Annotated in this window: 58 protein-coding genes and 3 riboswitches (1 of these 61 only partly in view); of the genes, 49 read left to right on the forward strand and 9 right to left on the reverse strand. The window is 35.2% G+C overall.

The annotated features are described in order from the left end of the window. Positions 1 to 225 precede the first annotated feature (225 nt). The 14 genes from murQ to K332_RS0118765 all read left to right on the forward strand — a co-directional run bounded on the left by murQ (position 226) and on the right by K332_RS0118765 (position 9,424). The gene (murQ, locus tag K332_RS0118700) at positions 226 to 1,137 is read left to right on the forward strand and encodes an N-acetylmuramic acid 6-phosphate etherase (RefSeq protein WP_026908846.1); all 912 of its coding nucleotides are present in this window, start codon (positions 226 to 228) and stop codon (positions 1,135 to 1,137) included. Between the two features lie 19 nt (positions 1,138 to 1,156). Then, entirely contained in the window at positions 1,157 to 2,104 is a 948-nt protein-coding gene (locus tag K332_RS0118705; protein WP_026908847.1) for a GNAT family N-acetyltransferase, read from the forward strand. A gap of 103 nt (positions 2,105 to 2,207) precedes the next feature. Beyond that, on the forward strand, positions 2,208 to 3,077 hold the full coding sequence (locus K332_RS0118710; RefSeq protein ID WP_026908848.1) for a MurR/RpiR family transcriptional regulator: 870 nt from the start codon (positions 2,208 to 2,210) through the stop codon (positions 3,075 to 3,077). Between the two features lie 104 nt (positions 3,078 to 3,181). Beyond that, positions 3,182 to 4,138, forward strand: coding sequence for a GNAT family N-acetyltransferase (locus K332_RS0118715; RefSeq protein ID WP_026908849.1), 957 nt, complete (start codon positions 3,182 to 3,184; stop codon positions 4,136 to 4,138). Continuing rightward, the gene (locus K332_RS0118720; RefSeq protein ID WP_026908850.1) at positions 4,138 to 5,184 is read left to right on the forward strand and encodes a serine hydrolase domain-containing protein; all 1,047 of its coding nucleotides are present in this window, start codon (positions 4,138 to 4,140) and stop codon (positions 5,182 to 5,184) included. Before K332_RS0118715 ends, K332_RS0118720 begins: the two co-directional genes overlap by 1 nt. Before the next feature lie 19 nt (positions 5,185 to 5,203). After that, positions 5,204 to 5,743: a ribonuclease FAU-1 family protein gene (locus K332_RS0118725; protein WP_036689368.1), complete on the forward strand. Its 540-nt coding sequence runs from the start codon at positions 5,204 to 5,206 to the stop codon at positions 5,741 to 5,743. 301 nt (positions 5,744 to 6,044) lie between these two features. Beyond that, entirely contained in the window at positions 6,045 to 6,425 is a 381-nt protein-coding gene (locus K332_RS0118730; protein ID WP_169727375.1) for a CPBP family intramembrane glutamic endopeptidase, read from the forward strand. A gap of 18 nt (positions 6,426 to 6,443) precedes the next feature. Continuing rightward, positions 6,444 to 6,902, forward strand: a complete 459-nt coding sequence (locus K332_RS0118735; RefSeq protein WP_026908853.1) for an ASCH domain-containing protein — start codon at positions 6,444 to 6,446, stop codon at positions 6,900 to 6,902. 218 nt (positions 6,903 to 7,120) lie between these two features. Further along, on the forward strand, positions 7,121 to 7,315 hold the full coding sequence (locus K332_RS0118740; RefSeq protein WP_026908854.1) for a hypothetical protein: 195 nt from the start codon (positions 7,121 to 7,123) through the stop codon (positions 7,313 to 7,315). 155 nt (positions 7,316 to 7,470) lie between these two features. Further along, a complete protein-coding gene (locus tag K332_RS0118745) occupies positions 7,471 to 7,725 on the forward strand; it encodes a hypothetical protein (protein WP_026908855.1) in 255 nt (84 codons plus the stop codon). 87 nt (positions 7,726 to 7,812) lie between these two features. Next, positions 7,813 to 8,217, forward strand: a complete 405-nt coding sequence (locus K332_RS0118750) for a hypothetical protein (RefSeq protein ID WP_051359532.1) — start codon at positions 7,813 to 7,815, stop codon at positions 8,215 to 8,217. Between the two features lie 97 nt (positions 8,218 to 8,314). Beyond that, a complete protein-coding gene (locus tag K332_RS0118755) occupies positions 8,315 to 8,665 on the forward strand; it encodes a VOC family protein (RefSeq protein ID WP_026908857.1) in 351 nt (116 codons plus the stop codon). A gap of 51 nt (positions 8,666 to 8,716) precedes the next feature. After that, positions 8,717 to 9,127 carry a hypothetical protein gene (locus tag K332_RS22895; protein ID WP_051359533.1) on the forward strand — a complete coding sequence of 137 codons (411 nt, stop codon included), beginning with the start codon at positions 8,717 to 8,719 and terminating at the stop codon, positions 9,125 to 9,127. Positions 9,128 to 9,139: 12 nt separating this feature from the next. Continuing rightward, positions 9,140 to 9,424, forward strand: a complete 285-nt coding sequence (locus tag K332_RS0118765; RefSeq protein WP_156914232.1) for a hypothetical protein — start codon at positions 9,140 to 9,142, stop codon at positions 9,422 to 9,424. A 401-nt stretch (positions 9,425 to 9,825) separates the two neighbouring features. Here K332_RS0118765 and K332_RS0118770 read toward each other — a convergent pair whose 3' ends face one another. After that, entirely contained in the window at positions 9,826 to 10,638 is an 813-nt protein-coding gene (locus K332_RS0118770; protein ID WP_026908859.1) for an alpha/beta fold hydrolase, read from the reverse strand. Between the two features lie 255 nt (positions 10,639 to 10,893). On the opposite strand from K332_RS0118770, the gene K332_RS0118775 reads away from it, so the two are divergent. The 11 genes from K332_RS0118775 (at position 10,894) to K332_RS0118830 (ending at position 23,005) form a co-directional block, all read left to right on the forward strand. Further along, entirely contained in the window at positions 10,894 to 12,174 is a 1,281-nt protein-coding gene (locus K332_RS0118775) for an ABC transporter substrate-binding protein (RefSeq protein ID WP_425414468.1), read from the forward strand. A gap of 67 nt (positions 12,175 to 12,241) precedes the next feature. Then, the gene (locus K332_RS0118780; protein WP_026908861.1) at positions 12,242 to 13,135 is read left to right on the forward strand and encodes a carbohydrate ABC transporter permease; all 894 of its coding nucleotides are present in this window, start codon (positions 12,242 to 12,244) and stop codon (positions 13,133 to 13,135) included. A gap of 12 nt (positions 13,136 to 13,147) precedes the next feature. After that, complete coding sequence (locus K332_RS0118785) at positions 13,148 to 13,990, forward strand: carbohydrate ABC transporter permease (RefSeq protein ID WP_026908862.1); 843 nt, start codon at positions 13,148 to 13,150, stop codon at positions 13,988 to 13,990. 537 nt (positions 13,991 to 14,527) lie between these two features. Continuing rightward, positions 14,528 to 15,097 carry a Uma2 family endonuclease gene (locus tag K332_RS0118795; RefSeq protein WP_026908863.1) on the forward strand — a complete coding sequence of 190 codons (570 nt, stop codon included), beginning with the start codon at positions 14,528 to 14,530 and terminating at the stop codon, positions 15,095 to 15,097. Positions 15,098 to 15,716: 619 nt separating this feature from the next. Next, on the forward strand, positions 15,717 to 16,778 hold the full coding sequence (locus K332_RS0118800; RefSeq protein WP_026908864.1) for an ABC transporter ATP-binding protein: 1,062 nt from the start codon (positions 15,717 to 15,719) through the stop codon (positions 16,776 to 16,778). Between the two features lie 38 nt (positions 16,779 to 16,816). Continuing rightward, positions 16,817 to 17,881 carry an ABC transporter substrate-binding protein gene (locus tag K332_RS0118805; protein WP_026908865.1) on the forward strand — a complete coding sequence of 355 codons (1,065 nt, stop codon included), beginning with the start codon at positions 16,817 to 16,819 and terminating at the stop codon, positions 17,879 to 17,881. Positions 17,882 to 17,978: 97 nt separating this feature from the next. Next, positions 17,979 to 18,764 carry an ABC transporter permease gene (locus tag K332_RS0118810; RefSeq protein ID WP_026908866.1) on the forward strand — a complete coding sequence of 262 codons (786 nt, stop codon included), beginning with the start codon at positions 17,979 to 17,981 and terminating at the stop codon, positions 18,762 to 18,764. Further along, positions 18,761 to 19,612, forward strand: coding sequence for an ABC transporter permease (locus K332_RS0118815; RefSeq protein WP_051359534.1), 852 nt, complete (start codon positions 18,761 to 18,763; stop codon positions 19,610 to 19,612). The genes K332_RS0118810 and K332_RS0118815 overlap by 4 nt, the downstream gene beginning before the upstream one ends. 138 nt (positions 19,613 to 19,750) lie before the next feature. Continuing rightward, a riboswitch (cyclic di-GMP riboswitch) is annotated at positions 19,751 to 19,835 on the forward strand. Positions 19,836 to 19,889: 54 nt separating this feature from the next. Continuing rightward, positions 19,890 to 20,453 carry a PilZ domain-containing protein gene (locus K332_RS0118820; RefSeq protein ID WP_026908868.1) on the forward strand — a complete coding sequence of 188 codons (564 nt, stop codon included), beginning with the start codon at positions 19,890 to 19,892 and terminating at the stop codon, positions 20,451 to 20,453. A 228-nt stretch (positions 20,454 to 20,681) separates the two neighbouring features. Beyond that, on the forward strand, positions 20,682 to 21,506 hold the full coding sequence (locus tag K332_RS0118825) for a flagellin N-terminal helical domain-containing protein (protein WP_026908869.1): 825 nt from the start codon (positions 20,682 to 20,684) through the stop codon (positions 21,504 to 21,506). A 146-nt stretch (positions 21,507 to 21,652) separates the two neighbouring features. Further along, positions 21,653 to 23,005: an IS1182 family transposase gene (locus tag K332_RS0118830; RefSeq protein WP_026908870.1), complete on the forward strand. Its 1,353-nt coding sequence runs from the start codon at positions 21,653 to 21,655 to the stop codon at positions 23,003 to 23,005. Positions 23,006 to 23,175: 170 nt separating this feature from the next. Here the strand turns inward: K332_RS0118830 and K332_RS0118835 are convergent, their stop codons facing one another. Continuing rightward, on the reverse strand, positions 23,176 to 24,438 hold the full coding sequence (locus K332_RS0118835) for a motility associated factor glycosyltransferase family protein (protein ID WP_026908871.1): 1,263 nt from the start codon (positions 24,436 to 24,438) through the stop codon (positions 23,176 to 23,178). 175 nt (positions 24,439 to 24,613) lie between these two features. On the opposite strand from K332_RS0118835, the gene K332_RS0118840 reads away from it, so the two are divergent. The 7 genes from K332_RS0118840 to K332_RS24735 are packed head-to-tail and all read left to right on the forward strand — an operon-like array spanning position 24,614 to position 31,237. After that, entirely contained in the window at positions 24,614 to 25,222 is a 609-nt protein-coding gene (locus K332_RS0118840; protein ID WP_026908872.1) for a hypothetical protein, read from the forward strand. Continuing rightward, positions 25,212 to 27,071, forward strand: a complete 1,860-nt coding sequence (locus K332_RS22900; RefSeq protein WP_051359535.1) for a motility associated factor glycosyltransferase family protein — start codon at positions 25,212 to 25,214, stop codon at positions 27,069 to 27,071. The genes K332_RS0118840 and K332_RS22900 overlap by 11 nt, the downstream gene beginning before the upstream one ends. Before the next feature lie 35 nt (positions 27,072 to 27,106). Beyond that, entirely contained in the window at positions 27,107 to 28,210 is a 1,104-nt protein-coding gene (locus tag K332_RS0118850) for a DUF2920 family protein (protein WP_026908873.1), read from the forward strand. Between the two features lie 37 nt (positions 28,211 to 28,247). After that, positions 28,248 to 29,171, forward strand: coding sequence for a Gfo/Idh/MocA family protein (locus K332_RS0118855; protein ID WP_026908874.1), 924 nt, complete (start codon positions 28,248 to 28,250; stop codon positions 29,169 to 29,171). Next, positions 29,164 to 29,868 (forward strand): acylneuraminate cytidylyltransferase family protein, encoded by a 705-nt coding sequence (locus K332_RS0118860; RefSeq protein ID WP_026908875.1) that lies wholly within the window; start codon positions 29,164 to 29,166, stop codon positions 29,866 to 29,868. Before K332_RS0118855 ends, K332_RS0118860 begins: the two co-directional genes overlap by 8 nt. Next, positions 29,865 to 30,689, forward strand: coding sequence for an SDR family oxidoreductase (locus tag K332_RS0118865; RefSeq protein ID WP_156914234.1), 825 nt, complete (start codon positions 29,865 to 29,867; stop codon positions 30,687 to 30,689). Before K332_RS0118860 ends, K332_RS0118865 begins: the two co-directional genes overlap by 4 nt. Beyond that, a complete protein-coding gene (locus K332_RS24735; RefSeq protein WP_281170934.1) occupies positions 30,686 to 31,237 on the forward strand; it encodes an acyltransferase in 552 nt (183 codons plus the stop codon). The genes K332_RS0118865 and K332_RS24735 overlap by 4 nt, the downstream gene beginning before the upstream one ends. A 25-nt stretch (positions 31,238 to 31,262) precedes the next feature. Here K332_RS24735 and neuC read toward each other — a convergent pair whose 3' ends face one another. The 6 genes from neuC to K332_RS0118900 are packed head-to-tail and all read right to left on the reverse strand — an operon-like array spanning position 31,263 to position 37,300. Beyond that, entirely contained in the window at positions 31,263 to 32,450 is a 1,188-nt protein-coding gene (neuC, locus tag K332_RS0118875; RefSeq protein ID WP_026908878.1) for a UDP-N-acetylglucosamine 2-epimerase, read from the reverse strand. Continuing rightward, on the reverse strand, positions 32,447 to 33,445 hold the full coding sequence (neuB, locus tag K332_RS0118880; protein ID WP_026908879.1) for an N-acetylneuraminate synthase: 999 nt from the start codon (positions 33,443 to 33,445) through the stop codon (positions 32,447 to 32,449). Before neuB ends, neuC begins: the two co-directional genes overlap by 4 nt. Positions 33,446 to 33,450: 5 nt before the next feature. Further along, positions 33,451 to 34,080 (reverse strand): acetyltransferase, encoded by a 630-nt coding sequence (locus K332_RS0118885; protein ID WP_026908880.1) that lies wholly within the window; start codon positions 34,078 to 34,080, stop codon positions 33,451 to 33,453. After that, complete coding sequence (locus K332_RS0118890; protein WP_026908881.1) at positions 34,081 to 35,133, reverse strand: nucleotidyltransferase family protein; 1,053 nt, start codon at positions 35,131 to 35,133, stop codon at positions 34,081 to 34,083. A gap of 13 nt (positions 35,134 to 35,146) precedes the next feature. Next, positions 35,147 to 36,307, reverse strand: a complete 1,161-nt coding sequence (locus K332_RS0118895; RefSeq protein WP_026908882.1) for a LegC family aminotransferase — start codon at positions 36,305 to 36,307, stop codon at positions 35,147 to 35,149. Positions 36,308 to 36,319: 12 nt separating this feature from the next. Further along, the gene (locus K332_RS0118900) at positions 36,320 to 37,300 is read right to left on the reverse strand and encodes an NAD-dependent 4,6-dehydratase LegB (protein ID WP_026908883.1); all 981 of its coding nucleotides are present in this window, start codon (positions 37,298 to 37,300) and stop codon (positions 36,320 to 36,322) included. Between the two features lie 1,211 nt (positions 37,301 to 38,511). Between K332_RS0118900 and K332_RS24060 the strand changes: the two genes are divergently transcribed. From K332_RS24060 to K332_RS0118985, 17 genes are all read left to right on the forward strand, one after another. Next, positions 38,512 to 38,673, forward strand: a complete 162-nt coding sequence (locus K332_RS24060) for a hypothetical protein (RefSeq protein WP_156914235.1) — start codon at positions 38,512 to 38,514, stop codon at positions 38,671 to 38,673. Then, a riboswitch (cyclic di-GMP riboswitch) is annotated at positions 38,643 to 38,728 on the forward strand. (Overlaps the previous gene by 31 nt.) A 73-nt stretch (positions 38,729 to 38,801) precedes the next feature. Further along, positions 38,802 to 39,590: a flagellar motor stator protein MotA gene (gene motA / locus K332_RS0118910; protein WP_026908884.1), complete on the forward strand. Its 789-nt coding sequence runs from the start codon at positions 38,802 to 38,804 to the stop codon at positions 39,588 to 39,590. After that, positions 39,577 to 40,344, forward strand: a complete 768-nt coding sequence (gene motB, locus K332_RS0118915; RefSeq protein ID WP_026908885.1) for a flagellar motor protein MotB — start codon at positions 39,577 to 39,579, stop codon at positions 40,342 to 40,344. Before motA ends, motB begins: the two co-directional genes overlap by 14 nt. Before the next feature lie 24 nt (positions 40,345 to 40,368). After that, positions 40,369 to 42,063 carry a methyl-accepting chemotaxis protein gene (locus K332_RS0118920; RefSeq protein WP_026908886.1) on the forward strand — a complete coding sequence of 565 codons (1,695 nt, stop codon included), beginning with the start codon at positions 40,369 to 40,371 and terminating at the stop codon, positions 42,061 to 42,063. Between the two features lie 219 nt (positions 42,064 to 42,282). Then, positions 42,283 to 42,367, forward strand: a riboswitch (cyclic di-GMP riboswitch). A 114-nt stretch (positions 42,368 to 42,481) separates the two neighbouring features. Next, positions 42,482 to 43,114, forward strand: a complete 633-nt coding sequence (locus K332_RS0118925; RefSeq protein WP_036689372.1) for a response regulator transcription factor — start codon at positions 42,482 to 42,484, stop codon at positions 43,112 to 43,114. Between the two features lie 264 nt (positions 43,115 to 43,378). Beyond that, positions 43,379 to 44,374 carry a TAXI family TRAP transporter solute-binding subunit gene (locus K332_RS0118930; protein WP_245604766.1) on the forward strand — a complete coding sequence of 332 codons (996 nt, stop codon included), beginning with the start codon at positions 43,379 to 43,381 and terminating at the stop codon, positions 44,372 to 44,374. A 105-nt stretch (positions 44,375 to 44,479) separates the two neighbouring features. Continuing rightward, complete coding sequence (locus K332_RS22905; RefSeq protein WP_036689375.1) at positions 44,480 to 46,462, forward strand: TRAP transporter permease; 1,983 nt, start codon at positions 44,480 to 44,482, stop codon at positions 46,460 to 46,462. Between the two features lie 277 nt (positions 46,463 to 46,739). Continuing rightward, complete coding sequence (locus tag K332_RS0118940; protein WP_026908889.1) at positions 46,740 to 47,273, forward strand: sigma-70 family RNA polymerase sigma factor; 534 nt, start codon at positions 46,740 to 46,742, stop codon at positions 47,271 to 47,273. Further along, a complete protein-coding gene (locus tag K332_RS0118945; RefSeq protein WP_026908890.1) occupies positions 47,254 to 48,585 on the forward strand; it encodes a DUF4179 domain-containing protein in 1,332 nt (443 codons plus the stop codon). The genes K332_RS0118940 and K332_RS0118945 overlap by 20 nt, the downstream gene beginning before the upstream one ends. Before the next feature lie 521 nt (positions 48,586 to 49,106). Continuing rightward, positions 49,107 to 50,306 carry a CynX/NimT family MFS transporter gene (locus K332_RS0118950; RefSeq protein WP_051359536.1) on the forward strand — a complete coding sequence of 400 codons (1,200 nt, stop codon included), beginning with the start codon at positions 49,107 to 49,109 and terminating at the stop codon, positions 50,304 to 50,306. Positions 50,307 to 50,322: 16 nt separating this feature from the next. Beyond that, positions 50,323 to 50,919: a pyroglutamyl-peptidase I gene (locus tag K332_RS0118955; protein WP_026908892.1), complete on the forward strand. Its 597-nt coding sequence runs from the start codon at positions 50,323 to 50,325 to the stop codon at positions 50,917 to 50,919. A gap of 102 nt (positions 50,920 to 51,021) precedes the next feature. Further along, complete coding sequence (locus tag K332_RS0118960; RefSeq protein WP_026908893.1) at positions 51,022 to 52,209, forward strand: MDR family MFS transporter; 1,188 nt, start codon at positions 51,022 to 51,024, stop codon at positions 52,207 to 52,209. A gap of 12 nt (positions 52,210 to 52,221) precedes the next feature. Beyond that, positions 52,222 to 52,968 (forward strand): Cof-type HAD-IIB family hydrolase, encoded by a 747-nt coding sequence (locus tag K332_RS0118965; RefSeq protein WP_026908894.1) that lies wholly within the window; start codon positions 52,222 to 52,224, stop codon positions 52,966 to 52,968. A 71-nt stretch (positions 52,969 to 53,039) separates the two neighbouring features. Beyond that, positions 53,040 to 53,222, forward strand: a complete 183-nt coding sequence (locus tag K332_RS0118970; protein WP_026908895.1) for a cold-shock protein — start codon at positions 53,040 to 53,042, stop codon at positions 53,220 to 53,222. Between the two features lie 606 nt (positions 53,223 to 53,828). After that, positions 53,829 to 54,878 (forward strand): hypothetical protein, encoded by a 1,050-nt coding sequence (locus K332_RS0118975; RefSeq protein WP_026908896.1) that lies wholly within the window; start codon positions 53,829 to 53,831, stop codon positions 54,876 to 54,878. Positions 54,879 to 55,046: 168 nt separating this feature from the next. After that, positions 55,047 to 55,484 carry an IDEAL domain-containing protein gene (locus K332_RS0118980; protein ID WP_026908897.1) on the forward strand — a complete coding sequence of 146 codons (438 nt, stop codon included), beginning with the start codon at positions 55,047 to 55,049 and terminating at the stop codon, positions 55,482 to 55,484. A 149-nt stretch (positions 55,485 to 55,633) separates the two neighbouring features. Then, positions 55,634 to 56,068, forward strand: a complete 435-nt coding sequence (locus K332_RS0118985; protein WP_026908898.1) for an IDEAL domain-containing protein — start codon at positions 55,634 to 55,636, stop codon at positions 56,066 to 56,068. 66 nt (positions 56,069 to 56,134) lie between these two features. On the opposite strand, the gene K332_RS0118990 is transcribed toward K332_RS0118985, so the two are convergent. Next, positions 56,135 to 57,671, reverse strand: the 3' portion of a protein-coding gene (locus K332_RS0118990; RefSeq protein ID WP_026908899.1) for a penicillin-binding transpeptidase domain-containing protein. 479 nt of this gene lie beyond the right edge of the window; only the last 1,537 of its 2,016 coding nucleotides appear in the window; its start codon lies off the right edge, out of view; its stop codon occupies positions 56,135 to 56,137.

Consider the following 57,671-nt stretch of genomic DNA (forward strand, 5'->3'; position numbering starts at 1 on the left):
GGATTATCGGCCAAATTTGGAGAATATCCGCCGTTAATTGGTAATATCAGCCAAATCCTGCAAATATCAGCCGTTAATCAAGAACATCAGCCAAATCCTGCAAAAATCGGCCGTTAATCAAGAACATCAGCCAAAACTGGCAAAAATCGGCCGTTAATCAAGAACATCAGCCAAAACCAAACAATGCCCTCTTCCCATCAACCAAAAGAAATAAAATAGGATGGTATGCGAATGAAAAAACTATCAGCTTTGACTACAGAAATGAGAAATACGCATTCGATGACAATTGATAATATGTCCACTGAGGAGATATTATCGGTGATTAATAATGAGGATATGAAAGTGGCCCTTGCCGTTCAACAGGTTTTGCCAGAGGTTGAGAGAGCAGTGGAGAAGGTCTATCAATCTTTGAAAAATGGTGGAAGATTATTTTATGTTGGGGCAGGTACTAGTGGAAGGCTAGGGATCTTGGATGCTGTGGAATGCCCGCCAACATTCAGTACGCCCCCGGACCTCATACAAGCTGTCATGGCAGGAGGTACGAAGGCAATTGAAAAAGCTGTGGAAGGTGCCGAAGATAGTGAAGAGCTAGGTGCAAGTAACTTAGAGGAAAAAGGATTAACAGAAATAGATGTAGTAGTTGGGATTGCAGCAAGTGGCCGTACACCGTATGTAGTTGGGGCTTTAAAATATGCACAAAAGATTGGTGCTGCTACAGTTAGTCTTACTAGCAATAAAAATGCAGTGATCAGTCAATTTGCCGAAGTAAATATTGAAGTAGATACAGGTCCAGAGGTGATTACTGGTTCTACAAGAATGAAAGCAGCCACTGCACATAAACTGATTCTCAATATGTTAACAACTACTACGATGATTAAAATTGGTAAAGTATATGAAAACCTTATGGTAGATGTAAAAGTAAGCAATCATAAACTGAAACAACGTGCAATTAATATCGTATCTACGATTACAAATGTATCGTATGAAAAAGCAAAGGAAACATTAGAGCAATCGAATAATGAAGTAAAGCCGGCAATTGTAATGATAAAAGCAGATGTATCATTAGAGGAAGCAAAGAATGCCATTCAATCAGCAAATGGCTTTGTACGTAAAGCAATCGAAATCGCTGGCAATTAGCAATAGAGGGGGATTCTACATGCTAACATATCGTACCTATCAATCTGGTGACGAGGTCAACATTGTTCATCTATGGAACAAGAGTCTACCAAAAGACCCAATAACAACTAAACGATTTCGTAATTTAGTATTATTGGATGCTAACTTTGATCCAAAAGGACTTTGTCTAGCTTTTGATGAAGAAAAGTTAGTAGGAGGTGTTTACGGATTACGGAGACTTCTACCGATGATTGGAACAGAGCTAGAAGAAGAAAATGGCTGGATTACCTTCTTTTTCGTTGATTCTGAATACCACCAACAAGGTATTGGTTCAGAATTACTGAAGCAAGTGGAAACATTTTTTAAAGATAAGAATCGAAAAACAATATTCTTTGCTTCTTATGCGCCAAACTATATTTTACCAGGAATAGATGAGGAAATGTATCCAGAGGCATTTGAATTTTTGCAGAGTAATGGTTACCAAAAACTATATTCACCAGTTGCAATGGACCGTAATTTATTAGATTTTCAGCTAACAGAAGAGATAAAGGAATTGAAAAAGAAGCGGGAAGCAGAAGGGTATACTATTTCTATTGCGGAAGATAAGGACTTATACGAAGTTATACAATTTGCGAATAAAGTATTTAACCCGGACTGGGGTCGGGCAATTCGGGAAGGTTTACTACAAGTATTACAAATGGAAAGGGTTTTAATTGCCAGACACCAGGAAGAATTGGTAGGATTTTGTTTATATGGCGGTTATGAAGGAATACCTGAACGATTCGGTCCATTCGGTGTGGATCCAAATCAACAAGGTAAAGGTCTTGGGAAGCTTTTACTTTATGAGTGCTTATTCCAAATGAAGGCAGAGGGACTACATAATGCATGGTTCCTTTGGACAGGGGAAAAGAGTTCTGCCGGCCATTTGTATCTAAAAACAGGATTTCATATTACACGGAAATTCCATGTAATGAAAAAGGATATATAAGTAATTAGGAAAATATAAAAAACCTTTCCGCCGACATAAGAAAAACTACCATATTCCCTAAAGAACAGGGAATATGAGTTTTTCTAAGAAAAGAGATGATTTGATGTCCTATATGACTGGTGGGTTAACGATGCTGACGGAAATGTTACCAACGTTACCTCCCTCAGAGAAAAAAATTGCAGCGTTTATTATTAAACAGCCAGAAGAGGCGATAAAGCTTACTGCTCAGGAACTGGGGAAAAGAAGTGATACGAGTGGGGCTGCGGTTATTCGACTGTGTAAATCTTTAGATTTGAAGGGATTCCAAGATTTGAAGTTTCGAATCGCAGGGGATTTACAAAAATCAACAGATGAAGGATTCCGTGATGTAAAGCCGGATGAAGGATTACAGTCTATCATTGAAAAAATGACGACAAATAGTATTCAAACGATAAAGGAAACAGCGGAACTTATACAGATAGATGAATTAGAGAAGGCAGTACAGCAATTGCTGCATGCGAAGAAGATTCACTTTATTGGGGTTGGAGCGTCGGGGATTATTGCCCAAGATGCCCAGCAAAAGTTTTTGCGAATCAATAAGACAGTCTACGCCTTTTCAGATATTCATATGGCTGCAACCCTTGTCGCAAATGGCGATGAGGATGATGTTGTTGTTGGTATTTCTTTCTCAGGTGAAACAAATGAAGTTGCAAAAGTTTTAGAATTAGCGAAACAAAAGAAGATGAAGACGATAAGTTTAACCCGCTATGGTAGCTCTAAAGTGACAGAACAAGCAGATATTAGACTCTATACTTCTGCAACAAGAGAGCCAACATTCAGAAGTGGTGCGACCTCATCTCGTATCGGACAATTACAAGTAATTGATATTTTGTTCATGCGAGTGGCTACATTGAAATATGATGAGACAGTGGAATATATCGATGTAACAAGGGACGCTATAAATTTTATTACCCAAAACGGCAAGAAAAAATAAGAAAATAGGCTAACTCCATAAGGGTTGGCTTATTTTTGGTAGGTAGGAAAGTATATGACCTAACCCCGCACGTGGAGAAATTTCTACCTTGAGGAGGATAAAAAATGAGATATTTGACATGGCATATTGAAAGATTGGATGAATTAGTTGCCTTGTGGAACAAGGAATTACACGTTAGTTTACCAATGAGGAAAGAATTGTTTAAACAAAATAGTTTTCTGGATAAAAATATTTCCTATGAAGGTTCACGTATGGTTGTAAATGACGATGATGAGGTAATTGGCTTTATTATCGTGAAGTACTTTAAAGAAAAGACCCAAGTAAACATGCGGGATGATGTTGGCTGGATACAAGCCATTTTAGTAGATTCTGAATATCGTCATAGAGGAATTGGCAGTGAACTCCTTAAACATGCAGAAGCCATTTTAACACAAAGAGGGTTAAAGCAAATTCTTCTTGGTAGGGATATGTATCATTATCTTCCTGGAATTCCTAGTGAAGATCAGCAAACAAGAACATGGTTTGAGAAGAGAGACTATAAGCATTTTCAATCAGATGTAGACATGACGCGATCCTATGATTCTAGCGAAGAAATTTATTGGCCGAGTAAACCAAATGTGGAATTTAGTATCGTACAAGAAACTGAGAAAGAAGATTTACTACACTTTCTACATCGCTGTTTCCCTGGTAGATGGGAGCATGAGGCGGTCCATTATTTTGAAAAAGGTGGAACAGGTCGTGAATTTGTTGTTTTGAAGGAGAACGGCGAAATTATTGGATTTTGTAGAATAAATGATTCGAAGTCTCCAATTACAATGGGAAATATTAACTGGGCACCTCTTTTCAATCATGAATTAGGTGGCGTTGGTCCACTTGGTGTGGATTCGGAAAAACGAAAAAATGGCTATGGTCTAGCTATTGTTCAAGCTGGTATTGCTTTTCTTCGTGAACGAGGGGTTAACCAGATTGTGATTGATTGGACGGGACTCATTGATTTTTATCGGAAATTAGGCTATGACGTTTGGAAAAGTTATGAAGCCTATCAAAAGGAGATTGGATGATGCAGGAAAAAGTAATTGCTTTTTTACAAAATGAAGTGGAATTGAACCATATTCCAGGAGCTGTTATTCATGTCTCCCATAAAGGTCAAGTAATCATGAAGGAAGCGGTTGGAAATCGTGTTGTTTTCCCTGAAAAAGCACCGATGCAGTTTAATACTGTTTTTGACCTTGCTTCGATGACGAAGGTCGTTGCTACTTTGCCAGCGATTTTAAAGCTTATGGATGAAGGAGAAATTCGATTGGATGATCGAGTGTCTCATTTCCTACCTGCATTTGGTCAAACAGGAAAAGAAGAACTAACTTTAAGGCACTTGCTTACCCATACGTCGGGATTACCATCACATATTGAATATTTTAGGGAAAATTTGAATACCAATCAGATTTTGGAACGTATATATAAACAGTCACTAGATTATACGACAGGCGAAAAGGTAGTCTATAGTGATCTTGGATTAATAACACTGTATAACGTGGTGGAGACTGTGACCAGCGAAAAGTTTACAGACTTTGTTGGCCGTGAGATTTTTACTCCATTGGAAATGGTTGAAACGGGTTACAATCCTACCTTTGCAAATGAACGTTATGCGGTTACGGAGTTTAGTGAAATGCTCGGGGACTATAAAACTGGCAAAGTGCATGACGAGAATACCGAGTCCATGGGTGGTATTAGTGGACATGCTGGACTGTTTGCTCCAATTGGAGATTTGGCTAAATTTGCACAAATGATTGAGAATAACGGTGTGTATAATGGGAAGCGGATCTTATCAGAAGCTGCATTACATCTATCACGAAAAAACTATACAGGCTTTGATGCAGAACATCGTGGACTGGGATGGATTTTGAAAAGTCCAACCTATTCGTCCTGTGGTGATTATTTTTCTGAACGTTCTTATGGTCATACCGGTTTTACTGGTACTAGTATTTGGTTTGATCCGGAGGTTGAGTTACACGTGATTCTATTAACAAACCGAGTGCATTTTGGTAGAAAGCCTGCTATTTTACGATTACGCCCTAGATTGCATAATATTATTCGTTCAAACCTTTAAAAGAAAAGGAAGTGTTGATTTGCTGAAGCGAAAGTTTGGAAATCATCAAGATTGGCAGCGGATTACAAAGCGGAGGTATGCGCAAGAGTATTTAGACACAGATAACTTCACTGGGTATGTTACCTTAATTGATATGGTTAAAGTTAGCGAGCCTCTTCATGTTTCCTATGGAGAACGAGAAGTCTGTTTAGTAGACGATGGGTACATGTGGCTTCGGCAATTTCCTTTTGGTAATAACCATACGGTGACAACCACTTTTGATCAAAAAGGGAATATCGTACAGTGGTATATTGATATTTGCCAACCATACGAAGTGGAAAATGGGGTCCCAATAATTGATGATTTGTTTTTGGATATTGTTATACTGCCAACAGGAGAAGTTTTCCTACTGGATGAGGACGAGTTGGAAGAGGCACTTGATTCAAATGTGATTAATCGAGAATTATATAGAATAGTATGGCAAGAGGCTAAACGACTGATGAAGTTGATTGAAGAAAATAAGTTAAAACTACTAGAACTCGCTGATGTACATAGGAATAGTTTAGTAGAAGTATTATAAAATCCTATTTAAGGGGGGAAAACTCATTACATCTTCTATACATAAACATTATTTCTGGATTTACTTTATCGTTTTTTATATCGTTTGGCTAATTCGTGAACTTTTGTTGGTTGATTTTTTGAATGCAATGGATCCGACCTTGAGTGCGTTTTTGGGTGCGTTGATCAAAGTTTTCGTGTGGATAGTTCCAGTTATTTTGCTGATTAAATTTGTTGAGAAGAAATCCCCCCTTTCCTTTTTGGGATTAAAGGAAGATTTCAGGAGGGGGTTAGTTTGGGCATGTTGGATATCACTCTTATTAGTGAGTTATTTCATCGTACAAAATCTGATCCTAACTCAATCCGAATGGGATTTTAATCTAGGATTTGATAAGTGGCTGAATGTAATTATTCTAGTTGGGATTACAGAGGAGATTGTATTTCGCGGTTTTCTGTTGAAGAAGCTAATGCAGCGGATTACCTTTTGGAAGGCAAATACGATTACCGCTTTTCTATTTTTAACGATTCATTTTCCAATATGGTATAGGAATGGGTTGTTCGAAAGTCCTGGGATTCTGTTAACCTGTATGAATGTATTAATAATAGGTTTTATTTTCGGGGTCATTTATAAAAAAACGAATTCTCTTTGGTCTGTTATTATCATTCATTCTGTCTACAATCTTTGTATATCCATATTTATGTAGAAAGCTAGGTGTTTTAGGTTGAACAATAAATCAGTCTTAGAACTATGGGAAGCATATAAGAAAGTTAATCCAAACGCCCCAGAAAAGTATGAAGCATGGGCATTTGGCAATTCTAAAGAACTGGCTGATAAACTGCTTGGATTAGTCCTTGAGGGTGCAAAAACAGCTACGGCATCGAATTTCAACCTGTTTGGTGGGGAAAATGAGCCTGTACCAAAAGTTGGTGACTTAAGTATTATCCTTAATGGGGACGAGAAAGCGGTAGCCGTAATTGAAACAACCGCTATTGACATCGTTCCATTCGATGAGGTTACAGAGGAATTTGCTTATTTAGAAGGAGAAGGGGACCGTTCTTTAACCTATTGGCGAGACGTTCATGAATGGTTCTTCAAGAAAGAGTTAGAAGGAACGGATCAAGCATTTCATGATAAACTCCCTGTTGTTTGTGAAGAGTTTAAAGTTGTGTTTAAAAAGTAAATCGTTCCGTTACCATAGAGAAACATTACAAATAGCACCCCAATTCGATGATGACAACAGGTATTGTTAGCATTTGGATTAAGGTGCTATTTGTTTTTTTAGAAAAACAAGGTCCAGTATCATTATATGGTAAAATGTAGGTGGCTATATAAAATATTGAATTTTCTATTAGCGGACAGGATTGTTTAATATATGAGCAAAAAACAGGGGGATGTGTTATGAGACAATTAACAATTGCTAAAATGAAAAATTATACACTGATATTATTAGGGATTTCGATTGTAATTATTGGATCACTATTTTATCTAGAGAAAGTTGAAAATGAGAGACAACATAAATTATTTTTGAATCGTTTCTATGCCGAATTGCATATTATTGAGGTAACTAATAATAGTGAATTACTATATAATTAATCTTACCTAATGAAGTTATACTTAAAGTAAAAGTTGCGTTAATGAAATAAGAAAACCTCATACTGATGGGTCTTTTTTACAAATTGATTTTGGAATATTAGGTTAATAGGAAAACTGGTAATATACAAAGCAATAAAAAGGAGGTCTATTGATAAGTGAAAGTTCTTGAATTAAAACCAATATTGCTTATACAAATAGTCACTACAGTACTAGCCTTGGGTTTATTTGTTTACCTCGCCATTACAGATAATATGGTAGTCGCTCCACTCTTTTTCATGTCACTTAGCTTATGTTTTTTGATAAGTGGTTTTCGGTTGTATAAGAAGAACAGAATTGTTGCCCAAAAAGTTGTTTTCTACATTGTTGGTATTATATTATTCATCATTGCACTTCAAGATTTAACATTATAAATGTCCTATATATATGTTTTCCTTAAAGAAGGAAACACACCTTTTATGTTGAAATAACATGACGATTCTTAAAGAGGGGTTGGTAATATGAGTAAAAGCATTCGAGTTGCTATATCGATATTTCTTTTCATTCCATTGGTTTTTCTCATCATCAATTGGATAAGGAATCTAATTGATCCGAGTAGCTTTACACTGGAGGCGAAGATGTATTTAGGATATCTCATTACCTTGTTAAGTGTTGCTATAGCTTACTTATTCAGTGTGGGTAAGGATAAAAAAAGAAAATGCCAGATATGGGGTGTTGCAATTATCTTAGTAATATCTGCACCCCTGTCTTACTCCATTGGGTTTAGTTATGCGATACTTGAGGGAAGTGGCTTTGCAGCATTGCTTATGTTATATGTATTTCCATTTTTATTTCTCACAGGAGTTATTCTCTTGTTGATTGGTATTTTTATAAAGGATAAGACCAGACCAATCCAAGATAGATAAGAAAAGAGTCTTAGGTTTTTATGTTGTGAATTATCTGATTTTTTAAACCTATTCATGTTACTATGGAATTATTATGAAAAAGAAAGGGATGTTTGTTATGGGAAGAATTGTAGGATTTGAGATTAGTAGCCAGGATCCAGAAAGAGCAGTAGCATTCTATGAAGCGGTGTTCGGTTGGGAAATTGCAGAACCAAAATGGGATTATTGGGCAGTGTCAACAAAAGGTGATTCCGGTAGCTCTATTCAGGGTGGTATTAGCAAAGGTCCTAGTGACTATCCACATGGTACTAGGATCCAAATAGAAGTGGATTCCATTGAGGAGACGATTCTTAAAGCTACAGAATACGGTGCACAAGTAGTGAGAGAGAAAATGGAGTTTGATGAATTCTTTCTAGCTTATTTAGTGGACCCAACAGGTGTTGGCTTTGGACTTTTTCAATCGAAATAGTCAAAGGAGAGCTTTTAGTGAAAAAAATTTTCATGATTTTAATATTTTTTTTTGTTAGTTGGATGTAGTCAGAACCCGGAACTAGATTCAGTAGGAACTCCACCACCTGTATCTTTAGAAGTTGGTGATGAACAGTACAGTATGACGATGGGAGGCTTTAGTTGGACAAAAAAAGGTCGTATTTCTTCTATAACTTCTACAACTGATGCCCCTTCGCCAAATCAGATGGCATTTAATATGGAACCCGTTTTAGTAGATGGAGAAAGTGAAGTCACGATTAATACAACTGGTGACCCGTACTTGTCTGTATATCTTTGGAACGAAGATGCTATGGATAAGGAAATTCCTCTTCAAGAGAATCAATTTACTCTACCTAACGAAGCAGGACGGTATATATATGAAGTTTTTGCCGAATGGGCAGAGGGGGAGGGCTCTTATACGATAGTATTTGAGGTCGAATAAATGGGGGGAGATATGCCTCCAAGTGATTACCAGCTTGAATTTATCTTAGAAGATGGAGAGAACATGGACTATTCATTATGGGGTGATCCAGATTCATCTACTATTCTAGAGAATTCTACATTAGAATATGTTGAATTAGCTCATTCAGATACGGGAAAGTTGAACCAGGTTGTGACAGAATTTGATGCTAGTGGGACTAACCATTTTAATTTCTACTATTTTGCCATGGCCATTCCATTACTTATTGTTATTCCTATGTTGATTGATATAGTAGTAAGGAAACGTAGAGTAAAGTAGAGAAGGTTTGTCCCTCTTAAACAAATACAGGAAAATAAGCATTATGAAATTGTAGGTTTTTAATGATTTTACACGGTTACATATTACGAGGAGATTATAAAAACCAATTGATTATTGTTAATAGTGTCGGATTGTTATTAATGGTCCATTATAAAAGAAGGAGAGTGTATAACAAATTGTCTAGTATAGGAATTTTTGGCTCTTTAATATCCTTGATTATTATAATTATTCCTATCGCTATCGTAGTTTTTCTCTTGGTGTGGACCCATCCAATTAAAACGAATAGCGAGATACAAGTTCAACAGAATCAAAGGCTAATCGACTTGTTAGAGGAACTAAATAATACATAACAAAGTGCCATTTCTACCCTAGATTAGGGTGAGGAATGGCACTTTTTCAAATTACTTCAATGAAATAAAGTTTTCTAGTATACTATTAAACTTCTCAGCATGCTCCCAGAACATCATATGCCCACCAAGCACTTCTATTTTGGTTTCTAATGAAAGGAATTTTGTAAATTCAACCGCCGTCTCTGCCCAGTGTTCGGCAACTACCGTCAATGTTGGCAGTGTCTCATATACTTGCTTTGCCTCTTTTCGATAATCAGAGAACATTCCCGACGCAAAAAGGTTACCAGCAATATAGTATGGTGTTTTCATTGATTGTTCCACTAGCCAAGTTAACTCTCCCTTATTTAAATCACGTTGAATCATTACTCCAGTTATGTATGCCTCGATAAACTCACGTTGCCCTTGTGGGGTTCTAAGAGAATTCGTATAAATAGCGGCAATATCATCAAGTGCCCCCTCAACCCAATCTTCTGCCTGAACGGATAAAGACTTAGGTGGCATATCCACAAAAACCATTGATTTCATACGTTCTGTTCCATATTGCTTAACATATTCCCATGCAGTAAGACAGCCAAAGGACCAACCAACAAGTGTTACATTGGTTACATCTAACTGCTTGAGCACACTAGCTAAATCAGAACCATGTGTGACGTAATCATTTCCATGGACGGTAATGGTGGACCTACCATGACTTCTCGGGTCGATGACGATAACGCGATTTGTCTTAGAAAAATAATCTACTTGTTTCTCAAAGACCTCAGTAGTAAAGGTAAATCCTGGTATAAATACGATTGGTTCACCTACCCCAACATCCTGCACAAAAAGCTCGACTCCAGGGTCAACCTCGATATAGTTACCTGACATTGTTAACACTCCTTCTAACTCTAGTTAATAAAATATATTGCTTAAAAGAAGTAATAGAACGGAATGTCTTTGTTTTCCAAAAAAGTAGGAGAGATTTTTTCTAGCATGTATTCGAAAGTTGTACATATATTTTTACTGAGAAAGAAGGGTGGAATGTAATACTTTACGCCTGGATTTTGTAAATAAGTATAAAAAGGGGGTTAATTCGTGAGAGTCAAAAGGCGTTTATTACTGATGTTAATGATGGCTTTTCTAATGGCATTTACCGTTGCGTGTTCGGACGATGATGACGATTCTAGTTCAAATGTTGGTACGGATGGAGAAATTGCCGGGGATTTGGAGATCCAGTATTTTGTTGGAGGTTACGGTGATTCATGGTGGAAAGAGGTTATTGCTGATTTTAAAGAAGCATATCCAGATGTGAATATCATCGAACATGCCGGGCCAAATATCAACGAAGAAATGCGTTCCAGATGGGTATCCAATGATCCGCCTGATGTGGTGTACATTGATGGTGCAGGTTCCAGTGAAACACAAATGGTGGAAGACGGGCAGTTAATGGATTTGACTGACTGGCTAGCTGGCATTGATCTTGAAGGTGGAGATAAGCTTGCAGATAGTTTTATTGTAAAACCAGCGAATTATGATGGAAAAATTTATTCGTTACCACTTGTTTTTGATACATGGGGTACATGGTATGACAAGGCTTTATTTGAAGGAAATGGTTATACGATACCGACGAATTTTGATGAATTTATGGAATCCATGAGTGAAATTAAAGCTGGTGAAGGAATTGACCCGTTCGTAACGACTGGTCAACACCCGTATTATTTCCTTCGTGGGATGCTCTATCCTGCTTTTGCAGCAGCTGGTGGTGAGGAGCTATTAGCTGATGTCATTACTGGGAAAGAGGGCGCATGGTCCAGTGAACAAGTATTAGATATCATGACCCGTGTCGAGAAAATGGTGGATGAGGGCATGTTTGATTCTGGTTTAGGTGCATTAAACCATACCCAGTCTCAGATGAACTTCCTGCTCCATGAAAATGCCTTTATTCCAGTTGGATTCTGGTTACCGAATGAAATGAAAAATGATATTCCTGATGGATTTGATTTCGGGTTTATTCCATCACCAATGAATGCAGCAGGTGAAACGTATGCGATTGTACCAGATTTACGTCCATTAGCAATTGCTGAAGAAGCAGAAAATCCAGATGCTGCTAAAGCATTTGTAGAATTTGTTTTTACGAGAGAATATGCTAGTTCCTTCTCCGGACATACGGGTGCAATTATGAATTTAAATGGGGTTGACTTATCCCAAAATGAAGATGTCCCAGTATACTTAACCGAAGCAAATGCAATGATCAATGATCCAGCTGTTGTACAAATTTACGAAAAGCCACATCCAATGAGTGCCGATTTAGAAACACCAATTGGAAATGCATTGATCTCTTTAATGCTTGGCAATATGACTGCAGAAGAATTTATTGCTGAAGCAGAGAAGGCAGCAGGGGAATACCGTGCAGGATTAGAATAACAGATCGGGAAACAGTCCCTCACGATGTACAGTGATGGGGGACTGTCCCCCAAAGGAAGTGATTCGGGTGGTACAGTCTAAAAAGCAAAAATATACGTTTTTGGCTTTCTGCTTAGTTCCGACATTTATTATGTTTGCTATTTTTACCTTGTATCCGTTGTTTAGTGGACTTTATTATTCGTTTTTCGATTGGTCTGGATCGTCTAGTAATAGGGAATTTATTGGTTTTGCCAATTATATCAAGCTGTTTAAGGATACGATTATTCCCGATACCATTATCCACGATTATTTTCTAGTGGTGACAAAGATTATTGGGATTATGGTTCTTGCGATGTTCTTTGCGGTTGCACTTACACAATTGAAAATTAAAGAAGCACCGTTCTATCGAATCGTGTTCTTCTTTCCAAATATTATGTCTGTTGTAGTCATCGGGATTTTGTGGACGTTTATTTATAACCCTAGTTTGGGACTAGTCAATTCTGGTCTGGAGTTTTTGGGACTAGAAGAGTGGGTAAAGCCATGGCTCGGGGATGAAAAATGGGCACTTCCAAGCATTATACTTCCTGCTGTTTGGGCTGGAATCGGGCTTTTTATGTTGATGTTAATGGGCGGGATTGCCAATATCTCGAAAAGTTATTATGAAGCGGCTAGAATTGATGGTGCTTCAGAATGGCAACAGTTTTGGAAAATAACATTACCTCTTGTATGGCCACAAGTGAAAGTGTCTATCTTGTATATCGTCATCACGACATTAAATGGCTCCTTCATCCTTGTACAAGTAATGACAGGCGGTGGGCCGAATAATTCCACACATGTCATGGGCTCCTATTTATACCAACAAGCGTTCAAACAATATAATTTCGGTTACGGTGCCACTATTGGTGTGATGATTTTGGTATTGTCTCTAATAACCGTATTATTTTTCCAGTTTTTAATGAGAAGAGAAAAAGTAGAGTACTAAGGAGGGGTGGTCATGAGACGCAGTGTTGGAGAAATAATGGGCAGGACGGGCATACGGATACCGCTTATACTTTGGACAATTGCCGTGCTATATCCGATATTTTGGATGTTCCTAGGATCCTTTAAATCGAATGCAGAAATCTACCGCAATCCATGGGGATGGCCAGAAACATTTAATTTTGCAAACTTTACTCAAGCATGGTCGAATTATAATATTGATACAAGTGTTTTTAATAGTTTAATTGTTACACTTCTTGGGGCAATATTGACGTTAGTTCTAGCAACTCCCACTGCCTATGCGATTGAACGGATAAATTTTCGTGGCAGTAAGGTGCTGTTCACCGTATTTATTTCCGCAATGATGATTCCAATGGTGTTAGGGTGGATTCCGTTATTTTTCTTACTAGATGACTTGAATTTACTAGATAATATTTTTGGCCTAGTTATTGTGTATGCAGTTAGCCAATTGCCTTTCAGCATCTTTGTCCTAACAAGCTTTATGAGTACAATCCCGAAATCATTGGAAGAGTCCGCTGCGATTGATGGCCTCTCTCCTTATGGCATTTTATTTAAAATTGTTACCCCGTTATCGATGTCTGGAATAATTACGGTTACGATTATGAACTGTATCCAGTTTTGGAATGAGTATTTTATGGCGTTGATTTTCTTGCAAACAAAAACAAATTATACGCTTGCCTTGGCGATTGATTATATAAGTAATGAAGCGCAGTATACGAATGCTTGGGGAACTTTATTTGCGAGTCTGGTAATAGCGATTGTGCCGGTGATTTTTCTTTATGGGATTTTTCAGCGGAGGATTGCTAAGGGGATGACGGAAGGGGCTATTAAGGGATAGTAATTTAATTTAAATTTAGTAAGAATATACGTTCTGTATTGATTGGTGATATGCTATAATAAAAATAGCAATTATATAAGCATGGTGGGCGGTTGATCATCTCCTTTAGAAGGAGGTGGTAATATGACGATTTTCGAAGCACTAACCCTATCGGTACAAGTTGTTGTAGCATTTATAGCGACTTTGACATTGATAGTAACGCTGATCGTCATTTTAAATAGAAAATAACCGCCCCCTGACCAAAGGATGTGGCGGTTATTTCCATCTTAGAATATACATAATGCTTTTCCCGAGGTCAACCGCTCTTTATGCGGTTTGTAGTTGCTAATTCCGAGTGGTAGCAGCCACTCGGTTTTCTTGATTTCATTATACCATATAACGGAATAAAATATAACTCAGACTTACTTTTGTGGTATGGATTATCTCATTAATAATTATAGTGATTGAAAAGCTTCTTTAATGAAGTATGTATTATAAAATATACAGATTAAATGTATAATAGTATTATGAACGGCAAGGGTTGAAAGGGGGATATTTGTGAGTTTTCCATTCGAGAAAAATATAACTCTAGATGAATTTTATAAAATAAGAGCGGAACATAATCAGTTACTTGAATTTATTGATGGGATTGTTTTTATGTCACCTTCCCCATCAACGATGCATCAAAGAATTTCAGGTCGTTTACACGCGAGCTTGTTTAACTTTTTAGAAGGAAAAGAATGTGAAGTATTTCATGCACCTTTTGATGTAGAACTGTCAAAAGAAAATAAAGAGGAGAAAAAAATTGTGATTCCAGACCTTTCCGTTATTTGTGATAAAGAAGGGTTGGATAATAATAAATACAATGGTGCTCCTACTATGATAGTTGAAATACTTAGCAGGTCTAACCAATCCCATGATTTGGTAACCAAACTGAATCTTTATATGGATTTTGGAGTGAAAGAGTATTGGATTGTGAATCCAATACTAAATACAATACAAATTTATACGTTAGACAATGATGGAAATTATCAACAATTGGATATATCCAAAGATAAAGGTATTGTACGATCAAGTGTTTTAAAAGGGTTTGAGGTTGATGTTGAGAAGCTTTTCTTATTACCTTGAATTTTTTTAAAGCCTATTAAAATATAGATTTTCATTACTGTGTGAAAAAAAATAGCAGAAGATATAGTTGGTAAAAGATAATAGGCTAAAGCTTTTTTAAAAGTATGGAATCATACTTTATTTTTTTGGCCCTATTACAGGATGCAATATGCTGCACTTTATCAGGAATAAAAAACTTCAATTAATTATAAAAAAACTATTGAATTACCAAACAAAAACTGCTATATTTTTTTTAGCGCAATTCGACTTAGATAGTGATATGTGCCTGATGATTTACATACATTAATGGGGAAAGGACAGAAAGCCTCTTTTTTATAAATTTTAGTTGATAGTAAGAGTAAATTATATAGTTTTTTAAAACAGTACGCACCCAACGGGTAAGGACAGTTTGCGTAAAGCAACTCCTTTGCCTGGTAGAGAAGGGTGTATTTTTAATGCCAAAAATTATGACTGACTGTCATTCTTTGCCAAGATGGATAGAAAATACAGGCTTAACGAATGGAATTTACGGGCATTTGTATAGTTACTAGCCTTAAGGAAAAAGTAAATGTTAGGCAAGTGAATCGTGTAGAGGGAGAGTTCCCCGTAAGTAATAGGAGGGATGTAGTTGGGTGTTCAGATGGTGCAATTAGAACATGTGACGAAAGAGTTTGATGAAGCAAATGTAGTGGATGATTTAAATTTAGACATTAGATCTGGGGAGTTTTTAACTTTGCTAGGTCCGTCTGGATGTGGGAAGACAACAACACTTCGAATGATTGCTGGTTTTGAAAAGCCAACATCAGGAAAGATTCTTCTTAATGGTAAGCAAGTAGATGATATGGAGCCGTACAAACGAGAAGTAAATACAGTATTCCAAAGCTATTCTCTTTTTCCACATATGAATGTGTTTGATAATGTAGCATTTGGATTAAAGATGAAAAAAGTAGGGAAAGAAGCGATTAAAGAGCGTGTGACCAAAGCACTTAAACTTGTACAGCTTGAAGAATACGGAAATCGTAAACCGAAGCAACTAAGTGGTGGACAGCAACAGCGTATCGCTATAGCCCGTGCAATTGTAAACAATCCAAAGGTTCTACTCTTGGATGAACCACTTGGAGCGCTAGACTTAAAGCTACGTAAACAAATGCAGCTTGAATTAAAGCACCTCCAACAAACATTGGAGATTACATTTATTTATGTAACCCACGATCAGGAAGAGGCACTAACCATGTCTGATAGAATCGTGGTCATGAACAAAGGAAAAATCGAGCAGATTGGTCTGCCTCGTGAAATATATGATAACCCAGAAACTAGATTTGTGGCTGACTTCATTGGTCAAACCAATATAATCGAAGGGACAGTCACTGCTATTCACGGTGACACTGCGACAATGGATTTCGCTGGTCAAAGCCTTGAAATCCCGAAGACGCAGGACATGGCATTAAACGAGGAGGTATTTATCTCGGTCCGTCCTGAAAAAATGCGAATGGACACTGTTCCGTTTGAAGGGGCTATTAATCTTAAAGGAACCTTCAAAGAAAAAATTTATGTTGGCTCCGTAACTAAAATCGTTGTAACAATGCCAAGTGGGAAAGAGCTTACGATTCATGAATCCCATGATAATATCGAGGAATTAACCAATACTAATGATGTTTACGTAAGTTGGAATACGAAAAACACAGTAGTTTTAAAAAAGTAATATAAAAAAGATAAAAAATGGATTGGAGATGGGAAGGATTGAAAAAGGTTCTTGTATTTGCACTTTTAAGTATGTTAATTGTATTTCTTGCAGCATGTGGATCGGATAATGATAATAATGCAGGTGGAGATAAGGAATTAAGTGATAAGCTTTATGTGTTTAACTTTAGTGAATACATTCCACAGGAAGTATTAGATGATTTTGAAAAAGAATTTGGGGTAGAGGTAGTTTATTCTACATATAACTCAAACCACGAAATGCTTACAAAAGTACAAAGTGGTACGGTTGCTTATGACCTTGTGTTTCCGTCTGACTATTATGTAAAGCAAATGGCAGATAATGACCTATTACAAGAAATAAACTTTGATAATATTCCAAACTACGAGAATATTGCGGACGCATGGCATGATATGCCGTTTGACCCTGAAAATAAATATTCTGTTCCATTTATGTATGGATATGATGGAATTGCCTATAACAAGGAATTTATAAAAGAAGCTCCTACTAGTTGGGAAGACCTTTGGAATCCAGAGTATGCTGGAAAAGTTCTTTTACTAGAAGAATCAAAGGAAGTATCCAATATGCTTCAACAGCTTCTTGGTAATGATATGAATAACCCAACGGAAGATCAACTAGAAGAAGGATTCGATAAATTAAAGGAATTAGTGCCAAATGTATTAGCCTTTGATGCAACACCGTCGGACCGGTTAGTTAGTGGGGAAGCATGGATTGCCCATGGCTATTCTGGTGCAGCTGCAACAGCTTGGTTAGAAAATGACAATATCGATTTCGTCCTACCTAAAGAGGGTGGCATTGTTTGGATGGATACGATGGTTATTCCAAAGACATCCAAGAACAAATATACAGCGGAAACTTTTATTAATTATATACTTCGTCCTGAAGTAAGCAAGCAGATTTCTGAATACATTCCTTATGGAAATCCGAATAAAGCTGCATTAGAGATTTTACCAGAAAACATTAAAAATAGTCCTGGATTGAACTTCCCTGATGAAGTTATCAAGCGTGCTGAGTGGAACTTACCACTTGATGCAGAACGTACACAAATAATGAACCGCTTGTTCCAGGAGTCAAAAGTAGAATAATTAAAGGGGGACAGTCCCTCACCACGTTAAAGCATTAATATGCCTAGACGCGTGAAGGACTGTCCCCTACAAGTATTTAGAAGGTAGGTGGAAAATGATGAGACCAAGAACGAAGAAGATTTTATTTTCGTTTTCCCTACTCGTCTTTTTATTCTTTTATATTCCAATTTTATTTGTAATCATATTTTCATTTAATGATTCTAAATTAGGTACGGTGTGGACTGGATTTACCCTTGACTGGTATGGATCTATATTCCAGAATAAACAGTTGATTAGTGCTACGATGAACAGCATCTATTTAGCGGTTATTACAACAATTATCTCGACTATTTTAGGGACGCTTGCAGCATTAGCACTGCATCGCTACACCTTTATTGGGAAAAAGTCCGTGGAGTTTCTATTTTATATTCCCGTAGTTATTCCTGATATTGTTGTTGCGGTGGCGCTACTTGCGATTTATGGATTATTGAATATGTCGCTTGGGCTTAATACGGCAGTTCCAGGACATGTGGCGATTACGATTTCTTATGTCATGTTGGTTGTGCTTGCTAGATTGTCTTCCTTTGATAATTCGTTGGAGGAAACGGCGAAGGATTTAGGGGCGAATGAATGGAAGACGTTCTGGAAGGTTACGTTCCCCTTGATTTTCCCAGGAATCATGGCTGGTGCCCTGCTAGCATTTACCATTTCACTTGATGAGTTCGTTATTTCCTTCTTTACATTAGGTCCAGGAGATAACACACTTCCAGTACTAGTCTACTCGATGGTTCGCCTAGGTGTATCACCTGAAGTTAATGTACTTTCTACTATTATAATAGCGATTATGTTTATTGTTGTATTTGTGGTTGGATTAAGAATGCGAAAAGGGGGAGATGCAAAATGATAAGAAATTTTAAAAAGGCCTATTTATTATTATCTCCAAGCCTATTTTGGCTAACTCTATTCTTAGTTATTCCGGTAGTCTTTATCGCAATTATCAGCTTTACAACCAATGGTGATTTTGGTGCGATTATCTACGAGTTTAGTACAAAAGCATATACGTCGGCATTTAGCTCTTTATATGCAAAAGTAATTTGGCAATCGGTTTGGTGGGCATTGCTTGCTACCGTAGTTTGTTTATTGGTTGCTTATCCATTCGCTTATTTCATTGCGAATGCTGGAAAGTGGAAAAATATATTACTATTACTTGTGATGGTTCCGTTTTGGACCAACTTATTGATTAGACTTTATGCTTGGATTATTCTATTAAATAATCAAGGTGTCGTTAATAATTTCTTAATGGACCTTGGATTTATCGAAGAACCATTACAGTTGATGTATTCTCCAGGTGGAGTCATCCTAGGATTGGTGTATGGATTCCTACCATTTATGATCTTGCCGATTTATTCTTCTATTGAACAGTTGGATAAAACATATTTAGATGCTGCGGAGGATTTAGGAGCAGGACCGGTGAGAACGTTCATCAATGTTACCTTACCATTAACGTTACCAGGAATTCTTGCAGGATTTATTATCACGTTTGTACCAGCGATTAGTGTGTTCGTCGTGACAGATTTATTCACTGGTGGAAAATTATTGATGGTTGGTAATGTGATTCGGGATGCGTTCTTAGTGGAGATGAACTGGCAACTTGGTGCGGCACTTTCACTACTACTTATGATTTTGGTGTTGCTGTCGTTGATGATTTTCATGCGGTTTACTAGTCGGAAGGATCGGAAGTTGTTGGTGTAATATTAGTGATGAAAAGCGTGCTTCGGCATGCTTTTTTCTTTGGGGAAAATTAATACTATGAAAAATTAATACTTTCTTATCAAATTTTGTCGAATTATGGAAAAACTTATAGTATAATAGAACTAAATATATATAGGTTTACCGAAAAGGCATACTTATTGAAAGGTAAGGACGCAAAGCCAAGGGCCTAAAGCACTATTGCTATGGCAGCCTAGCTACCGAAGAAAACTGGGACCTGACTTTTTCGGATACTAATTTGAGTTGGGAGGTGTATAGATTGGATTATAGGGAATGGACTTATATTCTTATAGCTGTTGTTTTTGTAATGATTTTGTTTTTATATTTTATTTTGAAGCGATTTTCTAGAACGTCGGATACTGAAAATGCAGTAGTTAAGGAAAATAGAGAGACGCCAAAGCACTCTAACTTTTCAGGGGTAGAGCTTAGAGCAAATTTCCGTGTTAACTTAAATGATGTACCATGCTTTGTTGAATTTCTTGATGTAGACAACGAGGAACTAAATCCTAAGTTTTTTAATGCGGTATTAAAGAATATTAGTGTTGGCGGTGTAAAGTTTGATTGTGATCATGAATATCCAATAGAGGATGACATGATGATTAAAGTACGATTTTCTTTGAAAGATAGTATGTTTATCTTAAAAGGAAGAATTGTAAGGAAGGAATTGTATCTGGATAGAAAGAGATTCGGATATGGTGTACAGTTTACGAGTTTGTTGGATGAGGATAAGGAATTGTTGTTTCATATTTTGAATCGGATTATGGTGGAGAAACGTGGGAAGACGGTGAAGAAAAGTTTGGTTGGGGAGGAGTCTGTGGTTTAGTGCCATGGGCTTTTTTGTTGTTTAAAAGCTAAGGAAATTGAGGTTTATTTCAAATTTCTACAAAAAAGAATAATTTTTTTAGAAAATGATTAAACATATTTTTTTCCTGCCGATATAATAAGTACAACATCAAAATGATGTAGTAAATGTTTTGGCCAAACATTTAGTAAGTGAGACACAAGGATGTGACTCACCATAAAAAACACATTACATGGAGGTAAGTAAATTATGATTATCAATCACAATATTTCTGCATTAAACGCACACCGTCAGTTAGGTGCTAACCAAGGAGCTACTCAAAACTCTTTAGAAAAACTATCTTCTGGTCTTCGTATCAACCGTGCTGGAGATGACGCTGCAGGTCTAGCAATCTCTGAAAAAATGCGTGGACAAATCAAAGGTTTAGAAATGGCTTCTAAAAATGCTCAAGATGGTATTTCGTTAATCCAAACTGCTGAAGGTGCTCTTAACGAAACTCATTCTATCCTACAACGTATGCGTGAACTAGCTGTACAGTCTTCAAACGATACTAACACTACTGGTGACCGTAAAGAACTTCAAAAAGAAGTGGATCAATTAGTATCAGAAATCGACAGAATTGCTAATAACACTGAATTCAACACTAAAAAATTACTTGAAGGTTCTTTAAGTGGAACTGCTAATGCATTAACTTTCCACGTTGGTGCTAACTCAGGTCAAGTGGTAACATTAGATATTAATTCTATGACTGCATCTGGTTTAGGTGTAAGTGGAATCAATATTTCTGGTCAAACTTCTGCTGATGATGCAATTTCAACTATTCAAACAGCTATTGATAAAGTTTCTTCTGAGCGTTCTAAACTTGGTGCTGTACAAAACCGTCTAGAACACACTATCAATAACTTAGGTACTTCTGCTGAGAACTTAACTGCTGCAGAATCACGTATCCGTGATGTTGATATGGCTAAAGAAATGATGGAATTCACTAAGAATAACATTCTTTCTCAAGCAGCTCAAGCTATGCTAGCACAAGCTAACCAACAACCACAAGGTGTACTACAACTTCTAAGATAATGATAAGTTATCTTGAAAAAAAGGATGTCCAATGGACATCCTCAGGCTGTCGAGAAACCCTCGATGGCCTTTTTTATATTCTAAATACTTCAACAATTTACCGCGTTAATTTGTTATAATATAAGTATTATAAAGGGGGCGCTGGTATGTTACAATCTCACAATAATAAACAAAATGAGTATGAATTTATTTGTATTGAAGAATTAGTTCCGGAAGATCATCAACTTCGAAAAGTTGATAAGTATATTGATTTTTCTTTTATTCTAGATATTGTACGACCATTTTATTGTGAGGATAATGGGAGACCCTCTATCGACCCTATTGTTCTATTTAAGATGATGTTTATTGGTTACCTCTATGGAATTAGATCAGAGCGGCAGTTAGAAAAGGAAATTAAAGTTAATGTGGCATACCGTTGGTTTCTAGGTTTGGGTCTTAAAAATCCTGTTCCTCATCATTCCACTATTAGTTGGAACCGCCAGAACCGTTTCAAAGGGACAACTATCTTTCAAGATGTATTTGATGAAATCGTTCGATTAGCACAATCACATCGCATGGTTGGTGGACGTGCCCTCATGACGGATTCAACCCATTTAAAAGCCAATGCGAATAAACGAAAATTTGAAAAAGAAACTGTAGAGGTTGAAACTAGATCTTACATAGAAGAGTTAGATAAGGCCATTGAAGAGGATCGAAAAGATCATGGAAAAAAGCCTCTAAAAAAGAAAGAGGAGGTGAAGGAAACTAAGGAGATTAAAGTGAGTACGACCGATTCGGAAAGTGGCTATATGTTTCGGGAAGGGAAACCAGAAGGATTTTTTTATTTAGACCACCGAACAACGGACTTAAAATATAATATTATAACGGATGTTCACGTCACTGCTGGAAATGTCCATGATTCTGTTCCATACCTAGAGCGTTTAGATCGCCAAAAAGAGCGTTTTAATTTCGATGTAGAAGCTGTTGCTTTAGATTCTGGTTATCTTACAGCCCCAATATGTAAAGGATTAGTTGAACGTAATATTTTCGGAGTTATTGGACATCGCAGATTTAAATCTTCAAAAGGATTAATGCCAAAATGGAAATTTAAATATAATGCTGAAACGGATAGTTATTCTTGTCCGAATGGAGAAACGCTAAAATATAGTACGACCGATCGTGATGGATATCGTCATTATAAATCTAATCCAAATATTTGTTCGACATGCCCTTTGTTAAGTGAATGCACAAAATCCCAAAATCACCAAAAAGTTATTACTCGTCATGTTTGGGAAGATTATAAAGAACAGATAAGGGACAATCGACTTTCTAAGTCAGGGAAAATGCTATACAAAAAGAGAAAAGAAACTATTGAGCGAAGCTTTGCAGACGGTAAAGAACTGCACGGACTTCGCTATTGCCGGTTACGGGGAAGGGAAAATGTTCAAGAGCAGGCGTTAATGACAGCCACCGCTCAGAACATCAAGAAGATTGCCAACCACCTAGCCAAGCTTGGCTAGGTGGTTGGGAGTCTTTTTGATTTAACAATAAAGCATAGAAAAGGGTTATTAATAGTTACTTTTCATCTAAAAAATAAGAGTGTAGAGAAAAACCAGGGGGTTTCTCTACACTCTGAGGATGTCCAATGGACATCCTTTTTTATGTTTATTGTTTATATAAATAAGTGCTATTACTTAACCATATTATAAAATTCCTTTAGGCTTATGTGCTTCCAATTATTAATATATGCGCCACCCTCTGTACAATTAATAAGCTCTAGTTCAGGGTGGGTTACAGCATAATCTTCAAACCACTTTTTATATATTGATAAATTTTTAGCTGTAGTAACTTCACCTGTTCGATAATAGTTTAGTGTTTTCAATACAGATGTATTATCTAAAACATTTCTTTGTGCATGAGAGTATTTTGCGTGACTTAGTCCATCTGTATATGCAAGATCTTGTCCAACTAATGCAATATCTTTCCCACCAAGATATAACATTAAGTCAAGTAAAGCAGTAGCAACAGACCCCCCACTTTGAATTATAGGATCTCCGTTTTTTCTAGCCAGTTCCTCTGCTTCAGGAAATCCTTCCTGCCACATGATATATTTGTCACCTTTGTGCTCATTAACTGTTTCATGATTAGTGGTGCTTAAGAAAAAGAATTCTGAATCCGGTAAAGATACACCTTTGAGTTGTTCTACGTTTCCTTGGTTTGGATCTATGATACAAAAAAAATCTGGAATAATATTATTTTCTAATAGTGGCTTTAATGCAGTACCTACAGAAGCTAATATGACTTTGTTCTCATCATGTATCTTTTTTAACAATGTCATCTGCTTATCTAGTGAGGGACCAGCTGAGATTAATATCATTGGCCTACCTTCATATATACCTCGTTTTTGTTTAATGCCCCTTATACCTAGGCTAGTGTTTTTAGAAAAATTTTCATTCATTATATCGATTTGATTCTTAATTGAATTCTTCTTAAACTGTATATCCTCCAGTATTTTTTTAACATTATCATATGCTTCGGGCATAATATCTAAGCCACTTTTGTGAATTACTAAATTGGAAGTATGCAGGGTAGAAAATAGATTCCTCTGTTTTTTTTTCGATAAATTCTCAAATAAGTGTATAGTCAAATTCTCTATTTCCATTAATTTTTTTTGAAAGGGACTCTTAATAAACCAATGATAGAATTCTGGGTTGAATTCTATTACAGTGATTGGAACTAATGGAAACATTTTTGCTAGTGTTATTATATGATAACCTGCTCCTATTCCAATTAATAATAGACTTGAAACATCCTTTATTGATGACTTTACATTATTACACCAGCCCTCTGCCTCACGAATAGGATCATATTTGCTATGAAAGAAATAGGATTTTTCATTATGTTTTACATTAATGGTAGGTACGGTTTTGGTTTCTATAATTGATATTTCCATTTAAATTTCTCCCTAGATTTTTATTAAAATTATATACTCTCTATTTCAATACAGCAAGTTGACAAAATATTTTACATGTATTTTCTGCTACATTAACTTTAGATATCTTTGGATATACCGATATTAAAGTATATAATGAATATACTTGTACACTCATGAATATTGGAGGCTAATTATGAAAGTTTTATATAAAGAGGATTATTTCGAGATGAAAAATAAAGACAATGCCATTGATTTTATTTTTACAAAAGCTAATCAAATAATGACCGAAGAGGGGAGGATCTTTAGTCATTTACTAATAGATGGAATTGAAGTCTATGAGAACCATGAAACGTATATCAACGAGCATGCAAATGAAATTATGATAATTGAAATTGTGACCAAAAAAATGGCTGATATAATTATTGATATTTCCTATTCAATACTTGAATATTTGGAACGTGCAATCCCATCAATTGAAGAATTAGTAAATAATAGTTATGAAAGCTTTTCACATGATACTTGGAATGGAATAAATGAGCTTGGTGAGGGTATGCAATTTATATTACAGTTTGCAACCTTAACTAGAACATCTAATCTAAAGCCGAAGAATTGGGATAAAATAGATGTCAATATAAATCAATGTGAAAGTGCATTTAAACAGTTATTAGACGCAATTGAAAGCAAGGATACTGTATTCATTTCAGATATATTATCATATGAAATTATCCCAGCTTATCAAGCATTAATTGGAGATTTATCTTCATTTATACAAAGTAAGGAGTTCAATAAATATGTTAATTAGTAATATTATGTTTCTGCGGGAAAATTATCCTGAGATTCGTAACTATTTCCGTGAACATGAAGATAAATTGAATTTAAATAATATTGAAGTATTAGATTCAAAATCAAATACCAAAACACTTAACTATCACACAACAGATAACGGAAAATTTATGGTTCATAGTGGTTATGATCCTATTAAGGAAGCTGAAAGAATTATCTCTACACATAAAGAGAAAATAGATAGTAACACACATGTTTTCTTTTATGGAGTTGGTTTGGGATATCATATACAAAAGTTTAAAGAAATGTTTCCAAACAATAGCTATTCCATATATGAACCGATTCCTGAAATATTCCTTACAATGGCAAATCTCGTAGATATAGAAGCTCTAAATAGTACTAAATTAAATAATATATATATTGATAGACATGATGTAGATAGTAGCTCTTTTCTAGAGGAATTTAAAGTTAGTAATACAAACATTCATATAATTATACTTCCAAGCTATGAAAACTTTGTTAAAGAGAGGGTTTCTGATTTTCATCAAAAAGTAAAGAACACGGTTCAGAGTAGAAGAACATATTTACAAACAAATATTAACTTCCAAAAACTATGGGTTAAGAATGGTATACAGAACTTTGAAACTGTACTAAATACTCCCAATGCATTAAGGGACATTAGTACTCAAGTATTTTCAGACAAACCAGCTATTATAGTTTCTGCAGGTCCGTCTTTGGCTGATGATATTGAGTATTTAAAAGTTATTAAAAATAAGAATTTGGCTTATATTTTTTCAGTTGGATCTGCGATAAATACATTAATTGAATATGATATAATGCCAGATGCTATATGCACATATGATCCTACTCCATATAACCATTTAGTATTTAGTAAATTAATTGAAAAGGGAAAAAACAATATCCCAATGATCTTTGGTTCAAGTGTGGAAAATGAAATTTTAAATACCTACAAAGGACCAAAAGTTCACTTTATAACTACACAGGATTCAACATCTAATTACTTCCTAGACGGTGAGTTTGATAAACACAATGAAATAATATTGGATTCACCATCAATTGCAGTTATCGCATTACAATTATTAATTAAACTTGGTTCCAACCCTATTATATTTGCTGGTCAAAATTTGGGGTATCACGACAATAGGATTTATTCTAAAGGGATAGAGTACGAACATATTAACTCGGAACTAGATGAAGCTACCCTTGAGAATGCATTAACCACAACAGATGTATATGGAAATATTATTAAAACAAATCGTGGATTTAACCTAATGCGTGAAAATATCGAACACTTTATTCGCCTCAATAAAAATAAGACTTTTATTAATACAACAAAAGGTGGAGCAGCAATAGAAGGTGTACCGTTTAAGCCAATCGAGGATGTTATAGATATTCTACTAAATACTACAATTGAAAAACAAACTTGGTGGGAAAGAGATAGTAGTTATGATAAGGTAAAAATCAATCAATCAGTAAACAAATTAAAAAGTAGTATAAATAGGTACTTAGAGATTACAAGTAAAATTAACGAAACACTTAATTCTTTAAATAATGCGATAAGATTAAAGAACTTTAATAAAATTGAAGAGGGTTTAATTTCGATAGAAAAAAATTATACCAATTTAAAAAATAATGATTACTTTTCTGATTTTCTTTCCTCTTATGTACGAGTTCAACTAGAATTTTTGGTGAATGAAATTAATTCAGTAAAACATGAAAAAGATTTATTTTCTAAAGGTGACAAGATTTATAGAGCATTTTCAGACTTTGTAAATCGCTGTAATCAAGGTCATGATGAGTTAATTATCGTTTTAAAAACATATTTAATCGATGAATTAAGTAAATAAGATTGTTTAATTTGCATTTAATAAGGAGAATAATCTTGGCAAAATCCAATCATATATCTATCCCTGCTCATTACAATATTTATAATGGTGAGCATAATAGACGGAACTTAGATATTTATTTTACTGAACCTGAAAGTGGAGTGAATAGTAATACAGGAATATTACTGCTTATACCGGGATTTGGTGGCAACTCTAACTCAAAGATTTATCAGAAAATGCGACTTCAATTTGCTGATAGCTATAACCTAATTGTAATACAATGTGATTACTTTGGGTCTGAATTTATGCAAGGTACTAGTAGGGTAAAACCGGATTACCATCTTAAAGATTTAGAGAGGATTCTTTCTAAGCAGGATTTTACTCAGGTTTTAAATAACCAAGATATTATGAATGTTATAAATGTACTAGCAAATTATCCATATACATTAGATGTTACAGAGATTCTAGATGAAAAAATATCTAATTTCAATGATATGGGTTGGATGCAGGCTATGGATCTTTTAACTGCAGTTTATGCAATTAAAGCCATATTGGCTGATAATAAACTAAAATTCAATCAAAATAAAGTGATAGCATATGGCCATTCACATGGGGCCTATCTCGGTTATCTTTGTAATAGATTAGCTCCCAATGAATTTTCTTTAATTATAGATAATTCAGCTTGGGTAAAACCACTTTATTTTAACCATTCAAGGTTCTTAATTCATTATTTTGGAGAGATGGCCTTAAAAGTAAAATTTGATTATCTTGCAAAGAATTTACAATATGATAAAGATATATTAGATTTAAACAACCTGTATCGGAACTTTGAAAATAACGCAATAATTTTATCCTATCACGGTATAGATGATGATTTAGTTAACATTAATACGAAGAAATGTTTTTGTGAAAGTGTTATTAATATGACACTCTTTCCAATTGGTGAGAAGGATTTAAACAAAGGGATATTCAAATCTACTAATCATGGTTTAACTGCTGATTTTATTAAACATTTCGATGATGTAATGAATGCTTTCTCTTTTTCTAAAGATAAGAAGGAGCATAAAAAATTCGAACATGTAATAATTAAACATAGAGAATCGGAATATGTTGTAGATTATAGTAGTGGATTACCTAGATTAACTTGTAATACCTTTTAAATTTATTATAAAAGCAGGGAAAAAGAGGTCCTTTTTTATGATTAATAAGATAAATGTTCTAGTAATAGGCTATGGTTCCATTGGAAAACGGCATGTTAACATACTAAGAGAACTTGGTTATCATGTTTCAGTCTTAAGTAGAAGGGACATTGAATACCCTAATAGCTACAAGGATTTATCGACTGCCCTGGTAGATGTGAAACCACAGTATATTGTTATAGCAAATGAAACAAGTGAACATGATAGAATACTATCTGAACTGAAGGAAGCTAACTTTAATAAGAAAATTCTTATAGAAAAACCCATATTTCACCAAATGATTGAAGAAAATTATAGGTTTGATGAGATATATGTTGGTTATAACTTGCGTTTTCATCCTATTATTCAAAAGCTATATAAAGAGCTAAAAGATGAAAGAATTCTCTCAGTTCACACATATGTTGGGCAATATTTGCCTAATTGGAGACCAGATACTGACTATTCAACATCCTACTCTTCAAAAACAAGTAGAGGTGGAGGGGTAATAAGAGACTTAAGTCATGAACTAGATTACTTACAATTTCTTTTTGGTAATTGGAATTCTTTAGTAAGTTTAGGTGGAAAATTTAGCAGCTTAAAAATTAATACGGATGATCTATTTGCCATTATTTATGAAAGTGATTATTGTCCATTAATAAGTCTACAATTAAATTATTTAGACCACATTACACAAAGAATGATGATTGTTAATGCCGAAGAAAAAACATATAAAATTGATTTAATCTCAAATACGTTGCAAATTAATGAACAGGTCTTTACTTTTAATGTAGAACGTAATGAAACATATAAAAATCAGCATATTGCGGTTATTAACGGAGATAGAGATTTCTTATGTTCTTATAAAGAGGGTATAAATATTGTTAAAATGATAGGTGCTATTGAAAAGTCCTCTGAAGCAAAGGAATGGAAGAAAAATGAGTAGAATATGTACAATATGCGCCAGAGGTGGATCAAAAGGCGTTAAAAATAAGAATATCAAGATTTTGTTAGATAAACCCTTAATTGCTCATAGTATCCATCAGGCAAAGAAGAGCGGATTGTTTGATGTGGTTGCAGTTAGCAGTGAAAGCAGAGAAATATTAAAGATATCGGGGGAAAATGGGGCGGATTTATTAATTCAACGCCCTATGGAATTAGCAACTGATAATGCAGCTAAGATCCCTGTTATACAACATTGCCTTGCTACTGCGGAAGAAATAACTGGTAAGAGTTTTAATACAATTGTGGATTTAGATGCTACTTCCCCACTTCGATTGGTAACTGATATTGTACAAGCAGTGGAGATGTTCGAACATTCAGATGCATCTAATTTAATCACAGCTATGAAATCAAGGCGGAGTCCATATTTTAACTTGGTTGAAATAAACAAGGAAGGTTTTGTGGAATTATCTAAAAAAATGATAGACCCTATTATTAGGAGACAAGATTCACCTAAATGCTATGATATGAATGCCTCTATATACGTGTGGAGAAAAGAAACTTTACTTGATTCTAGTAGTGTTTTTCAATCTAATACAATTCTTTATGAAATGCCTGAAGAAAGATCGATTGATATTGATTCCGAATTAGATTTTGAAATAGTATCATTATTAGCCAAGAAAAGGGGAGGATTAATTTGATAGATTCTTATATGAATCTTTTCGACCTATCAGGTAAGACTGCAATAGTTACCGGAGGAGGAGGTATAATTGGTAAACACTTTGCCTCTGGATTGGCCGATGCAGGCGCGAACGTTGCAATAGTTGATGTTGACATTAATGAGGCTCAGAAAGTAGCTAACAACATAAATCAGAAATATGGAGATAGAGCAATTGCTTTACATTGTGATATTACATTAGAGGATTCGGTTAGTGAATTAATTCAGAATGTAATAAATGAATTTGGAGAAATTAATATATTGCATAATAATGCGGCCGGAAAATCAAACGATTTGGATACCTTTTTTGCTGACTTTGAGGATTACTCTTTAGAGCAATGGAAAGAGATAATGAATGTTAATCTTAATGGTATGTTTATAATGGCAAAGTTAGTTGGTAAACAAATGAAATTACAAAAAAAAGGTGGTTCCATTATACAAACAGCATCTATTTATGGGATTATGGGACCTGACCAACGGATATATGAAGGGTCCTATTACCTTGATAGACAGATTAATTCTCCAGCTGTTTATTCTGCATCTAAAGCAGGGGTAGTAGGATTAACTAAATATTTAGCGACATATTGGGCCAAAGAAGGTATTAGAGTTAACTCGATTACCCCTGGTGGAGTCGAAAGTGGACAGAACAAAACATTCAAAAAGAATTACAGTAATAGGATTCCATTAGGAAGAATGGCAAAAGCTGAGGAGATGGTAGGGGCTTTAATCTACCTGGCTTCCGATGCTTCAAGTTATGTAACAGGGCATAATTTAATTGTTGATGGTGGGTTGAACGCCTGGTGATAAAATTAATAAAAGAGGTAATTAGAAGAATTACTTGGTGGAACAAAACGGATAGACTAGGTCCGGACATATTAAGTACACATTTGTTATTATTCATTCCAAGTCTATCTAGAAAACTATGTATGAAGAAGTTTAAAAGCTATGGAGAAGGTGCAGAATTTAGGCCTGGTGCATATGGGGTAGCTTGCTCGAATATTTCTCTTGGGAAAAATGTCATTATAAGGCCAAATACAATGCTTTTTGCAACAAGTAATACAGAAATTACCATTGAAGATAATGTTTTAATGGGTTCAGGTGTTCATATTTATGTGACAAATCATGAATATAGGAATTCTGAATTAGACATAATTCATCAAGGACACAGTAAAGGGAAGCCAGTGGTTCTTAAAAGAGGATGTTGGATTGGTGCAAATGTTATTATCTTACCGGGTGTTACGATAGGTGAAAATGCCGTAGTAGGAGCAGGAAGCATTGTTACAAGAGATGTTCCTAGAAGAAGTTTAGTTGTTGGAAATCCTGCAAAAATTGTGCGATACATTGATGATTAGACGAATTCTGTAATAAAAGATGGGGTCAAATTGAGTCCCCATCTTTTATTTTTGTTCCCATAATATTATAAAAGCTTTTTTTTAAGTTAATATTATTGAAGAATTCTTTTATATTCATTATTATCTTTTCAGAAGTATCTCCATTTTCATATGGATTTTCAATAAGAGGTAAATTTTTTGTTACTTTAGGTGATAAAGCAAGATTTATTGACTTTATTATGTCTTCTTTAATTGGATTACTGTTAATTACCGATTCTGCTTGAATTCTTCCAAGTTGCCTTTCACCTATGTTAACTGTTGGTTTATGGAAAGTAGGTGCTTCTAATAACCCACTCGAAGAATTACCAATAATTACATCTACGTATTGCAATGCACTTAGATATTTTAGTTGTCCCATTGAAACAAAAGATATTGATTTATGATTATTTTTAGCTACATATTTATCAATCATTTTATTAATAATTCTTCCACCGGTATCAGAATTAGTTTTTGTAAATATTATTTTTAAATTATCTATATCATCTAAGGCCTCTAATATATTTTTAAATTGTTCTGCTGCAGTGTTTTCTTCAAGTGTAACTGGATGAAATGTAACTAGAGCGGTGTACTTACCAAATTGGAAATGTATTAAGTCTTCCAATTCCTTCTTGGAGAGTAAATCCAATGTCTTTATACTTTCAACACCTATGGCACCAACATTAAAGACCCTACTAGGGTGTTCTCCTAATTGAATTACGCGATTTCTATACTCCTCTGTACTGGTAAAATGCAAATAACTCATCTTGGTTACGGAATGTCGAAATGCCTCATCAAATGCACCTTCAGTAGTTTCTCCACCATGTAGGTGTGCAACTGGAATTCGTGCAACAGAAGCAGAACTGACTGCGGCAAAAATTTCATATCGGTCTCCTAAAGCTACAATAAGGTCTGGAGTCAGTCGGCTAAAACATTCACTAAAACTTATCATTGCTAGCCCCATAGACTTTGAAATTCCAATTGGCGTATCTGAGCTAACCAATATCTCAATTTTTTCATTAATAGTAAAACCATCTTCTTCAATTTCTTTGTGAGTTGAACCAAATTCAGGAGAAAGGTGCATGCCAGTAGCAATTAGTTGTAATTCCAAATCAGTATCGTTACTTATTTTCTTAATTAATGGTTTCAACAATCCATATTCTGCTCTTGTTCCAGTTATAACACATATTTTTTTCATAATGTGATCAACTCATCTTCGTCAAAATCTTTTCTTGATTTTTTTCCAATCACTTCGTCCCATCTAATTGGGGATATTCCGGTACCCGGCCTTTTTACTGCTAAATTATATTCAGTGAAGACCTCACCTTTTCCAATTTTCTTACCTGCTACAATACTTTTTCTAGCAATCTTTATGTTTTTCAACTCAGATCTAGATGGCCTTTTAATCCCATCTCCAAGTGCCTTTTCTATATTTCTAATCTTATCAATCATTAATTTCAGTTCTTGGGGAACTAAACTTGCTCTGTGGTCAGGTCCGTCCATTTCCTTATCAAGTGTAAAATGCTTTTCAATAACAGTGGCACCAAGAGCAACAGCGGCAATAGGTACCTCAATTCCTAAAGTATGATCAGAGTATCCCACATTAACATTTAAACCTTTTTTGATAGATATCATTGCATTTAAGTTCACATCTTCAATAGGAGTAGGATATTCTGTATTACAATGGAGAATTGTTATATCAGTAGCTCCATTCTCACGTAAAACTTGAACTGCTATTTCTATTTCATCTAAAAATGACATACCAGTAGATAAGATGACTTTTCTTTTAGTTTGACCAACTTTTCTTAAATATGGTAAATTATTAATTTCACCTGAAGGAATCTTAAATATTTTCATGTCTAAGTTATAAAGTAGTTCAATACTTTCTAAATCAAAAGGTGATGATAAGAATAAAATATTCTTTTGTTTGCAGTACGCAAGCAATTCTATATGTTTATCATAATCCAACTCGAGTTTTTTTATCAAACCAAATTGGCTTTCGTCATTTCCGGTTGTATCCATTTGATATTGTGCCTTCTTTGCATTTTTAGTAACAAGTTTCTCGGCTTTAAATGTTTGAAACTTTACTGCATCAGCTCCAGCTTCACTCGCAACATCAATTAACTTTTTGGCCAATTCAATACTACCATTATGGTTTACACCAGCTTCTGCTATAATAAATACTTTCCTCATGTTTATTAGACCACCTTACAGGGATTTCCGTATGCTATTGTATTGTCACTGATGTCCTTTATTACTACACTGCCAGCTCCTATTATTGTATTACTTCCGATTGAAATATTTTCAATTATTGTTGAGTTAGTGCCAACATGGGTATTTTCCTTAACTTTGACATTCCCACTTAGTGTACTTCCAGGAGCTATATGGCAGAAGTCATTAATTTTACAATCATGTTCAATAATTGAACCAGAATTAACAATAACATTATTTCCTATAGTAACATTTGCATTAATAATAGCTCCTTTACCAATAAAGGTTCCATTTCCTAATACCGCATTATTTGATACTATTGCGGAGCTATCAATAATTGTAGGGAAAAAATAACCTATTTTTTTAGCTTTTGAAAATAATTTTTTGCGTAGTTTTACATCCCCTATACTTCCAAGTGAAATAAAAGCATTCTTAATACCTTGGTTAAAAAGTTTGTCTAAGTCATCATCTACTCCGATTACTTCAATTCCGAATAAATGATTTCCTACATTTTCTTTTGTATCGATGATTCCAATAATTTTATAGTGGTGTTCAGATAGTGTATCTATTATACTTTTACAGTGTCCGCCACCACCAATTAATAATAGCTCCTCCATTTATTTAGCACCAAGCTTTTCTAGCATATTTTCCATCTCTTTAAATTGTCCCATGTCTAGCCAAGAATTTTCACTTACTGGATAGACACCGATTTTCTCCCCTTTTTCAATGTACCTATTTATTAATTCGGTTATATGAAAAAAAGTATTTTCTGGGATATCGTTTATGCATTCTGGTTCTAAAATATACATTCCGGTATTAACAAGATAAGCATATTCAGGTTTTTCAACCATTTGTTTTACATCACTAGATTCACTTAGTTTAATTACACCATAAGGAATAGTATAATGCTTTAGCGAGGTGATGAGAGTAATTTTATTTTTGTTTTCTTTATGGTACTTCAGCATATCGGAATAATTTCCTTCAATTAATATGTCGCAATTACTAACAAAAAAAGTACTATGAATTTTATTTTTTATAAGAGACAGACTACCCGCAGTTCCTAATGCGATCTTTTCATCGATATAGCTGACTTCATAATCTCTTTTTAAATCATTAAAATAAGCTTTAATCATATTTTTTTTATAGTTCACAGTCATGAAGAAATTATAACATCCATACTCTGTAAAACGATTAATAATTCGTTCTACAATTGGTGTGTCACCAATTGGTATTAATGGTTTTGGTATGATTTTCGTATATGGCTCCAAGCGAGTACCTTTACCACCAGCCATGATAACAACTGGAGTTTCAAGTTTTTTATAAAAGTTTAACTTCCTGTTGAAATTATCATTCCAAAAAATAATATCTATTACTTCTTTTCTGCTATTTAAAACTGGAACAGCTTCGATCATATTCTTTTTCAATACTTCTTTTGCATTAGGTTTCTCATTCTCATATATAAACTTTGGAGATTCATTCATAACTTTAGTTACTTGTTCAAATAAGTCCCCACTCTTTAATATCCATCTTCTAATATCTCCATCTGTTACAACACCTTTGAGAACTCTATCATTAGTAACTAGTAACATTTTTTTTCCTGTATCATCTAATTTTTTTAGTGCTTCCTTCACGGTTGTGAACTCAGTAATAAAAAGATCTTGCAATACCATAAAATCTCCTCTTTCATTGCGAGTTAATATCCTTTAAGTGTTCAGAAATTCTATTGATTTCTATTTTAGTTAAATTTGAACTACAGGGAATGTTTAAGACTTGTTTATAGTAATAATTTGCTTTTTCGATTTGATAACCTTTTTCAGAGAGATATGGCTTTTGTTCATGAATTAAACCCCAAATTGGTCTAGTTTGTATATTTCTTTTATTAAGTTCTTCCAATAGTTGGTCTCTATTAACACTATATTTGTTATCAATAACTATAGAATAAAACCAATAATTTGGCCTAGTTTTCTTATTAAACTCCAATAAAGATAATCCAGGAATTCCGTCAATAAGTTTTTTGTAATAAAAGTAGTTATTTGATTTAGTCTCGATAAAAACTTCTAATTGTTCTAACTGTGCAACACCTAAAGCAGCTTGTAAATTAGTCATTCGATAGTTATATCCAACTTCATTATGTGTGTAGTGAAGTGAATCATCCTTTGCTTGGGTGGAAAGGTACTTAGCCCTACCTGCTAATGAACTATCTTTAGCCACCAGCATTCCACCTCCACCAGTAGTAATAATCTTATTCCCGTTGAAAGAATAGACACCAAAGTCACCAATAGTTCCCGCAAATTTTCCTGAATACTTTCCAGATGTATATTTAGTTCCCAAAGCCTCTGTTGCATCTTCAATAATTTTTAAGTTATACACGTTCGCGATCTTCATTAGCTCTTCCATGTTAGCCATATTTCCAAATACGTGAACAATAACCAGTGCTTTAATTACTTTATTAGTCTTATTATTAACTAATCCACTATTGGTTAGTGAACATTCAGTTTTACAAAATTCTCTGAGTTTTGAGATGTTCATATTTAAAGAGTTATCACAATCCATGAAAACAGGACTTGCCCCTATATACTTCACAGGATTAACAGCAGCAATAAAAGTAAGAGTTGGAACTATTACTTCATGTTTATTCGTTACCCCTGCTAATTGTAAAGCAAGGTGTAAACCTGCAGTTCCACTTTGAACTGCAATAGCTTGTTCAATATTAAGATATCTAGCCATATCATTTTCAAAACGATCAATAAAACTTCCACCAGTAGATACCCATTCATCTTCAATTGCTTCTGTTACATACTTCAATTCATTACCTTTTAAGTTTGGTACGGATAAAGGAATCATAAATTTTCACCCTTAAATATTATAAATATCTGTCTTATATTTTTCTAAATTGTTTCTAAGCCATTCGATTGTCTCAGCTAATCCTTTTTCAAGAGAGTATTCTGACTTCCAATTTGTTAATTTCTTAATTTTTTCATTTGAGCCTAATAGTCGATTAACCTCACTATTATCCGGGCGTAGACGTGTTTCTTCGGTTATTATATTTGCATTAGGATTAATTTGTCTAATCAGTTCATCGGCTAGCTCTCCTATTGAAATTTCTTGTTGAGTAGCAATATTTATTTCTTCACCAATAGTCTTATCTGATTTAGCAATTTCAATAAATCCTTGTACAGTGTCTTTTACATAGTTAAAGTCCCTTGTTGGTGTTAATGAACCTAATTCTATTGATTCTTTTCCAGCGAGAAGTTGGGTAATAATCGTCGGTATAACTGCTCTTGCCGATTGCCTAGGACCATAGGTGTTAAATGGCCGTACAATAGAAAGTGGAGTATTGAAACTTCTATAAAATGATTCTGCAATACGATCTGCACCGATTTTAGTGGCAGAGTATGGGGATTGCCCTTGAAATGGATGACTTTCATCAATAGGAACGTATTGTGCAGTACCATACACTTCCGAAGTAGATGTAATTAATATCCTTTTCGTATCTAAATCACGTGCAGCTTGTAAGATATTTAATGTTCCTTTGATATTAGTGTCAACATAAGAGTCTGGTGAATGGTAACTAAAAGGTATTGCGATTAAAGCTGCTAAATGATAAACTTCATCAATATTCTTCATGGACTCTTTAACTCCATTTGGATCACGTATATCTCCTGTGAATACTTCAACTTCACTTAATACTTTCTTTGAAAATGTATCTAGCCATCCCCATGAATTAAAAGAATTATAATATGCAAAAGCTCTTACATTATGTCCATCTTGAACTAGTTTCTCTGTTAAGTGGGAACCTATAAAGCCATCTGCTCCAGTAACTAATATATTTGCCATATTTATCGTAGTCCTTCCAAGTTATAAAAACTATTATAGTTAATTTATCGGTTATATTTTATTCTTCTTAAGAATTAGTGATATTTTTTAATACTGTTATTTATATATACTAGCATATTTAGAGGCTTCCTAATCAATAGATACTTTTAACGGAGTTTCTTACCAAATATATAGGGATTGGTGGGAAAAAATCTAGTAGGTACATAATTTTAATTATATTCCTTATAGAAAAGGAAAAACAATACATTAGTAAGTATACTATTATTAGTTAACTACAATTAACTAAATGCTATCTCGAATTATTCACTATTATTATTCATATTTACTCAACTTTTACACACATTTAATATAATTCAGGTGAAATATATGTAAAGGTACTTACTTTTTTACTTTAAGAAAGTATTAACTAGAATACATAAGCACCGTGTCTTCTACAATGAACTATGTTTGAAATAATTCACATAAAATATCAGATTAAAGAAACCTTAAAATGCAAAAAAACCAGTGATAATTTGGTGAAACTCTAAGTGTAGAGCCTTCAGCGAAATATGATGAAATCTAAACCATATTTGAAGACAATTCATCGCTGGATAGTATAGTTGTTGGTTTAGATAATAATGTATTTTGACCTTGTGATGAGAATGAATCCTTCTAAAAAATTCTATATAAATACGGGTTTGGTTTGTTTATGAATTAATCAATTGACTAAACTATAGCTTGAGTCGTTGGTGGAAATGATTGTATTGCATTTATATCTCACTATGAAATATGAGGACTTATGTTGATTGATCATTTCCCGCTTAAAAGAAGTAACGAAACATTTATATTTAGAAGTATATTTGGAAAAGGTTTTGTATTGGAGGTAAATAGAAATAGGGTTTAGATAAAATACATATACCAATACTAGGTATCTTAATAGCTACTATTAAATTGTACAATTAATACAGTAGATGAGAATTTATGATAGTTTCAATATTTAAAGAAGAAACAAATATCTTACGCTTGAGGAAAAAATAGAGAACAGATTAATTTGTTGTTTAGCACGATTGAACTGTTTTTTACCTTGTGCATTCAAAAATGCGGTTAGACCAGATGGAAGTCATTCAAAACTTGTAACTGGAATTGATTGCAGATTCAGACGTTTTTTGTCTCCTCCAATTATTAATTATTACTTCACACCTATCAAGTCTATAGCCACGGGGGCGGAGTCATTGGCACAAATCATAGCCGTGATAATAGATTTAGCACCTTCTATCCTCATGGTTCCATTATTATTTGTATTTTCCTCTTCACTTATCTCAATTTCGTACGATATTAATAGTAGGTCAAAAGTTACAATTAGAATTGAAAAAGGCAAACTTATTGAAAAGTAAGGACGCAAAGCTTTGGGTCTAAGGTTGAAAGGACTAGGATTGCCAGGCTGCCAATGATAGATATAGATGTCTTGTTGGCTATTCTTTCGTAAGGATAGGCTTTTTTAATACAAATTGGAGGTCGACAAATGGATAAAACATCATTAATTGGTATTATATTAGGATTACTTGCAGTCGGGGTAGGAATGGTTCTTAAAGGGGTTAGCCTTACCGCTCTTATTAACCCTGCTGCCATTTTAATCATATTAGCTGGAACGGTTGCGTCTGTTATGATTGCGTTTCCGTCAAGCACATTAAAAAAGATTCCAGCACTCTTTAAAATCCTTTTTACTGAAAAGAAAGAACAAACGGTTGAAGATTTAATCGGTCAGTTCTCAGAAATGGCGGATGTTGCACGAAAAGAGGGAATTCTATCTCTTGAAGCAAAAATAATTGATATTGAAGACCCATTTTTAGTTTCTGGTATACAAATGGCGGTTGATGGACAAACACCAGAGTTTATTCGAGATGTCATGCTAGAAAAAATAGAAGCGATGGAAAATCGCCATCAAGAAGGAGCAGCAATTTTCTCACAAGCTGGTACTTATGCACCGACACTTGGAGTGCTTGGTGCAGTTATAGGGTTGATTGCAGCACTTGCAGATATGAGTGATATTACTGCACTTGGCCATGCAATATCAGCAGCCTTTGTTGCAACATTACTTGGAATTTTCACTGGGTATGTGTTATGGCATCCATTTGCCAACAAGTTAAAACAGAAGTCAAAAAAAGAAGTTGAAATAAAAGAAATTATCATTGAAGGTGTTGTGTCCATTACAGCAGGGGAGTCTGCAAAGGTTGTGAAGGACAAGCTTAGCTCGTACTTAACGACGAAAGAGTTGGAGCGAATGAAGGAGCAGAACAATGCGGAAGAATAAACGAAAAAAAGATGACCATCATGTGGATGAGTCGTGGTTACTCCCCTACTCCGATCTATTAACTTTATTGGTGGCTTTGTTTATTGTACTTTTTGCAATGAGTGAAATTGATGTTCAAAAGTATGATGAAATGTCTGCATTTTTTAAAAGTGAATTTTCAAGTGGAAATCAAGGTATTATGGAACACCCTATTCCCGTTCCAGATGTAGAAGAGCAAGAAGAAGAGAATGAAGAACAAGAAGAAGAAAAAAAGCCTGATGATGGACAAACGGAACTAATGAATTTGCAAGAGTTACAGAAAAAAATTGATAACTACATTGTAGATAATAAACTCACGGAATCACTGGAGACTGGCTTATCGGATGAAGGACTAATGATATCCATAAAAAGTGATATTTCATTTGATTCGGGAAGTGCAGAGGTAAATCAAGATGGACGTGAGATAGCACAAGAGATTTCACATCTTCTCATTACGGATCCACCACATCACATCATTATAAGTGGCCATACGGATGATGTGCCACAAAATAATTCACAATATGGATCGAACTGGGAATTAAGTGTAATGCGTGCTGTGAATTTTATGAGTCTTGTTTTAGACAATGATGGTCTCGATGCGGCTAAATTTAGTGCTAAAGGATATGGGGAACATCAACCAATTGTACCGAATAACAGTCTAGAAAACAGAGCAAAGAATCGAAGAGTAGAAGTTCTAATTTTGCCGAACTTTGATATTGGAGAACATGTAGAATAAAAAACATCTAGGAGGAAATTAACCATGAAAAAGTTTTTTAATTTTAAAAGTATCCGAACTAAAATAATACTTGGATTCTCGACTGTTGTATTATTAGGTCTATTATTTTCTGGTTATGCAAATTACACATTAGCTAATATTACACAAGACATGGAAGAAATTTTAGATGAGCAGCTTCCATTACTTATTGCTGATGAAGAAATAGCTTTAAATATGACAAATCGAACAAGTTTACTTCGTGCCTATATTTTATACGAAGATGAACAATATAGGGATTTGTTTGAAGGTTCAATAGAGGAAAGTATTGCACTGGAAGAGGAATTATTGTCGTTAACTGAATCAGAGAAGACCAAAGAATTAATCGCTAAGAAGTTTGAATGGGGAACACTAACAAATGAAGTTTTTGCTGCTTTTGATAGTGGAGATAGAGATACTGCACTTCAAATTATGCGAACGCAGGTTAGTCCATTAGAGACAGAGATTATTAATGGTTTCGAGGAAAATTCTGCGAACAGAGAGAAGTTAATTAATGAACTGGGACAAGAGGTCACAGAAAGTACCGTAAGCAGTGTTATCATTAGTAATGTACTTGGAATTCTAATGCTAGTATTAGGAATTATCATTGCAGTTATTATAGCTAAAGTAATTTCAAAACCGTTAAAACAGGTAATGGAGCGAATGAAACTAATTACCACAGGTGATCTAAGTCAAAAACCACTGGAGACTAAAGGACGAGATGAAATTAGTCAACTTGTTCGTGCTACAAATGAAATGAATGATAGTATGCGTGGATTATTATTTCAGATTCAATATGTCTCCGAAACGGTATCAAGTCAGAGTGAAGAGCTTACTCAATCAACAAATGAAGTACGTACCGGTGCAGAACAAATTGCAATGACGATGGAAGAATTGGCTCACGGCACAGAAACACAGGCAAATAGTGCTGGAGATCTTTCTTCGGCAATGAGTTCATTTGTTGGGCAAGCACAAGAGGCAAATGAAAGTGGTGACCATATCGTTACGGATTCGAAAGATGTACTTCAATTAACAAATGAAGGTAGTAATTTGATGAAGATATCCACAACACAAATGCGTAGGATTGACCAGATTGTTCAAGATGCTGTTGGCAAAGTAGAAGGACTTGAAACTCATACGCAAAAAATTACTAATCTTGTATCGGTTATTAAAGATGTTTCGGATCAGACTAATTTACTTGCATTAAATGCTGCCATTGAAGCTGCAAGAGCAGGGGAACAGGGTAAAGGATTTGCAGTTGTTGCTGATGAAGTAAGAAAGTTAGCGGAACAGGTATCATTATCCGTAAATGATATTACTGAAATCGTAACAAGTATCCAAATGGAATCAACCAATGTTTCTGAATCACTACAAGAAGGTTATAAAGAAGTTCAAATCGGTACAGAAAAGATTGAATCTACCGATGAGACATTCGGTAATATTAGTCATGCGGTTTCCAATATGGTGGAAAGCATTGAAACGATAACGAATAATTTATCAAGTATTGCTGCTAGTAGTCAAGAGATAAATAGCTCTATTGAAGAAATTGCTGCCATATCGGAAGAGTCTGCTGCAGGTGTGGAACAAACGTCTGCCTCTGCACAACAAGTGAGTGGATCCATGGAAGAGGTTGCAGGAAGCTCAGAACAGTTGGCAACATTAGCAGAAGAATTAAATGGAGTCGTAAGTAAGTTTAAGCTATAATTAATAAATAAGGTTGGAAAGCGCAAACCTTATTTCCATATTTTAACCTATCAATTAGAAAACTTTCTATTGCTATTTTTGATAGAAATAGTTTACTATAATTAATAGGTGAAAAGTTATTGTAGGTCAGTTCAAAAATTTGCTTTGGATCTAAGAGTTTTTAAGTGAGATGACGTACTAAAACTCTCACTGAATTAAAGTTTAATTTTATATAAGACAAATTGATAAGGGCAAACTATCTGAAAGGGTAGGACGCAAAGCTAAGGGTCTAAGGTTGAATAACTATGATCGCCTGGTTGCCAAAATGGATTGAAATATTTTGGCTATTCTAATATAGAATAGCCTTTAATTATGGGATAATTCATATTGGCTATTTCTACCATTAATAAAAGAAAAAAATGGGATGGGAGAATCAGCTATGTGTGAGATTACACTAATTAAAGAGAAAGATTTAGTACGGGATATTATTGTAGAAAAACTAGAAGAAAGTTTACCAGAAAACACCTGGAAAGCTTTTGATTCTACGGAATTTAATGAACTAAAAACTATAATTGCTAGTGACTTAGTTATCATCGATTTAAATACAAAAATTGATATTATTGGCACTATTAATTACTTTTTAGAAAAGAATTTACGTGTTGCTATATGGACATCCGATTTGACCAGTGACGTATTAGGTGAACTTTTCAGTTATGGTCTTCATGGGTATTTCTTTAATGGAATGGAATTAAGTGAATTAGTATTTGCAACGAAGATGATGCTAAATGACCAGCAATATATTCATCCAAAGCTATCTACTGTACTATTACAGGATTATGTGAAGTTAACTCGTAAAGAGCCGTATAGACCAGTAGGAATTCTAACGGAACAAGAATGGAATGTTCTAGAGGAGCTTGGTAGAGGGTTGAATAATGGAAGTATTGCTAAGGAATTATACATTTCAACAAGAACCGTTAATAACCATGTAAGTTCCATATTGAAAAAGCTACATGTATCTGACCGTACCAATGCTGTCATAAAAGCAATAAAGAATAATTGGATAACATTATAATTAAAAGGGTTTAGACTCTCTGTGAGAAAAATTCACGGATTGGCTAAACCCTTTCACTTTTAATAAACAGAGCTAAAATAACTAAATCTTTAGAACTAATAATCAGAAAATACTAAATAAACTGTTGAATTTTGATGAAAAACACGTATACTAGATAGTAAGCTTTCTATCGTTTCGTTCATGACATACAAAAGGGGAAATACATAGAGTTAAATGAAAACGTTATCAATGAAAGCTAATACTACATAAAAAAGGGGTATGTACATGAGAAAAATGAAGATAGTGGGACTTGTTGGTATTTTATTAAGTATGGTCCTTGTCCTTGTGGCCTGTAGTGGTGAGGCTAAGAATATAGCTATTGGACCAGCTGGAAGTGCAACAAATACAGTCTCTAAGCTTATTTTAGATGCTTATGGTATCGAAGAAGGAGATTATAATTCATTTGAAGAGGGATTTGGAGATGCAGCAAATGGGGTACAGGATGGAAATATTGATATCTCAATTGGTATTCTAGGTCTACCTGCTGGAAATATTACCAGCTTACAAGCATCTGCAGGTGATGTGAAGATGCTTAGCTTATCTAAAGAAGCGGTGGCTCATATCGAGGAAAGTAGTGCCTATAGAGAATTTACCATTCCAAAAGATGCTTATGATTTCCTGGAAGAGGATATTACAACCGTTACAGCCTACGCTATTTTAATGGGAAATACGGATACCATTAGCGAAGAATTGGGCTATCAATTAGCAAAAGTAATGATTGAAAATTCAAGTGAAATCAGTCATGCACAAGGTGCTCAAATGACACTGGATAATGCATTAAATGGGTTAGAAGATTTACCAATACACCCAGGAGCAGCAAAATATTATCAAGAACAGGGATTAGAATTTGATAACCCAATTGCTGAATTAAATGTTACCGATCAGGCTTCTGAATTAGTATTAGGAACAGGTAGCTCTGGTGGAACTTACTACCCACTTGGGGGAGAAATGGCAACGGTTTGGAATAACAATATTGATGGAATCAATGTAACTAATAGAGAAACAAGCGCATCATTGGAAAACTTAGCAGCAATTCGTGATGGGAATATGGACTTAGGAATGACTGTACATGGCCCAGCAATTGATGCTGTTAAAGGCCAAGGGGACTTTAATGAACCAATTTCCAATGTAGCATTCATTGGTCACATCTACCCTGAAATTATTCAAATCGTAACACGTGAAGCTACAGGAATAGAAAGCTTTGAGGACTTAGTTAAATAAACTTGAATTGTAGTTAGAAATCAAATGTTTCCTAATCAAAAGGAAAGGGATCTTTATTTAAATAGGTCCCTTTCTTTCAAATTTTAACTGATGGGGTGTGGTTGGATGAAAGAAAATGTCACTAAGAAGCCCATTCAAGGTGAACAGGTAGATGCAAAGGAAATCTTAGAAAAGTATGATAAGGAAAGTAACTTTCGATTAAAGCTAGGTAAATGGGCTTGGGTTGTTACATTTTTAGGTGTATCCCTTACAGTTTTCCATTTATATACAGCCTTCACAAGTGTACTGCCCTCACAACAGCAAGGTGCAATTCACTTAGGTACTGCACTTGGAATTATCTTTTTATTATTTCCTGCTAAGAAAGGGTTACAGAAAAAGCAAAGGTCTGTCCCTTGGTATGATGTTGTTTTAGCGTTTGTGGCAATGTATGCGGGATATCATAAGATTATTTTTTATGATGACCTTACACTTGCAACAATAAATGGCTATTCGTTCGTGGATGTTATTGTAGCTATCATTGGTATTCTGTTATTGTTAGAAGCTACTCGTCGTACAGTTGGTGTACCTATTATTATCGTGGCTAGTATTATGATTTTATATGCCATCTTTGGGAACTTCATCCCGACTAAGGTGCTTTCACATGCTGGCTTTGCTGTAAATGATATTTCCACTAATCTTTGGTTTCGTAGTAGTGGGGTATTTGGAACACCAATTCAAATTTCAGCAAAGTTTATATTCCTCTTCCTCTTCTTCGGGGTTATTCTTGTACACACTAGAATTGGACAATTCTTTAATGACCTTGCGTTAGCCCTAACTGGAAGATATACCGGAGGAACTGCAAAAACTGCCGTTGTAGCTAGTGCATTGACAGGGATGGTCTCGGGAAGTTCTGTTGGAAATACAGTATCCTCTGGGTCGTTTACGATTCCTATGATGAAAAAGTCCGGATTTAAGCCTGAATTTGCAGCTGCAACGGAAGCCTCAGCATCTACAGGGGGCCAAATTATGCCACCACTTATGGGGGCAGCAGCCTTTATCATGATGGAGTATCTACAAGTAGATTATTCAAATATTATGTTAGCAGCAGCAATACCAGCTGTTCTCTATTTTACAGGTATCTTTATAGGGACACATTTTGAAGCTAAAAAACTTAAAATACATGGTTTACCAAAATCAGAGCTTCCAAGTTTTATGAAGTTACTCATGAAAAATGGATTTATGCTAATTCCTTTGTTTATCATTGTCGGAACAATACTTGCTGGTTTCACACCGCAACGTGCAGCGTTAATGGGAGTTGTTTCTGCACTCTTAATTAGTTTTATTCGTAAGGAAACACGAATGAATCTTAGACAATTTGTTGAGGTATTTGAACAAGGTGCTCGTGTTGCACTTCCAGTTATTGCTGCGTGTGCAACGGCAGGGATTATTGCTGGTGTTGTAAGTATTACTGGCTTGGGTACTAAATTTGCAGCAGGAATTATCGCATTATCTGGTGGGATTTTACCTCTTGCTTTATTGTTCACCATGATTGCGTGTATCATCCTAGGTATGGGATTACCAACAACAGCTAATTATGTTGTTACAGCAACAATAGCTGCGCCGGTTCTTATCAATGATTTTGGTGTTGCGCCAATTGCTGCCCATATGTTTGTTTTCTATTTCGGTATTGTGGCTGACATTACGCCACCTGTTTGCTTGGCAGCATATGCAGGTGCCGGGATAGCGAGGGCAAATCCGTTTAAATCGGGTGTCACTGCAGTTAAACTAGCAATTGCAGCCTTTATCATTCCATATATATTCATTTACAATCCGATTCTTGTATTAGTAGATGTAACCCCAGTGAAGTTAATTTTAGCAATTACTACTTCCTTATTAGGAATGATGGCGGTAAGTGCTGCGGTAATTGGATTTTTTGTCCGGAATTCAAAGGTTTGGGAACGTCTTATGTTATTTGTTGGTGGAATCTTAATGATTATCCCAGAATTAACTACAAGTATTATTGGAATTGTTATGATGGGTATTATTTGGTTCATTCAAAAGCAACGTAAGGATGATGGTGGAGAGTTGGAGTTAAGAGCAACTGTTTAATACGGTAGGACGAGGAGATGATTGCTTCCTCGTCCTATTTATCTGTTGAAGTAACAATTCCCAATGCAAAATTAATGAGTATGAAATCAATTAACTTCCGCATTTAAAATTTCCTCAGTCTTATGCTTCAAAAAGAACTATTTTTTTGCAAGGGTATGTATAGAAAATAATAAAAAATATGATGGAACGAAATACATCATTCCAATGTCTAATTAACAGAAGTATTTAAAAAGTTGGCCAACTTTTATAGTAAAATGGAAGCGAGAGGAGGGAGCCCGTGTCAATATTTAAATCAGACAGTAAAAATATAAACGAGCAAACCTTTGAAAGATTAATTGTACAAGAACAGAAAAAATTATATCGAATTGCTTACGCTTATGTAAAAAACGAACAAACTGCCTTAGATATCGTGCAAGATACCGTTATTAAAGCGTATAAATCTTTCCATAAATTAAAGGATATGAATCTTTTTTCTACCTGGATTACTAGAATCCTAATTAACACCTCTCTCGACTATTTGAAGCGATCGATTGATGTTATCCCATTAGAAGTTGAGTGGTTTAATTCAGGTTTTAATGAGGAAAACCAATCTATTATGACCATGGATATAGCTTCCGTATTTGAGAAGTTAAGACCAAACCAAAAGACTATACTTTTACTGCGTTTTTACTATGGATATTCAATTCCCGAGATTGCAGAAATAATTAATAAGCCGGAAGGAACGGTAAAATCCCAACTACATAGGACACTTCAAGTCCTTAAGAAGAAGTTAGCGAATGGAGGAGATGTGTATGGAGAAGCTTCGACATGAGATTAGTAGAATGGTAGATGACGTTCCTGTTCCTAATCAGAAGCTTGATGATACGGTGCAAACTGCGCTGATTAAAGCAAAGAAACAGGAAAAACGTTCTTTCTTTAAAAAGCAAAATTTGATAGCTACTATTGCATCGGTATTTGTAGTGGCATTCGGAATATTGTTGCTAAATACGGATCAGGAAACTGCAAGTGGAGATATTGGCAATACTAGTATTTTATACCAGCAAGGTGATGTCGGTTTACAAAGAATGGTGACAGAAGGCAACACCCAGGAAATTGGTATGGAAGTCGAAAATCAAGGGTATAAAGTGATTCTAGAAGAGGGGTATATAGATAATCATCAGATGGCTATTTCCGTTAGAATGGAAACAGAAGATACGATAGAACCCCTACCTGAACTAACGGAATTTACTTATGAATTTTTTGTGGATGGGAAACCTCAAGGGAAAGGGATAATTTTCTATCATACGAAAGAATTAATAACAAATGGAGATACGATTACCTTTGGTTATCCCGAAAAAATTGAGCCGGATTCAGAATTAGCACTTCAAATAACAGAAATAAATGGAGTGGAAGGGGACTGGGGATTTTCATTAAATTTAGATAAGCAAACAGAATTTATCGTGTTAAAGGACATACCCAGTAAAGAAGATGACTTAGGTAATTCGTTTGTTGTGAGATATGTTGAAATGACCCCGACTACATTAAAAATAAATGCTAATACCGATGTGTTGGTAGATTATACTGTGAACGGCTCCAAGGATTTTTCCTTTGAAGTAATAGGAATCAGTAAAGATGGTGAAATGTTTCTATCAGATTCCATTAGTATTTCAAGTTATTTAGATCCAGAAGTCAATACTACTAGACTCGAAAGATATTATGATGTAATTGAAGTTCCAAGAGGAGTAAACGTGTATTCTTATAAGATAATTCCATATATCGTGACACACCAAGGTGTAGAGGTCAAACATGAGCATGGGGAAGGTTTTAAAGCAAATGAACACACTACACCATTCAAGGAAGGAGAAATAATTGGATCCAATTCGGAGTTTAAGGTCGAAAATATTAAGCAAGAAAAAGATGCTACAATCGTAACCTATGAAACGAATACTTTGATACCAAGTTTCCCTACAATAATTAATCGGGAAAAAGACGAATATATTAATGTGGTTTCCTTCAAAAATAATGGAGACAAGGTAGAGGTTACGTATCCTAAAGTAGAGGTAGATAAGAAAACAAAATTCCTATTGTATGAGGCAAGTTACCAAGTATTTCCGGAGTTGGAAACACAAATAGATTTAAAATGATAAATGAGAGGATGTGGATGCAATGTTGTCCGCATCCTCTCATTTGGTAGTTAGGAAAGTATAAAAAACTTTCCGCCGACATAAGAAAAACTAACACATTCGCTTGGGACTTAGCGAATGCGAGTTTTTCTAAAAAGATAAGAAAGTATAAAGTTTTGGCTTTGTTAAGTTCTTGTGCAGGAACAGCCACGTCCAGCTCCAGCGCCCAGGGACTAGCGAGACTTCCCTCGCCTCCGTACGATAAGTCAACATCGACTCCCTACGGTCGTCGTGTTTCCTTTATCTCCTACGGCTCAGTCCAGTCCGTAGTCCCTAAACGGGCGCTTGCGCTTTTGGTCTTTCTAATAAATAGGGTAACACAACCGATTCGACAAAATAAGATTATTTCCGAGGAAATATCCCTTTCCAAAATTTTTAATGCATCAATGAAATGTACCAAGACCACTAAAACTAAACCTTTTCACTACCTTCCTTCAATATGCTATAGTAATGACAGTAACCATTCGGAAGGGGAAACAACTTTGGGGCTAGAACAACAAGAAATAAAAGAAAATCAACTATATAAATTTTTATTAATTACAGGAATTATTTTAGTAGCATTTAACCTTCGACCGGCGATTACTTCAGTAGGTCCATTAATGAGCACAATCCGAGATGATGTTGGGTTGTCAAACTGGAGTGTAGGGTTATTAACGAGTTTACCGTTAATAGCGTTTGCGATTATGTCCCCTTTTGCTGCAAGACTTGGTAATCTATATTCTAATGAACGGATTATATTATGGGGACTTATACTGCTTTTAATCGGAATTTCTATACGGTCCATATCGGTGATGTTCTTATTATTTATCGGCACTTTATTGGTTGGTGTTGGTATTGCTATTTGTAATGTGCTTTTACCTGGAGTAATCAAAGATAAATTTCCATTAAAAGTTGGTTTAATGACAAGTGTTTATTCCACAGCAATGAATATATTTGCTGCTTCAGCGTCTGGTGTTAGTTTTCCATTAGCTAGTGGATTAAACTTAGGTTGGCAAGTTGCATTACTAATATGGGGAATTCCGGTAGTTCTTGGAATTGCAATATGGGTTTATGTTACTTATAAAGGTAGGTCAACTACGCAAGAAAATCAATTACTAACAGAAAATGATACAAATCTTTGGCGTTCGCCTTTAGCTTGGCAAATTGCTTTGTATATGGGATTCCAATCCTTTTTATTTTATGTAACGATTTCTTGGTTGCCAGAGATTTTGCACTCTTCGGGAATGAGCATGGAAACAGCAGGGTGGATGCTTTCCTTTACGCAATTTATTGGATTACCCGCTAGTTTTATTGTTCCAGTATTAGCTGGAAAGTTTGCCTCACAACGTGTACTTGTCGTGACATTAGGAGTTTTATCTGTTTCGGGATTTAGTGGGTTATTACTTGCTTCTTCCTATGTAACCACAGTAATCAGTATTGTTTTAATTGGACTTGCGTTAAGTGGAACTTTCCCTTTAGCTTTAACCTTCCTGGGACTTCGCGCAAGAAATGCCAAACAAGCTGCAGCATTATCAGGTATGGCACAGGCATTAGGATATTTACTTGCTGCAATTGGGCCAATGTTTATCGGGTATTTATTTGATTTAACACATTCATGGACATTACCAATTATCACATTAATTAGTGTAGCTATTTTAGTAGTCCTATTCGGACTTGGTGCAGGAAGAAATAAATACGTATAACTAGGAGAGATATGAAATGAAAAAGTTATTACTTACAGGATTTGAACCATTCTTAGAATTCCCAATAAATCCTACAACAGAAATTGCGAATAATTTAAATGGGCAACTAATTGGAGACTATGAAATTATCGGTGAGGTGTTATCGGTGGATTTCGCAAAGTCCGGAAAACAACTTATTCATTTAATTGAAAAGTATAATCCAGACGCAGTAGTTTCCCTAGGTCTTGCTGGTGGAAGAAATTGCATTACGCCAGAAAGGATTGCGATTAATTGTAATGACGGTCCTGTGGATAATAATGGACATAAACCGAATGGAGAAAGAATTTTTGAAGATGGACCAGATGCTTATTTCTCAAAACTTCCAATCTATGAGATTACCAGTAAATTAGAAGAGGCAGGTTTTCCAGCTAAGATTTCTAATACTGCAGGAGCATACTTGTGTAATAATGTTATGTATCATGGACTTCATTATTTTAAAGGGAAAGGCATGGATCGGCCCTCTGGATTTATTCATATTCCAGCATCCCACGCATTGGCCGTGAAGAAAAATATGCCTAGTTGGTCACAGCAAGATTTAACCGAGGCTATTAGACTAGCATTAACTTGTATATAGGGAATAAAACAGATAAAAATATTCCGCTCTCCTCATTGCTTTCACCAACCAAATATATTAAAATTACTTAGTTGATGAAAACCAGAATGCGAGATGATGAGGATGCCAAGGTATATTTGGCTTTTAGCAATTGCTACGACCATTAGTGTAACTGGTGGTTCTTTTTTATGGCCACTTAATACGATATACATGCATAATGAATTAGGAAAAAGCTTAGCATTTGCAGGCTTTATATTAGCGTTTAACCAAGGTGCCAATATTGTTGGTAATTTAGTTGGTGGTATATTATTTGATAAGTTTAGTGCGTATAAAACGATATTATTAGGAAGCACTCTTTCTACCGGAGCTGCTATTAGTCTTTCCTTTAATCATGACATAGTTGCCTATTCTATTTGTCTACTTATTATTGGGCTTGGTTCAGGGATTACATGGCCAGTTATGTTCGCCATGGCAGGTTCCGTTTGGCCAGAAGGTGGTAGACGGGCCTTTAATGCTATGTATGTAGCCCAGAACTTTGGTGTTGCACTAGGTGCGACGATAGGCGGATATGTAGCAAGCATCTCATTTGATTTAATCTTTATAGCTAATGCATCATTACTGTTCGTCTTTACTCTTATTGTTATCTTTGCATTTCGTGGTATGGATGAAGAGAAGAATCGACATATGCATACCACTGTCTTGGAACAAAGAGGAAAAATTAAAGATAAATCCGCGTTTACTGCTTTACTAATCTTATGCGGTGGATTTTTTGTTACCTGGTTTGCCTATAGTCAGTGGCAATCAACCATTGCGTCCTATACACAGGATATTGGTGTGCCGCTCGAGCAATATAGTGCACTTTGGGCAATTAATGGATTTTTAATTGTACTTGCTCAACCATTATTAAAGCTCTTTACAGATAGGGTTACTTCACCGAAAAAGCATATTTATATTGGTGCAGCGATATTTTTATTCTCTTTTGTCATTGCCATGTATGCAGAGCAATTTACGATGTTTGCAACAGCAATGGTTATACTTACCATTGCAGAAATGCTAATTTGGCCAGCAATTCCAACTTTGGCAAATGAATTAGCCCCACAGGGGAGAGCAGGTTTTTACCAAGGCTTTGTGAATAGTATTGCAGCTTCAGGAAGAATGTTAGGACCGTTCTTAGGTGGATTGGTAGTTGATATATTTAATATTGAAGTATTGTTCTATGGCTTACTCGTAATCTTATTTATTCCATTCCTTACAACAAAGCTTTATGATAAAGGTATACAATCAGAGCAGATTTCTGAAAAACAAGCATAAAGGAGTTTTTTGATGCCGGACATTAAGTTAATTGCATTAGATATGGATGGTACGTTATTAACTACGGAGCATGAAGTTGACAGCCGTACGAAAGAAGCGATACAGAAGGCACTGGCGAAAGGTGTTCATGTAGTCTTAAGTACTGGAAGATCACTCGGTACCAGTTATCCGATTGCAAAGGAACTCGACCTGACATCTTACTTAGTTACTTGTAATGGTGGAGAAATTTGGACAATGAAGAAAGAATTACTGGAACAGCATTTACTAGATGCAGAGATTATGGAAAAATTTTGGAATTTAGGTGTTGGTCTAGGTGTCCACATGTGGATGATATCTACAGAAGGATTCTACCAAGGGGAACGCCCAGACAACTTCTATGATCATAAATGGTTAAAAGTTGGTTATGACTCTTCTGATACGGATAAACTAGAGCAGGTTATTAAAGAGATTTCATTACTTGGTGACTTTGAAATAACGAATTCTCTTCCAACTAATCTGGAAGTTAACCCAAGAGGAGTAAGTAAAGCAAGAGCACTTCATCGCGTATGTAAGGAGATAGGTATTACGATGGAAAACGTAATGGCATGTGGTGACAGCTTAAATGATATTAAAATGATTCAAGAAGCTGGTGTCGGAGTTGCGATGGGGAATGCACAAGAAGCAATTAAAAAAGTAGCAAATTATGTAACAGATACAAACGATAATTCTGGTGTTGCAAAAGCTATTGAGCATTTTGTCCTGCAACATTCTGGTAGGTAATTCCAAGGTCCCTTTCATTCAGCTCAAAAAAAGAGTATAATGGTATTACAACGATGAAAGGGGATGCTGTCATGTCTTTTTCAAGAGGACCAAAAGAGCCAGTCCCAGAAGTTGAAACAAATATTTGGGCATGCACCAGCGATGAGTGCAACGGTTGGATGAGAGAATCATTCAGCTTCAACCAAGAACCAGAATGCCCACTATGTCAATCCACAATGACACAAGAAGTACGCGTACTACCAGAAGTAAAATAAGAAAAACATAACTATAATGAACAAAAGCGCAAGCGCCCGCTTAGAGACGTACGGACTGGACTGAGCCGTAGGAGATAAAGGAAACACGGCGACCGTAGGGAGTCGATGTTGACTTATCGTACGGAGGTGAGGGAAGTCTCGCTAGTCTCTGGGCGCTGGAGCTGGACGTGGCTGTTTATGCACAAGAACTTAACAAAGCCAAATTTTATACTTTCTTATCTCAACAAAAATAAGCACTCCCAAACCAAACACTTGGGGGTGCTTCCTTATAGTTATTGAAGATGAAGTTATTTTTAATTAAAATTTTTGTGGTTGTTCTTGGATCTTAGATGAAGAGAACTAACTAACATTTTTGCTGAGAGCGGCCCGAATACACGAAGACTCCTACGGGAGGACAGGCCTAGTTGAGACCCCGCAAGAGCTTTAGCTCTGAGGAGGCTCAACAGCCGCCCGTGGAAAGCGAAGTGTATTCGGGCCGCGGACAACAAGAGGAGAGTTAATCTCTAATAATTATTGAAATGTAACACCAATGTAAGAATAATTCACCAAGGCAACCACCTATACATAAATTATAGTATAATAATCTAACAAAAAGGATGTGTCTTTTTGCCAAGTCAAATCGGTTACTACGTCAGTGGAAACACAGCAGAAGGCTTTGTAAACTTTCTATCCACCAACACCTCCAACCTCCATCACCACATAATCCTAAAGCACCCATCTAATAAAATAAAAACAACCGTAATAAACGAAATAATAAACAAGTATAAAGCAAATCATGATATTGAAATCCTATATAGCTCCATTGGAAAAGAATATTTAGAAGGCATCGTTATTCGGGATAAAAAAGTAGCAATAATCGACGAAAGAATTGCTACTGAGAATTTAGTTGGGTCGTTTGAAATCGATTTATCATTATTTTCCGTGCAAAATATATCCAATACAGATTTCTCTGAGGATCTAAATAAAATTAACCAATTGACACAAAAAGCCTACGATAACTTTGAAACGGGATTAAAGGTTCATGATGATTTAGAAACAGTTTACATTAAGGAAATGAATTTTGATGTAGCCAATACGATAGCAGAAGAATTTATAGAAGCATTATTTAAATACGTTCCGAAGCAGAATAAAGAATCAACCGTTGTTCATCGATTATTTGGAACGAACACAAGGGATGGCGTAGTGAATGTTGTTCCAGAGATATTAAGCCAATTATCGAAGAAATACTATATCAAAGGGCGTGCAGGGACAGGTAAATCAACTTTTATGAAAAAGGTTATGACGTCAGCACAGGATCATGGCTTTGATATTGAACTTTATCATTGTAGTTTTGACCCTAACAGTGTCGATATGGTGCTAATCCGTGATTTAGAGTTTTGTATTTTTGACAGCACAGACCCACATGAATTTTTTCCGAAAGGACTAGGGGAAGAAGAAATCGATATGTACGAAAAAACTGTTACCCCTGGTACGGATGAAAAATATAAAAAGGAAATAACAGAAATAAATTCACGTTACAAATCATACATGAAAAAAGGTATCATAGAACTAAAAGCAGCTGGAGATATAATTAATAAGATGGAGCAGAAATTTGCGATGGAACCACAAGAAATAGATAAAATAACGTCGTTTATTATTGGAAAAATTATCGAATAATCAGTGGTCCTGTGGGAATTTATCTGCTCACAGGACTTTTTTCCTATCTAGGGACCTTTTCACTAAAAACAGTCAGTAAACTAAAATTTCTCTTGTTTTTTGTTAAAAAATCATGTAAAATTAATTAACTGAAAATTATGAGTAGAATAATAATGGGAGGTGGAAAACGTGATATCTGTAAAGATGCTAAAGCCATATTATATTAAGGCTGACGAACAGTTTGTCCGCATAATTTTGGCCTATCAATACTTTTCTGTAGTGATTAATAAAATAGTATATCAATTTATTCCAGTTGAAGGTAAAGAAATTCGCATCAATCGCAGAACACGAAAAGTGGAAAATGTCGGTAGTCGTTTTGCTTTTCAAAAAGAAAAAGAGATAATTTATTTGACGATGACTGAACTAATCACACTTCCCGATTTTCTAACACAATTACACAATATTGCCAAACCATATTATAATACGGGTCAAGAAACTAATGAGATAAATGCTGAAATTGAGCTTCTAATGGAAGAACTAGAAAAGAAAAATATAAAACGTTTAATTGATAAAGCACTTGATGAAAGAGATGAAAAAACGTTTCGCGAACTTGTGAAGCTGTTATGAACCAAAAGGAGTATGTCCAAATACCTATAAATTCAGGTGGGCATACTTCTTTTGATTTATTTTTATAAACAGATGTTTAATAAAGAGATTATAGGGTATTAAAACATATTACAAATAACATTCCACTTCAGATATTGGGGGAAATAACAATGGTGACAGTTAAATTATTAAAGCCCTATTGTATAAAGACGGATGCTGAAAATATTTATGTCCTTTTAGATGAAGAGCATTTTACCATTTCCATACAGAATGAAATATATCAATTTATACCGATTAAGTCGAAGGAATTTGTCATTAATAGATACACGAAGAAAATTGAGAACCTGGATGCAACATTTGCATTTAAGAAGAATGATAATATTTTTCACTTATCCATGAGTGAATTAATCAATATTCCCGACTTCCTAATTAAATTATATTTCCTTACAAAAGAACACATTAATTATAATCGAGAAGATAATATGAATGATAACGTTGAAGTAATAATTGATGAGTTAGAACATCTAAATGTAAAACGGCTAATTGATAAAGCTCTGGATGAACGTAACGAGGAAGCGTTCTATGATTTGATTGCGATGTTGTAGGCCAATCATTATTCCTTTCAAAACAACACCCCGAGCGGAATAATATTCTACTCGGGGTGTTGTGATTTATTTTATTTTTTCCATTACATCTGTAACTTTCTCTACTACTAATGCACTTGAGCCTTCATCTTGTACTTTCTCCATCATCATGGCAATAATCAGATCTTGATCTTCGGTAGGGTAAGCAACAAACCAACCATTTTCCTCACCATTTTCTTCATCCAACGTGAGCTTTAACTCAGCTGTTCCGGTTTTTCCTGATATCGGGAAGGGTGCATTTTTTGCATATCCTGCAGTACCTTCTGTAACAACATTTCGTAATGTATCTTTAATAATAGTTGCTTGTTCTGGTGTTACTAAATTTTCCTTCCATACTTGTGATTTCTCTTCGTCCATAAGTATGATAGGCTTTATCATTTTTCCATCGTTTAAAAATGATGTGTACATGGTAGCCATGTGCAGGGAGCTTGTTTCAATTTCACCTTGACCGTAACTAGTATTTGCAACTGACACTTCACCTTCTAAATTTCCTGTCGTTGAAACGCTGGAAGGAGAAATGGCTAGATTGATAGGAATTGCCTCATCAAATCCAAATTTCTCTAGACCTGTTACAAGAGCATCTCCACCCATTTCTACTCCTTTCATCGCAAAATAAATATTATCGGAATGAGTCATTGCGGTTAATAAGTTAACTGGGTTTGTATTTGCTACACGGGTTACTTTATAATCTCCCCAGCCTTCCCCATTACCCCAAGTTAAGCCTTCGATTTCAACTTTTTCATCCGGATCAATAACGCCATTTTGAAGTCCGATTGCAGTTGTGATTGGCTTGATAACCGATCCAGGAGCATATGTTGCATTAGAACGGTTAAATAATGGTTGCTCTGGATTGTTCTGTAATTCATCCCAATCCGTTGTTGATATACCATAAACCATTTTATGTGGATCGAAGGAAGGGCTGCTGACTAGTGCAATGGTTTCCCCTGTCTTTGGTTGTATTGCAGCGGCAGTTCCTGGTACACCATCAAATGATAAATAAAGTTCCTCCTGGGCCGTACTATCAATAGTCGTGTAAATACTTTCGCCATTTTGAACTTCTATTTCAGCTAATACATCGTCATCCTGGCCTTCTTGCTCAATGTAAATCTTCACACCTTTTTTACCCTTAAGTTTATCTTCATAAAAACGTTCCAACCCAGTTTTTCCAATGATGTCATTAGCGGAATAAAGTTCTGGATCCTTTTCTTCTAAATCTTTATCTGTAACTTTTCCAACATAACCAACTAAGTGGGAAGCTGCTTCCCCTAATGGATAGATACGTCCTAATGCAGTCTGGCCCATAACGCCATCTATTTGAAAAAGTTGGTCAAGAATTTTGTTATCGGTCTTAGGAATTTTCTTATCTAAAGGTACAAACATATCTGGCTCTACCCAATCAGCATCTAGTGCCTTATCAATGGACTCAACTGAAATATTTAAGATAGAGGCAATCTTTTTCTTGCCATCCTCAGGATTATTACCGAGTTTTTCAGGGATAATACCGATATTCCATACCTCACCATTCCATGCTAATGGAATTCGATTTCGGTCTAAAATTTCCCCG

Source organism: Paucisalibacillus globulus DSM 18846 (assembly GCF_000482485.1).
GTDB classification, from domain to species: Bacteria; Bacillota; Bacilli; order Bacillales; family Amphibacillaceae; genus Ornithinibacillus; species Ornithinibacillus globulus.

Coding starts and splice junctions, on each gene's coding strand:
- murQ (WP_026908846.1), top strand. CDS start 226: ATGCGAATGAAAAAACTATCAGCTTTGACTACAGAAATGAGAAATACG.
- K332_RS0118705 (WP_026908847.1), top strand. CDS start 1,157: ATGCTAACATATCGTACCTATCAATCTGGTGACGAGGTCAACATTGTT.
- K332_RS0118710 (WP_026908848.1), top strand. CDS start 2,208: ATGTCCTATATGACTGGTGGGTTAACGATGCTGACGGAAATGTTACCA.
- K332_RS0118715 (WP_026908849.1), top strand. CDS start 3,182: ATGAGATATTTGACATGGCATATTGAAAGATTGGATGAATTAGTTGCC.
- K332_RS0118720 (WP_026908850.1), top strand. CDS start 4,138: ATGCAGGAAAAAGTAATTGCTTTTTTACAAAATGAAGTGGAATTGAAC.
- K332_RS0118740 (WP_026908854.1), top strand. CDS start 7,121: ATGAGACAATTAACAATTGCTAAAATGAAAAATTATACACTGATATTA.
- K332_RS0118750 (WP_051359532.1), top strand. CDS start 7,813: ATGAGTAAAAGCATTCGAGTTGCTATATCGATATTTCTTTTCATTCCA.
- K332_RS0118755 (WP_026908857.1), top strand. CDS start 8,315: ATGGGAAGAATTGTAGGATTTGAGATTAGTAGCCAGGATCCAGAAAGA.
- K332_RS0118765 (WP_156914232.1), top strand. CDS start 9,140: ATGCCTCCAAGTGATTACCAGCTTGAATTTATCTTAGAAGATGGAGAG.
- K332_RS0118770 (WP_026908859.1), bottom strand. CDS start 10,638: ATGTCAGGTAACTATATCGAGGTTGACCCTGGAGTCGAGCTTTTTGTG.
- K332_RS0118775 (WP_425414468.1), top strand. CDS start 10,894: ATGGCATTTACCGTTGCGTGTTCGGACGATGATGACGATTCTAGTTCA.
- K332_RS0118785 (WP_026908862.1), top strand. CDS start 13,148: ATGAGACGCAGTGTTGGAGAAATAATGGGCAGGACGGGCATACGGATA.
- K332_RS0118800 (WP_026908864.1), top strand. CDS start 15,717: ATGGTGCAATTAGAACATGTGACGAAAGAGTTTGATGAAGCAAATGTA.
- K332_RS0118810 (WP_026908866.1), top strand. CDS start 17,979: ATGAGACCAAGAACGAAGAAGATTTTATTTTCGTTTTCCCTACTCGTC.
- K332_RS0118815 (WP_051359534.1), top strand. CDS start 18,761: ATGATAAGAAATTTTAAAAAGGCCTATTTATTATTATCTCCAAGCCTA.
- K332_RS0118825 (WP_026908869.1), top strand. CDS start 20,682: ATGATTATCAATCACAATATTTCTGCATTAAACGCACACCGTCAGTTA.
- K332_RS0118830 (WP_026908870.1), top strand. CDS start 21,653: ATGTTACAATCTCACAATAATAAACAAAATGAGTATGAATTTATTTGT.
- K332_RS0118835 (WP_026908871.1), bottom strand. CDS start 24,438: ATGGAAATATCAATTATAGAAACCAAAACCGTACCTACCATTAATGTA.
- K332_RS0118840 (WP_026908872.1), top strand. CDS start 24,614: ATGAAAGTTTTATATAAAGAGGATTATTTCGAGATGAAAAATAAAGAC.
- K332_RS22900 (WP_051359535.1), top strand. CDS start 25,212: ATGTTAATTAGTAATATTATGTTTCTGCGGGAAAATTATCCTGAGATT.
- K332_RS0118855 (WP_026908874.1), top strand. CDS start 28,248: ATGATTAATAAGATAAATGTTCTAGTAATAGGCTATGGTTCCATTGGA.
- K332_RS0118860 (WP_026908875.1), top strand. CDS start 29,164: ATGAGTAGAATATGTACAATATGCGCCAGAGGTGGATCAAAAGGCGTT.
- neuC (WP_026908878.1), bottom strand. CDS start 32,450: ATGAAAAAAATATGTGTTATAACTGGAACAAGAGCAGAATATGGATTG.
- neuB (WP_026908879.1), bottom strand. CDS start 33,445: ATGAGGAAAGTATTTATTATAGCAGAAGCTGGTGTAAACCATAATGGT.
- K332_RS0118885 (WP_026908880.1), bottom strand. CDS start 34,080: ATGGAGGAGCTATTATTAATTGGTGGTGGCGGACACTGTAAAAGTATA.
- K332_RS0118890 (WP_026908881.1), bottom strand. CDS start 35,133: ATGGTATTGCAAGATCTTTTTATTACTGAGTTCACAACCGTGAAGGAA.
- K332_RS0118895 (WP_026908882.1), bottom strand. CDS start 36,307: ATGATTCCTTTATCCGTACCAAACTTAAAAGGTAATGAATTGAAGTAT.
- K332_RS0118900 (WP_026908883.1), bottom strand. CDS start 37,300: ATGGCAAATATATTAGTTACTGGAGCAGATGGCTTTATAGGTTCCCAC.
- motA (WP_026908884.1), top strand. CDS start 38,802: ATGGATAAAACATCATTAATTGGTATTATATTAGGATTACTTGCAGTC.
- motB (WP_026908885.1), top strand. CDS start 39,577: ATGCGGAAGAATAAACGAAAAAAAGATGACCATCATGTGGATGAGTCG.
- K332_RS0118920 (WP_026908886.1), top strand. CDS start 40,369: ATGAAAAAGTTTTTTAATTTTAAAAGTATCCGAACTAAAATAATACTT.
- K332_RS0118925 (WP_036689372.1), top strand. CDS start 42,482: ATGTGTGAGATTACACTAATTAAAGAGAAAGATTTAGTACGGGATATT.
- K332_RS0118930 (WP_245604766.1), top strand. CDS start 43,379: ATGAGAAAAATGAAGATAGTGGGACTTGTTGGTATTTTATTAAGTATG.
- K332_RS22905 (WP_036689375.1), top strand. CDS start 44,480: ATGAAAGAAAATGTCACTAAGAAGCCCATTCAAGGTGAACAGGTAGAT.
- K332_RS0118945 (WP_026908890.1), top strand. CDS start 47,254: ATGGAGAAGCTTCGACATGAGATTAGTAGAATGGTAGATGACGTTCCT.
- K332_RS0118955 (WP_026908892.1), top strand. CDS start 50,323: ATGAAAAAGTTATTACTTACAGGATTTGAACCATTCTTAGAATTCCCA.
- K332_RS0118960 (WP_026908893.1), top strand. CDS start 51,022: ATGCCAAGGTATATTTGGCTTTTAGCAATTGCTACGACCATTAGTGTA.
- K332_RS0118965 (WP_026908894.1), top strand. CDS start 52,222: ATGCCGGACATTAAGTTAATTGCATTAGATATGGATGGTACGTTATTA.
- K332_RS0118970 (WP_026908895.1), top strand. CDS start 53,040: ATGTCTTTTTCAAGAGGACCAAAAGAGCCAGTCCCAGAAGTTGAAACA.
- K332_RS0118985 (WP_026908898.1), top strand. CDS start 55,634: ATGGTGACAGTTAAATTATTAAAGCCCTATTGTATAAAGACGGATGCT.